Origin of the sequence: Pseudooceanicola marinus (assembly GCF_002786295.1) — a bacterium.
In the GTDB taxonomy this organism is placed as follows: domain Bacteria; phylum Pseudomonadota; class Alphaproteobacteria; order Rhodobacterales; family Rhodobacteraceae; genus Pseudooceanicola; species Pseudooceanicola marinus.
The window spans coordinates 1-55,315 of the sequence record NZ_PGTC01000008.1; the positions used below are offsets into that span (position 1 = coordinate 1).

At 66.7% G+C, this 55,315-nt stretch carries 53 protein-coding genes and 2 pseudogenes (1 of these 55 cut by a window edge); 26 read left to right on the forward strand and 29 right to left on the reverse strand.

Going from position 1 to position 55,315, the window contains the following annotated elements; translation table 11 throughout:
• Window position 1: 1 nt before the first annotated feature.
• On the reverse strand, window positions 2–892 hold the full coding sequence (locus tag CVM50_RS00515) for a LysR family transcriptional regulator (protein ID WP_100148401.1): 891 nt from the start codon (window positions 890–892) through the stop codon (window positions 2–4).
• Window positions 893–1,003: 111 nt separating this feature from the next.
• On the opposite strand from CVM50_RS00515, the gene CVM50_RS00520 reads away from it, so the two are divergent.
• From CVM50_RS00520 to CVM50_RS22115, 10 genes and pseudogenes are all read left to right on the forward strand, one after another.
• Window positions 1,004–2,236 carry an amidohydrolase gene (locus CVM50_RS00520; RefSeq protein WP_198431829.1) on the forward strand — a complete coding sequence of 411 codons (1,233 nt, stop codon included), beginning with the start codon at window positions 1,004–1,006 and terminating at the stop codon, window positions 2,234–2,236.
• Window positions 2,233–3,273 (forward strand): TRAP transporter substrate-binding protein, encoded by a 1,041-nt coding sequence (locus tag CVM50_RS00525; RefSeq protein ID WP_085890061.1) that lies wholly within the window; start codon window positions 2,233–2,235, stop codon window positions 3,271–3,273. Before CVM50_RS00520 ends, CVM50_RS00525 begins: the two co-directional genes overlap by 4 nt.
• Complete coding sequence (locus CVM50_RS00530) at window positions 3,270–3,797, forward strand: TRAP transporter small permease (protein ID WP_085890060.1); 528 nt, start codon at window positions 3,270–3,272, stop codon at window positions 3,795–3,797. The genes CVM50_RS00525 and CVM50_RS00530 overlap by 4 nt, the downstream gene beginning before the upstream one ends.
• Window positions 3,794–5,083 carry a TRAP transporter large permease gene (locus CVM50_RS00535; RefSeq protein WP_085890059.1) on the forward strand — a complete coding sequence of 430 codons (1,290 nt, stop codon included), beginning with the start codon at window positions 3,794–3,796 and terminating at the stop codon, window positions 5,081–5,083. The genes CVM50_RS00530 and CVM50_RS00535 overlap by 4 nt, the downstream gene beginning before the upstream one ends.
• Window positions 5,084–5,093: 10 nt before the next feature.
• On the forward strand, window positions 5,094–5,561 hold the full coding sequence (locus CVM50_RS00540; RefSeq protein ID WP_085890058.1) for a DUF3237 domain-containing protein: 468 nt from the start codon (window positions 5,094–5,096) through the stop codon (window positions 5,559–5,561).
• Between the two features lie 212 nt (window positions 5,562–5,773).
• Window positions 5,774–6,631: pseudogene (locus tag CVM50_RS00545) on the forward strand (transposase); the annotation flags it as partial.
• Window positions 6,632–7,559: 928 nt separating this feature from the next.
• A pseudogene (locus tag CVM50_RS00550) lies at window positions 7,560–7,757 on the forward strand (winged helix-turn-helix domain-containing protein); the annotation flags it as partial.
• A gap of 354 nt (window positions 7,758–8,111) precedes the next feature.
• Window positions 8,112–10,538: an NAD-dependent DNA ligase LigA gene (gene ligA / locus CVM50_RS00555; protein ID WP_085890057.1), complete on the forward strand. Its 2,427-nt coding sequence runs from the start codon at window positions 8,112–8,114 to the stop codon at window positions 10,536–10,538.
• Window positions 10,535–12,625, forward strand: coding sequence for an ATP-dependent DNA helicase RecG (gene recG, locus CVM50_RS00560; protein WP_085890056.1), 2,091 nt, complete (start codon window positions 10,535–10,537; stop codon window positions 12,623–12,625). Before ligA ends, recG begins: the two co-directional genes overlap by 4 nt.
• Before the next feature lie 219 nt (window positions 12,626–12,844).
• Window positions 12,845–12,967: a hypothetical protein gene (locus tag CVM50_RS22115; RefSeq protein ID WP_263624943.1), complete on the forward strand. Its 123-nt coding sequence runs from the start codon at window positions 12,845–12,847 to the stop codon at window positions 12,965–12,967.
• A 271-nt stretch (window positions 12,968–13,238) separates the two neighbouring features.
• Here CVM50_RS22115 and CVM50_RS00565 read toward each other — a convergent pair whose 3' ends face one another.
• On the reverse strand, window positions 13,239–14,660 hold the full coding sequence (locus CVM50_RS00565) for a methyl-accepting chemotaxis protein (RefSeq protein WP_085890055.1): 1,422 nt from the start codon (window positions 14,658–14,660) through the stop codon (window positions 13,239–13,241).
• A 57-nt stretch (window positions 14,661–14,717) separates the two neighbouring features.
• A complete protein-coding gene (locus tag CVM50_RS00570) occupies window positions 14,718–15,167 on the reverse strand; it encodes an iron-sulfur cluster assembly scaffold protein (protein WP_085890054.1) in 450 nt (149 codons plus the stop codon).
• Between the two features lie 102 nt (window positions 15,168–15,269).
• On the opposite strand from CVM50_RS00570, the gene hisI reads away from it, so the two are divergent.
• Complete coding sequence (hisI, locus tag CVM50_RS00575; RefSeq protein WP_085890053.1) at window positions 15,270–15,629, forward strand: phosphoribosyl-AMP cyclohydrolase; 360 nt, start codon at window positions 15,270–15,272, stop codon at window positions 15,627–15,629.
• Window positions 15,630–15,636: 7 nt separating this feature from the next.
• Here the strand turns inward: hisI and gluQRS are convergent, their stop codons facing one another.
• Entirely contained in the window at window positions 15,637–16,518 is an 882-nt protein-coding gene (gene gluQRS / locus CVM50_RS00580; protein WP_085890052.1) for a tRNA glutamyl-Q(34) synthetase GluQRS, read from the reverse strand.
• A gap of 127 nt (window positions 16,519–16,645) precedes the next feature.
• Here gluQRS and CVM50_RS22120 point away from each other — a divergent pair, with 127 nt between their 5' ends.
• A complete protein-coding gene (locus CVM50_RS22120; RefSeq protein ID WP_269778391.1) occupies window positions 16,646–16,774 on the forward strand; it encodes a hypothetical protein in 129 nt (42 codons plus the stop codon).
• Between the two features lie 93 nt (window positions 16,775–16,867).
• On the opposite strand, the gene CVM50_RS00585 is transcribed toward CVM50_RS22120, so the two are convergent.
• The 3 genes from CVM50_RS00585 to CVM50_RS00595 form a co-directional block, all read right to left on the reverse strand.
• Window positions 16,868–17,488: a class I SAM-dependent DNA methyltransferase gene (locus CVM50_RS00585; protein WP_085890051.1), complete on the reverse strand. Its 621-nt coding sequence runs from the start codon at window positions 17,486–17,488 to the stop codon at window positions 16,868–16,870.
• 173 nt (window positions 17,489–17,661) lie between these two features.
• The gene (trmFO, locus tag CVM50_RS00590) at window positions 17,662–19,044 is read right to left on the reverse strand and encodes a methylenetetrahydrofolate--tRNA-(uracil(54)-C(5))-methyltransferase (FADH(2)-oxidizing) TrmFO (RefSeq protein WP_085890050.1); all 1,383 of its coding nucleotides are present in this window, start codon (window positions 19,042–19,044) and stop codon (window positions 17,662–17,664) included.
• 448 nt (window positions 19,045–19,492) lie between these two features.
• Window positions 19,493–20,281 (reverse strand): enoyl-CoA hydratase, encoded by a 789-nt coding sequence (locus CVM50_RS00595; protein WP_085890049.1) that lies wholly within the window; start codon window positions 20,279–20,281, stop codon window positions 19,493–19,495.
• Between the two features lie 56 nt (window positions 20,282–20,337).
• On the opposite strand from CVM50_RS00595, the gene CVM50_RS00600 reads away from it, so the two are divergent.
• The 4 genes from CVM50_RS00600 to CVM50_RS00615 all read left to right on the forward strand — a co-directional run bounded on the left by CVM50_RS00600 (window position 20,338) and on the right by CVM50_RS00615 (window position 22,783).
• Window positions 20,338–20,784 (forward strand): PaaI family thioesterase, encoded by a 447-nt coding sequence (locus tag CVM50_RS00600; RefSeq protein ID WP_085890048.1) that lies wholly within the window; start codon window positions 20,338–20,340, stop codon window positions 20,782–20,784.
• A gap of 174 nt (window positions 20,785–20,958) precedes the next feature.
• Complete coding sequence (gene rplM, locus CVM50_RS00605; protein ID WP_085890047.1) at window positions 20,959–21,420, forward strand: 50S ribosomal protein L13; 462 nt, start codon at window positions 20,959–20,961, stop codon at window positions 21,418–21,420.
• A 5-nt stretch (window positions 21,421–21,425) separates the two neighbouring features.
• Complete coding sequence (gene rpsI, locus CVM50_RS00610) at window positions 21,426–21,914, forward strand: 30S ribosomal protein S9 (protein WP_085890046.1); 489 nt, start codon at window positions 21,426–21,428, stop codon at window positions 21,912–21,914.
• Between the two features lie 197 nt (window positions 21,915–22,111).
• Window positions 22,112–22,783, forward strand: a complete 672-nt coding sequence (locus tag CVM50_RS00615) for a YrbL family protein (protein ID WP_085890045.1) — start codon at window positions 22,112–22,114, stop codon at window positions 22,781–22,783.
• Window positions 22,784–22,796: 13 nt separating this feature from the next.
• Here the strand turns inward: CVM50_RS00615 and CVM50_RS00620 are convergent, their stop codons facing one another.
• The 9 genes from CVM50_RS00620 to CVM50_RS00660 all read right to left on the reverse strand — a co-directional run bounded on the left by CVM50_RS00620 (window position 22,797) and on the right by CVM50_RS00660 (window position 32,409).
• Window positions 22,797–23,417 carry a TetR/AcrR family transcriptional regulator gene (locus CVM50_RS00620; RefSeq protein WP_085890044.1) on the reverse strand — a complete coding sequence of 207 codons (621 nt, stop codon included), beginning with the start codon at window positions 23,415–23,417 and terminating at the stop codon, window positions 22,797–22,799.
• Window positions 23,410–24,279, reverse strand: coding sequence for a polyphosphate kinase 2 (gene ppk2, locus CVM50_RS00625; protein WP_085890043.1), 870 nt, complete (start codon window positions 24,277–24,279; stop codon window positions 23,410–23,412). The genes CVM50_RS00620 and ppk2 overlap by 8 nt, the downstream gene beginning before the upstream one ends.
• Before the next feature lie 149 nt (window positions 24,280–24,428).
• Window positions 24,429–25,394: a homoserine O-succinyltransferase gene (locus tag CVM50_RS00630; protein WP_085890042.1), complete on the reverse strand. Its 966-nt coding sequence runs from the start codon at window positions 25,392–25,394 to the stop codon at window positions 24,429–24,431.
• Window positions 25,395–25,433: 39 nt separating this feature from the next.
• Entirely contained in the window at window positions 25,434–26,306 is an 873-nt protein-coding gene (locus CVM50_RS00635; protein WP_085890041.1) for an ATPase, read from the reverse strand.
• A gap of 213 nt (window positions 26,307–26,519) precedes the next feature.
• Window positions 26,520–27,650: an OmpP1/FadL family transporter gene (locus CVM50_RS00640; protein WP_085890040.1), complete on the reverse strand. Its 1,131-nt coding sequence runs from the start codon at window positions 27,648–27,650 to the stop codon at window positions 26,520–26,522.
• Window positions 27,651–27,953: 303 nt separating this feature from the next.
• Window positions 27,954–29,051: an OmpP1/FadL family transporter gene (locus CVM50_RS00645; RefSeq protein WP_085890039.1), complete on the reverse strand. Its 1,098-nt coding sequence runs from the start codon at window positions 29,049–29,051 to the stop codon at window positions 27,954–27,956.
• Between the two features lie 364 nt (window positions 29,052–29,415).
• Window positions 29,416–30,285 carry a DMT family transporter gene (locus CVM50_RS00650; RefSeq protein WP_232618111.1) on the reverse strand — a complete coding sequence of 290 codons (870 nt, stop codon included), beginning with the start codon at window positions 30,283–30,285 and terminating at the stop codon, window positions 29,416–29,418.
• Between the two features lie 87 nt (window positions 30,286–30,372).
• Complete coding sequence (locus CVM50_RS00655; protein ID WP_085890038.1) at window positions 30,373–31,638, reverse strand: cation:proton antiporter; 1,266 nt, start codon at window positions 31,636–31,638, stop codon at window positions 30,373–30,375.
• A gap of 57 nt (window positions 31,639–31,695) precedes the next feature.
• On the reverse strand, window positions 31,696–32,409 hold the full coding sequence (locus tag CVM50_RS00660; protein ID WP_085890037.1) for an endonuclease/exonuclease/phosphatase family protein: 714 nt from the start codon (window positions 32,407–32,409) through the stop codon (window positions 31,696–31,698).
• A 38-nt stretch (window positions 32,410–32,447) separates the two neighbouring features.
• On the opposite strand from CVM50_RS00660, the gene CVM50_RS00665 reads away from it, so the two are divergent.
• Window positions 32,448–33,113, forward strand: coding sequence for a hypothetical protein (locus CVM50_RS00665; protein ID WP_085890036.1), 666 nt, complete (start codon window positions 32,448–32,450; stop codon window positions 33,111–33,113).
• Window positions 33,114–33,237: 124 nt separating this feature from the next.
• Here CVM50_RS00665 and CVM50_RS00670 read toward each other — a convergent pair whose 3' ends face one another.
• From CVM50_RS00670 to mazG, 5 genes are all read right to left on the reverse strand, one after another.
• Window positions 33,238–34,665, reverse strand: coding sequence for a protein adenylyltransferase SelO (locus CVM50_RS00670; RefSeq protein ID WP_085890035.1), 1,428 nt, complete (start codon window positions 34,663–34,665; stop codon window positions 33,238–33,240).
• A gap of 82 nt (window positions 34,666–34,747) precedes the next feature.
• On the reverse strand, window positions 34,748–35,194 hold the full coding sequence (locus tag CVM50_RS00675) for a GNAT family N-acetyltransferase (protein WP_100148402.1): 447 nt from the start codon (window positions 35,192–35,194) through the stop codon (window positions 34,748–34,750).
• Window positions 35,191–36,135 (reverse strand): nucleoside hydrolase, encoded by a 945-nt coding sequence (locus CVM50_RS00680; protein WP_085890034.1) that lies wholly within the window; start codon window positions 36,133–36,135, stop codon window positions 35,191–35,193. Before CVM50_RS00680 ends, CVM50_RS00675 begins: the two co-directional genes overlap by 4 nt.
• Before the next feature lie 199 nt (window positions 36,136–36,334).
• Window positions 36,335–37,342 carry a Fe(3+) ABC transporter substrate-binding protein gene (locus CVM50_RS00685; RefSeq protein WP_100148403.1) on the reverse strand — a complete coding sequence of 336 codons (1,008 nt, stop codon included), beginning with the start codon at window positions 37,340–37,342 and terminating at the stop codon, window positions 36,335–36,337.
• Window positions 37,343–37,442: 100 nt separating this feature from the next.
• On the reverse strand, window positions 37,443–38,279 hold the full coding sequence (gene mazG / locus CVM50_RS00690) for a nucleoside triphosphate pyrophosphohydrolase (protein WP_085890033.1): 837 nt from the start codon (window positions 38,277–38,279) through the stop codon (window positions 37,443–37,445).
• Window positions 38,280–38,342: 63 nt separating this feature from the next.
• Between mazG and CVM50_RS00695 the strand changes: the two genes are divergently transcribed.
• Both CVM50_RS00695 and speB read left to right on the forward strand, forming a co-directional pair.
• Complete coding sequence (locus CVM50_RS00695; RefSeq protein WP_085890032.1) at window positions 38,343–39,512, forward strand: M20 aminoacylase family protein; 1,170 nt, start codon at window positions 38,343–38,345, stop codon at window positions 39,510–39,512.
• A gap of 1 nt (window position 39,513) precedes the next feature.
• Entirely contained in the window at window positions 39,514–40,482 is a 969-nt protein-coding gene (speB, locus tag CVM50_RS00700; protein ID WP_085890031.1) for an agmatinase, read from the forward strand.
• A 192-nt stretch (window positions 40,483–40,674) separates the two neighbouring features.
• On the opposite strand, the gene CVM50_RS00705 is transcribed toward speB, so the two are convergent.
• Entirely contained in the window at window positions 40,675–40,953 is a 279-nt protein-coding gene (locus CVM50_RS00705; RefSeq protein WP_085890030.1) for a hypothetical protein, read from the reverse strand.
• Between the two features lie 62 nt (window positions 40,954–41,015).
• Here CVM50_RS00705 and prfA point away from each other — a divergent pair, with 62 nt between their 5' ends.
• From prfA to CVM50_RS00720, 3 genes are all read left to right on the forward strand, one after another.
• Window positions 41,016–42,065, forward strand: coding sequence for a peptide chain release factor 1 (gene prfA, locus CVM50_RS00710; RefSeq protein WP_085890029.1), 1,050 nt, complete (start codon window positions 41,016–41,018; stop codon window positions 42,063–42,065).
• The gene (prmC, locus tag CVM50_RS00715) at window positions 42,062–42,901 is read left to right on the forward strand and encodes a peptide chain release factor N(5)-glutamine methyltransferase (RefSeq protein WP_085890028.1); all 840 of its coding nucleotides are present in this window, start codon (window positions 42,062–42,064) and stop codon (window positions 42,899–42,901) included. The genes prfA and prmC overlap by 4 nt, the downstream gene beginning before the upstream one ends.
• A 213-nt stretch (window positions 42,902–43,114) precedes the next feature.
• A complete protein-coding gene (locus CVM50_RS00720; RefSeq protein WP_085890027.1) occupies window positions 43,115–43,900 on the forward strand; it encodes a DUF4167 domain-containing protein in 786 nt (261 codons plus the stop codon).
• 154 nt (window positions 43,901–44,054) lie between these two features.
• Here the strand turns inward: CVM50_RS00720 and rsmA are convergent, their stop codons facing one another.
• The 5 genes from rsmA to lptF all read right to left on the reverse strand — a co-directional run bounded on the left by rsmA (window position 44,055) and on the right by lptF (window position 50,787).
• Window positions 44,055–44,897, reverse strand: a complete 843-nt coding sequence (rsmA, locus tag CVM50_RS00725; RefSeq protein ID WP_085890026.1) for a 16S rRNA (adenine(1518)-N(6)/adenine(1519)-N(6))-dimethyltransferase RsmA — start codon at window positions 44,895–44,897, stop codon at window positions 44,055–44,057.
• A 3-nt stretch (window positions 44,898–44,900) separates the two neighbouring features.
• Window positions 44,901–46,169 carry a peptidylprolyl isomerase gene (locus CVM50_RS00730; protein ID WP_085890025.1) on the reverse strand — a complete coding sequence of 423 codons (1,269 nt, stop codon included), beginning with the start codon at window positions 46,167–46,169 and terminating at the stop codon, window positions 44,901–44,903.
• A 167-nt stretch (window positions 46,170–46,336) separates the two neighbouring features.
• Window positions 46,337–48,517 carry an LPS-assembly protein LptD gene (locus tag CVM50_RS00735; RefSeq protein WP_085890024.1) on the reverse strand — a complete coding sequence of 727 codons (2,181 nt, stop codon included), beginning with the start codon at window positions 48,515–48,517 and terminating at the stop codon, window positions 46,337–46,339.
• The gene (gene lptG, locus CVM50_RS00740; protein ID WP_085890023.1) at window positions 48,518–49,633 is read right to left on the reverse strand and encodes an LPS export ABC transporter permease LptG; all 1,116 of its coding nucleotides are present in this window, start codon (window positions 49,631–49,633) and stop codon (window positions 48,518–48,520) included.
• A complete protein-coding gene (gene lptF / locus CVM50_RS00745) occupies window positions 49,630–50,787 on the reverse strand; it encodes an LPS export ABC transporter permease LptF (protein WP_232618112.1) in 1,158 nt (385 codons plus the stop codon). The genes lptG and lptF overlap by 4 nt, the downstream gene beginning before the upstream one ends.
• A gap of 290 nt (window positions 50,788–51,077) precedes the next feature.
• On the opposite strand from lptF, the gene CVM50_RS00750 reads away from it, so the two are divergent.
• The 4 genes from CVM50_RS00750 (at window position 51,078) to CVM50_RS00765 (ending at window position 53,872) form a co-directional block, all read left to right on the forward strand.
• Window positions 51,078–52,547: a leucyl aminopeptidase gene (locus CVM50_RS00750; protein WP_085890021.1), complete on the forward strand. Its 1,470-nt coding sequence runs from the start codon at window positions 51,078–51,080 to the stop codon at window positions 52,545–52,547.
• A 4-nt stretch (window positions 52,548–52,551) separates the two neighbouring features.
• The gene (locus CVM50_RS00755) at window positions 52,552–53,016 is read left to right on the forward strand and encodes a DNA polymerase III subunit chi (protein ID WP_085890020.1); all 465 of its coding nucleotides are present in this window, start codon (window positions 52,552–52,554) and stop codon (window positions 53,014–53,016) included.
• A gap of 87 nt (window positions 53,017–53,103) precedes the next feature.
• Window positions 53,104–53,463 (forward strand): ArsR/SmtB family transcription factor, encoded by a 360-nt coding sequence (locus CVM50_RS00760; protein WP_085890019.1) that lies wholly within the window; start codon window positions 53,104–53,106, stop codon window positions 53,461–53,463.
• Entirely contained in the window at window positions 53,429–53,872 is a 444-nt protein-coding gene (locus CVM50_RS00765; protein ID WP_085890018.1) for an SRPBCC domain-containing protein, read from the forward strand. Before CVM50_RS00760 ends, CVM50_RS00765 begins: the two co-directional genes overlap by 35 nt.
• A gap of 55 nt (window positions 53,873–53,927) precedes the next feature.
• Here the strand turns inward: CVM50_RS00765 and hflX are convergent, their stop codons facing one another.
• Entirely contained in the window at window positions 53,928–55,202 is a 1,275-nt protein-coding gene (gene hflX, locus CVM50_RS00770) for a GTPase HflX (protein ID WP_100148404.1), read from the reverse strand.
• Window positions 55,199–55,315, reverse strand: the 3' end of a protein-coding gene (gene hfq / locus CVM50_RS00775; RefSeq protein ID WP_085890017.1) for an RNA chaperone Hfq. 123 nt of this gene lie beyond the right edge of the window; 117 of the gene's 240 nt are visible here — the last part of the coding sequence; its start codon lies beyond the right edge, outside the window — the gene reads right to left on this strand; it ends in the stop codon at window positions 55,199–55,201. Before hfq ends, hflX begins: the two co-directional genes overlap by 4 nt.

The following is a 55,315-nucleotide window of genomic DNA, read 5'->3' on the forward strand; positions in this document are numbered from 1 at the left end:
GCTAGATCTTCAAGCTGATATGTTCAGCGATGGAGATCAGGTCCTGAACGGCCTGGCTCTTGGGCATATGTGTCATCGTGAGCGCGCCCATGGGTATGGGCTCGGGTAGTTCCGGCAGGCCGACACGGTAGATTCCCGCCGGGGCCAGCCGAGCATAGTATAGCGGTTCCGGACAGACAGCGATCACGTCCAGCTCCTCGACAAGAGAAGAAAGCATCTGCGCCGAGCGGCAGAGGATGGTCTTGTTTCGCAATTTGACACCCTTGCGAGACATCCAGCTGTGGAAGTAGGCATCCGTGGTCGCAGGTGAGGGGTTTAGCACCCACTGCTCGTGGGTGAGCGCCTCCCAGGATTGCGGCTTGGCGAGGTCCTTCTTGCGGGTCACGGCAACCATGTTCACCGTGCGGAACTGCTGAAAAGTCAGCTCGTTTGGTAACTCCGTCGGCTCGACGATACAGAACGAGACGTCCAGGGACCCGTCGATCAGCCGAGGCAGCGAGGAGGATAGGATACCGATATCCAGCTCCAGCTGCCCGTCGGGATAGCGGCGGCGGAACTGGTTGTAGAGGCGAGAGATTCCCAGCGAGGCAAGGAAAGGCGTTACCGCAATGCGGGCGCGGGGCACGGTCTGCCCGGATATTCGACGCACATCCTCTTCGGCACGGCGCAGCGTGGCCTGCACGAGGCGGGCGTGCTGAAGCAGGCTGCGGCCCGCCTCCGTGAACTCGGTGCCATGCTGCCGCCGGTCCAGCAAGGCGGCCCCCGTGTCCCGTTCAAGCTCCCTGAGCGAGCGGGTCAGCGCGCTCTGGCTGAGGCCGAGGGAATTGGCGGCACTGCGGATGGAGCCATTGTCGGATAGCGCCACTAGGGCGCGCAACTGTGTCAGGCGCATAGGAGTCTCTTTCTGGTCTGGTCAGGGGAGAAGAGGAGGGCAACATAAAGTTGTCAACCGCCATAATTTAATGTCTCCCCAGCTTGGGGGCAGGCTGCTTTGAGTGTCGCCATGAATGACAAACACTACCAAGAGCGCCCCGACGCGGAGCTGATGCGCCAATGGCGCCATGAGCTGCACCAGAACCCCGAGATCGGCTTCGAGCTGCCTAGAACCTCTGCCATGGTGGCCAAGCTGCTGGAAGGCTGGGGCTACGAGGTGACCAAGGGCCTGGCCGAGACCGGCGTCGTCGGTCGGATGAGCTTCGGCGATCCTGCCAAGGGTCCGGTGATCGGCATGCGCGCCGACATGGACGCCCTGCCGATCACCGAGGCGACGGGCTTGCCCTATGCCTCGACCACCCCAGGTGCCATGCATGCCTGCGGGCACGATGGTCACACGGCCATGCTGTTGGGTGGGGCCGAGCTGATGGCGCGGCGCGCTGCCGCCGGCGAGCTGGTCGGCAATGGCACGGTGGTGCTTATCTTCCAGCCCGCTGAAGAAGTCGGCGGCAGCGATAGCGGCGCCCAGCGGATGATCAAGGAGGGGCTTTTCGAGAAATTCCCCTGTGACGCCGTCTTCGGTATCCACAACGGGCCCACCGAAGAGGAAGGCCACATGCACTTTCGCCCCGGCGCTTTCATGTGCTCCTCCGACACGGTGACACTGCGCTTCAAAGGCAGCGCCAGCCATGGGGCAACGCCGCATCTGGCCAGGGATGCGGCACTGGCCATGTCGGCAACGGTGCTGGCCCTGCACAGCATCGTCTCGCGCAACCTGAACCCGCTGGATACGGGCATCCTGTCCATCGGAAAGCTGTCGTCGGGGACGGTCTTCAACGTCATTCCCGGCGAGGCCGAACTGGTGCTGGCGGTGCGTGCATTGCGACCCGAAGTGGCCGCCCGCATCCACGAGCGTATCGCCGAGGTGACCCATGCCCAGGCGGCTGCCTATGGCTGTACCGCCGAGATCGAAACCGACTACGGCTATCCTTCGGTCTTCAACGATCCGGCGGTGACCAACCTTGCCATCGCAACGGCCAGGCGGCTTTTCGGCGAAGAGGTGGTGGAGCCCGAGGCCGAGCCGGTCACCGCCAGCGAGGACTTCGCCTTCTACGGCCTCAGCCGTCCGTCGGCCTTCTTCATCCTCGGCAACGGCGTCAGCGGCCATCGCGACGGCAAGCCCATCGGGCATGTCTCTGTCCACAACCCCCATTACGACTTCAACGATAAGATCCTTCCCCTCGGTGCCGAGTACTGGGCCGGGCTGGCGGAGGATGCATTCCAACAAGGAGCTCTCAAATGAACAGCCTGACCAAACTCTCTCTTGTCGCGGCCCTGGGTCTGACGCTGGCCACCCCCGTCTCTGCCGAGACCGTGCTGCGCATGTCGAGCTGGGCGCCTTCGACATCGGACCTGGTGACCAAGCTTCTCACTCCCTGGACCGAAGCCGTCTCGGAGGCGACGGAGGGTCGGGTGACGATCCAGACCATGCCCAATGCGCTCGGGGCCCCGGCGCAGCACTACGAGCTGGCACGCAAGGGCATCGCCGATGTCACCTGGGGCAACCTGACCTATGAGCCCGACCGCTTCAAATCCGTCTGGTTTGCCGAGCTTCCCCTGTCGGGCGGCAATGGCGAGGCGGCCTCGGCAGCTCTGTGGGAGACCTACCAGACCCACCTGAAGGACTTGCCGGTCTTCGATGGCACCCACATGCTGGCGACCGGCCTGCTGGGCGGCGGCTCGATCCACCATTCCTCGAAGGCGCTGGACGATCCGGAGGACTTCGCCAATGAGAAGATCCGCATGGGCGGCCCGATCCAGAAACGCCTGCTGGAAGAAATGGGCGCGATCCCCGTCGCCGGTCCCGCCACCAAGGCCTACGAACTGGTCGACGGCGGTGTCATCGACGGCTCGCTGCACCCGCTGGAATCGGTGCTGGGCTTCCACGTGGAGGACAAGCTGACCAATCACACCATTGTCGATGAGGGCTTCTACGACGGCTTCTTCTTCGTGGTGATCAACGAGCGCAGCTGGCAGCGCATCTCGGAAGAGGACCGCGCGGCGATCGAGGAGGTCTCGGGTGAGGTCTTCTCGCGCCAGTGGGGCGCCTTCTTCGACCGCCAGAACGCCGAAGCGCGGGGCGAGCTCGAGGGGATGGGCCATACCTTCGTCTCCCCTTCGCCGGCGCTGCAGTCGAAAATCAAAGAGGTGCGCGCCACCATGCTTTCCGAATGGGTCACTGACGGGGCGGATTTCGACCTGCCGAACGCGCAGGAAGTGGTGGACTTCTACGAAGCCAGCTACGAGGCCAAGCTCAAGGCACTTCAGGAGGGCCAATGACCTATCCGCTGAAAGGCATTGCAGCGCGGATCAGGGCTGTGATTACCCTTGGGATGATGGCGGCGCTTGCCGCCATCGTCGCGCTGACCTTCTGCGACGTGCTGGGGCGGCATCTCTTCGGCCACCCGGTGTTCGGTGCGCATGACATCACTGAGCATCTGATGGCGCTGATCATCTTCCTCGGCTTGCCGTTGATCTCGCTCGAGGGTGGGCATCTGACCGTGGATCTCTTCGACCGCTACCTGTTGCGTCGCGCCCTCTGGCCCTGGCATCTGGCGGTCGCGGCCCTCATGGCGGCACTGCTGCTGTTCCTCGCCTGGGTCATGTGGCAGGCCGCAGCCGAGGCGCGCCAATTCAAGGAGGTCAGTCAGGCGCTGAACATCCCGCGCGACGGCCTCTATGTCTTCTTCTCGATATCTGCCGGGCTTTCGGCGCTGGCCGTGCTGGTGCAGAGCTGGGAAGCCACTGCCGGCCGCCTGGCCCGTGCTGGCTATACGGGCCAATCAAATGAGGGTGCGCAATGATCCTGGGCGTCACTTCCCTGGCCGCGATCCTGATGCTGGCCTTCCTGCGGGTGCCGCTTGGCTTCGCGCTGCTCGGGGTTTCCCTGTCCGGGCTGGCTTGGCTGGCGGGGCCGCAACTGGCGGGCTCCATGCTGGCCATGACGATTTCCGAAAACGCCTTCTCCTACGATCTGGCCGTGCTGCCCATGTTCGTTCTGATGGGCAACATCCTGGCCGCCACCGGCATCTCGGATGACCTCTTCCGCGCGGCGAACGCCTGGCTGGGCGCAAGGCGTGGCGGGCTGGCACTGGCCACCATGGTCAGCTGCGCGGGCTTTGCCTCGGTCTCGGGCTCGTCCTTCGCGACGGCGGCGACCATGTCCAAGGTGGCCTATCCGCCGATGAAGAGCTTCGGCTATTCCGACAAGTTGGCTTCGGCAACCATCGCCGCAGGAGGCACCCTGGGCATCCTGATCCCGCCCTCTACCATCCTCATTCTCTACGGCATCCTAACCGAGACCAGTATCGGAGACCTCTTCATTGCCGGTATCGGGCCGGGCGTGCTTGGCCTGCTGCTCTATGCGCTGGTCGTGGTAGTGATCAGCCACTTGCGCCCCGAAGAGGCCCCCCGCGCCGAACCCCAACCGCTGGACGAGAAGCTGCGCGCCTTGTCGGGGGTATGGCCCTTCGCGCTGCTCTTCCTGACCATCATCGGCGGCATTTACCTGAAGCTCTTCACCCCGACCGAGGCGGCGGGCATGGGGGCGGGCTTCGCCATCCTGATCGCCATGCTGCTGGGACGCCTCAACCTGAAGATCCTGGGCGAGGCCTTCCGCGAGACGGTGATGACGACGGTGATGCTTTACGTGGTGCTCTTCGGGGCCATGCTGCTGGCCAAGCTGATTTCCATGTCGGGCATGGGCTTCGCGGTGCAGGCGCTGGTGACGGAAAGCGGCCTTGGCCCCTACCAGACCCTGCTGGCCATCCTGGGCATCTTCCTGGTGTTGGGCTGCGTAATGGAAAGCCTGGCGATCATCCTGATCTGCGTGCCGCTGTTCGCGCCGGTGGTGCAGGCCATGGGCATGGACCTGGTGTGGTTCGGCATCCTCGTGGTGGTGGTCACCGAGATCGGCCTGATCACACCGCCCGTGGGCATGAACGTCTTCGTACTGAACTCCTGCCTGCCGGGTGTCTCAATGCCGACTATCTTCCGCGGGCTGCTGCCCTTCATCGCCATCGACGTGCTGCGGCTGGGACTGCTGATCACCCTGCCATGGATCGCCTTGGCCCTGGTCAACGCAAGCTGAGGAACGCGCCGTGAACTTTCCCGCCGGCACCCTGACCCTGCGCCCCTGCTGGACCGCCCATGTCCTGCTGGAGCCGACCCGAGAGCAGGGGCAGGGGCCCCTGGGCACCCGCCTGATCGTGCCGATCACCGGGGGCCATTTTGAAGGGACCCTCGATCCCGGCGGCCCTGCGCCGCGCGCCTTCTCGGGGCGCGTCCTGCCGGGTGGTTTCGACCTGCAACGCTTGCGCGCTGATGGTGCCAAGGAGCTGGAGGCGATCTACCACATGGAGACCGATGACGGCACGGGCATCGAGATCCGCAACCACGCGCTGCTGACCTATGATGCCGAGGGCGGCCTAGCCTATTCGCGCTCGCGCATCCACGTGGAAGCGCCCGAGGGGCCCTATGCATGGCTTAACCAAAGAATCTTCGTTGGTTCGGTTCAGGTGATGCGTCCTCAGGTCGAAGTCCTAATCCGCTCATTCGTCCTAGAGTGAGCGGCATTCATCGCGTCTTTCCAGTCAGTACATGGCTGGGGGCTAGCTTTCGAAAAGCCCTAGCGCGACTGCCGGTGTGCGTTTCAACAAAGACGGAGCAAGCGGCATGGCGTATGGTCCTAGAGTCAGGTCGCGATATTCATGTTTTGTGCTTTTTATGTTCTCGAGCTTTCGCAACAAGATTTCGTCCAGTTTCATGAGGTTACGGTCGGCTTGCACGTCTGAAGGCAATGGAATAGGCCCTGACCGAGGCGCCCGATGGGCAGATCTCGCTGACGGATCCCGATGCCCGGGCCATGGCGACCAGCGCCCGACACAGCGGCATGGTCGGCTACAACGTCCAGACCGCGGTCGATACCGAGACGCATCTGATCGTGGCGCATGACGTGACCAATCAAAGCTTCGACCGCGACCAGCTGAGCCCGATGGCGGCGGCAGCCAGGAAGGCTCTTCGGCGCGATGACCTGCACGCCATCGCTGACAAGGGATACTTCAGCGGGTCTCAGATCCTAGCCTGCCATCAGGCTGGGATCACCACAACCGTGCCGCGCCCCGAGACATCCGGCAACCGGGGCAAGGGCATGTATGTGAAGGCTGACTTTGCCTATGACCCGGCCCGCGATGCCTATCTCTGCCCGGCGGGCGAAGAGCTGACCTACCGCTACACGCGTGAGGAGGACGGGCTGCGGGTCGGCCGCTACTGGACCAATGAATGCCAGAGCTGTCCGGTTCGTCACCGCTGCACCAGTGGCAAGGAACGTCGGATCACCCGCTGGGAGCATGAGCACCTGGTCGATGCGATGCGCAAAAGACTGGGTGGGGAGGCGGATCCGATGACCCTGCGCCGCTGTACGGTCGAACACCCGTTCGGCACCCTCAAGGCCTGGATGGGGCACACCCATTTCCTGACGCGGAGGCTGAAGAACGTCCGCACCGAAATGGCGCTGAATGTCCTAGCCTACAACATCAAGCGGGTGGTCGCGTTGATCGGCATTCGGGGCCTGATGCGGGCCATTGCCGCCCGATCGGGACCTGCCGCGCCTCAAGCGCAGACGCCAGGCCTTGCCTGAAAGGGATCACCACGCCGCCACGCGTGCAAAGAGTGTCGGAGCCCGCTGAAAGCGAGCAGCGCGACCAACCAGCAGCCGACTGCCCCTGCCGGCACGTTTCCACACAGCCTCGGCCGAAAGTGCCCGAGGGAGCGGCCTTAGGCAGGTCGCGAGAAGTGTCCGCTCCCTGCGCTTAGCGGTCATCCAGGCGCACTTGCACGAACGGCAGGCCCCTGCGCTTAGCGGTCGTCCAGGAGTCCTGTCCTGAACGGCAGCTCCCTGCGCGGTCCAGTCATTCGCTGCGCCTGGTACGAATGAAGGCTTTGGGCGGGAAGCCTCGACCAGCCCACAGGCCTATTGGCGTTCAGCTATAGCGGATTACTGCATTATCGCTGCCATTCTTCCAAGGCGCAGCCTAAGAGCACGCGTTTGGCTGAGCCTTCGTTGCAGCGTCTCTGTTAGGCGGAGGCGAAGAGAGCGGTTCTAAGTGTGTATGTGGCCTTTTAGTTGACCGGAGGCCTTGGGTTTCTGCTCGCTCGTAGATCTGGACTGCAAGTACCGCTCAGTCACGTTGAGCCCGCGCAGTAGCCATTTCATGCCATCTGCCCATGGTTCGGCACATTGAGGACACGCCGGCGTCGTCGCGTACCTCACATCTGAAATCGTCATCCTGGTGAAGGCGCCACAGGCCGAGCAAGAGCGGTCGATTGCAAGGTGGTCGAATCTGGTGGGTGGAAACGCGGGGGCGGTCATCAGGGCAGTCGTCACAAAGCTGGAGAAGGAGCAAGGAACACACTCCTAAGCATAGCGTCCTCCGGTTTCAGGGAACACTATCCTAAGGTCTAAAAATCATGCTCAGAAGCGTTTCAATATTCACTATTTGTTTTCGTTTTGTCGGGGTCTGGTGTGACCTATAAGATGTTGAAAGAGTTTAGAATTCCGAGCAATCCTGAACCATCTCTACGGCGGCATGGATGAGCCGGAGCTGAAGATCATCGACGTCTTCATCTGCAAGCTGCGCAAGAAGCTGTCGACCGCTACCGAGGGCGACAACTATATCGAAACCGTCTGGGGCCGCGGCTATGTGCTGCGCGATCCCGAGCCGGAACAGATGGACGAGAAGAGGATCGCGCTCGGCGCCGGCTGACCCGCGCCCGGCCACCGCTCAGGTTTTCTGGGCGGTCCGCGCATGAAGTGACGACCGCAGGGCCAGGGCTGTCGCCGGCCGGATGGGTCTGCGCAGCTCGCGCCCTTATGTCGTTCTGCCGGAGCCCGGCACCCATCCCGCACGTCGACCCAGTTCGCACCGGTGACGAGGCGTTGCCCGCTCGGCACGCGTTTCAACCCTGGCAGGGGGCGTCGCAGAGCCGGACGCTGGTCCCTGCGGGCTGACGCCCCAGCCCCTGCCGGTTGCGCAAGTCGCTGGACCTCGCTTTCCACCCCGCCTATCTCTTTCCCCAATCGGCCGGACCGGCCGAGGGTCAGGACAAGGGGATCGTGCATGACGGGTGAGACGGCGCAGAAGGCAGTGGAAACGCTGACACCGGCAGAGGCAGAGGGCGAACTGGCCCGCCTGGCCGAGGCGCTGAATGCGGCGAATCTGGCCTATCACCAGAGCGATGCGCCCGAAATATCCGATGCCGAGTATGACGCGCTGAAGATCCGCAACGCGGAGATCGAGGCGCGTTTCCCCGACCTGAAACGCGCCGACAGCCCCTCCGACCAGGTGGGCGCGGCCCCGGCCGAAGGCTTCGGCAAGGTGCGCCACGAGGTGCGGATGCTCTCGCTCGGCAATGCCTTCGAGGACGGGGACGTGCGCGACTTCGATGCGCGCATCCGGCGCTACCTCGGCCTCGGCCCGGACGCGCCGCTGGCCTACACGGCGGAACCCAAGATCGACGGCCTGTCCCTGTCGCTGCTTTACGAGAACGGCGAGCTGGTGCGCGCCGCCACCCGCGGCGATGGCGAGGAGGGCGAGAATGTCACCGCCAACGCCCGCACCATCGCCGACATCCCGACCCGCCTTGACGGCGCCCCGGACCGGCTGGAGGTGCGGGGCGAGGTCTACATGTCCCACGAGGATTTCCAGGCGCTGAACGCGCGCCAGGAGGAGGCCGGGGCCAAGACCTTCGCCAACCCGCGCAACGCCGCCGCCGGCTCCCTGCGTCAGCTGGATGCGGAGATCACCCGCGCCCGCCCGCTGCGCTTCTTCGCCTATGCCTGGGGCGCCCTGTCGGACCCGCTGGCGGACACCCAGAAGGCCGCGATCGACCGGCTGGCGGCGCTTGGTTTCCAGACCAACCCCCTGACCCGGCTTTGCGACGGACCGGAGGAGATGCTGGCCCATTACGCCCACATCGAGGAACAGCGCGCGACGCTGGGCTATGACATCGACGGCGTCGTCTACAAGGTCGACGACCTGGCGCTGCAGGGGCGCCTCGGCTTCCGCTCCACCACGCCCCGCTGGGCCATCGCCCACAAGTTCCCCGCCGAACTGGCCTGGACCCGGCTGGAGGCGATCGACATCCAGGTCGGCCGTACCGGCGCGCTCAGCCCCGTGGCGCGTCTGCATCCCGTCACCGTCGGCGGCGTCGTCGTCTCCAACGCCACGCTGCACAACGAGGACTACATCGCGGGCCGCGACAACAAGGGGGAGCGGATCCGCGCGGGCAAGGACATCCGGCCGGGCGACTGGGTGCAGGTCTACCGCGCGGGCGACGTGATCCCCAAGATCGCCGACGTGGACCTGTCGAAGCGCCCCGAGGATGCGACCCCCTACAGCTTCCCCGAAACCTGCCCCGAATGCGGATCCCAGGCGATCCGGGAGGAGGGCGACAGCGTCCGCCGTTGCACCGGGGGGCTGATCTGCCCCGCGCAGGCGGTTGAAAAACTGCGCCATTTCGTGTCCCGCGCGGCCTTCGACATCGAGGGGCTGGGGGCCAAGCAGGCCGAGTTCCTTTACGACATGTGCTGGATCGCGGAGCCTGCGGACATCTTCACCCTGCGCGCCCGGGATGCCGAGGACCGGCGCCTGGTGCGGGACCCGCAGGAGGTGACCGCGCGCTACGAGGGCGACCCCGAACGGCGCGCCGCGCTGCTGTCCGAACTGGCCGAGATGCTGCGCACCGCCGGTGTGCCGGTGGACGATACCGACCCCGCCCATGTGGCCGCAGCCATCCGCCACCTGGCCGAAACTCCGCTGGCGAAGATCAAGGGCTGGGGGGAGAAGTCGGCCGAGAACCTCTTCGACGCCATCGACACCCGCCGCGAGATTGAGCTGAACCGCGCGCTTTTCGCCCTTGGCATTCGCCACGTGGGGGAGGTCGTGTCGCAGGATCTGGCGCGCCATTTCGGCAGCTGGTCGCGGCTGACGCAGGTCGTCGACCTGGCACGCCCGGCGCAGGAACGTCACCTGCAGGCCGATGCCGCCGAGGCCGAGGAACGCGCGGCGGCGCGCGAAGCGGGGCGTCGGGCCAGCCTGAAGGCCGCGCGGGATGCGGCCTGGGCGGCGGAACCCGCCCTGACCAAGGAGCAGCGGGACGCCTGGGAAGAGCTGATCGGCATCGACGGCATCGGCGCCAAGGTCGCGGCCTCGCTTGTTGCCGCCTTCGGCCAGGAGGCCGAGCGCGCCTCCATCGACCGGCTGGCCGCCGAGCTGACGATCCTGGACGTCGAGGCGCCCGACGACAGCGGCAGCCCGGTGGCGGGGCTGACCCTGGTCTTTACCGGCACGCTGGAAAAGATGACCCGACCGGAGGCCAAGGCCCGCGCCGAGGCGCTTGGCGCCAAGGTCTCCGGCTCGGTGTCTAAGAAGACCGACATCCTGATCGCCGGGCCGGGCGCCGGGTCGAAGGCCACCAAGGCCGCCGACTTGGGCGTGCGCGTCATCGACGAGGATGGCTGGCTGTCGCTGATCGGTGACGCATGACCGGCCGGCCCGAGATCCTCTTCCCGCTCTTCGCGGGGCTGGAAACGCTGGAGGGCGTCGGGCCGAAGACGGCCAAGCACCTGGCGCAGCTCGACGTGGAGGTGCCGCGGGACATGCTGTTCCTGCTGCCTCACGGGGTCATCGACCGGCGCCGGCGCGAGACGATCCTGGGTCTGACCCTGCCGGCCACGGCCACGGTTGAGGTCACGGTGGGCGCCCATCATCCGCCGCGCAGCCGGGGCGGGGCCTATCGCATCCGCGTGGCCGATGCGGAGACGGAGTTTGACCTGATCTTCTTCCACGCCCGGTCGAACTACCTGCAGCAGATCCTGCCGGAGGGCAGCCGGCGCCTGGTCTCCGGCAAGCTGGAGATGTACGACGGGGTCGCCAACATGCCCCATCCGGACCATGTGCTGCCCCTCGACCAGGGGGACGAGATCCCGGATTTCGAACCGGTCTATCCGCTGACCGCCGGTGTGACCCAGCGGGTGATGGCCAAGGCCGCGGCCTCGGCCCTGGCCCGTGCGCCCCTGTTGCCGGAGTGGATCGACACCGGGCAGCGGGCGTCGAAGCTCTGGCCGGACTGGCTCTCGGCGCTGCGCCAGGCCCATGGGCCCGATGGGGTGGATGCCGTCAGTCCGGAGGATCCGGCGCGGGAACGGCTGGCCTATGATGAGCTGCTGGCGCATCAGCTGACCCTGGCCCTGGCGCGGATGGTCGAGCGCAAACGCGCCGGGCGCCCCAGTCACGGTGACGGGCACCTGCGCGCCAAGGTATTGAAATCGCTTCCTTACAAGCCGACCGAGGCGCAGACCCGCGCGGTTGGCGAGATTGCCGCCGACATGGGGCGCGAGGATCGCATGTCGCGGCTGTTGCAGGGCGACGTGGGCGCGGGCAAGACCCTGGTCGCCTTCCTGGCGCTGCTGATCGCCGTCGAGGCGGGCGGGCAGGGCGTGATGATGGCCCCGACCGAGATCCTGGCGCGACAGCACATGGAAGGCCTGGCGCCCCTGGCCGAGGCCGCAGGCGTCACACTGGAGATTCTGACGGGGCGCGACAAGGGCGCCGATCGCGCGGCTAAGCTCGCCCGGCTGGCAGGTGGAGAGATCGACATTCTGGTCGGCACGCACGCTGTCTTCCAGCAGGACGTGCATTTCGCCGACCTGCGCCTGGCCATCGTCGACGAACAGCATCGCTTCGGCGTCCGCCAGCGGCTGGAACTGGGGCGCAAGGGGCGCCAGGCGGACATCCTCGTGATGACCGCGACGCCGATCCCGCGGTCCCTGTCGCTGGCGCAATATGGCGACATGGACATCTCGGTGCTGGATGAGAAACCGCCCGGGCGGACCCCGGTGAAGACCACGCTGAGTTCCACCGAGCGGCTGGGAGAGATCGTCGATCATCTGGACCGTGCCACGCGCGACGGGCGGCAGGCCTACTGGGTCTGTCCGCTGGTCGAGGAGAGCGAGAAAAGCGACCTGACCGCAGCCGAGGAGCGGTTCAAGCATCTGCGCGCCCGTCTGGGCGAGGGGCGCGTGGGGCTGGTGCACGGCCAAATGCCACCGGAGCAGAAGGACGCCGCCATGGCTGCCTTCCAACGGGGCGAGACGGATGTGCTGGTCGCCACGACCGTGATCGAAGTGGGGGTGAACGTGCCCAATGCCTCGATCATGGTGATTGAACGGGCCGAGTTCTTCGGCCTGGCGCAGCTGCACCAGCTGCGCGGTCGGGTCGGCCGGGGGGAGGCGGCCTCGACCTGCCTCATGCTCTACCAGGCGCCGCTGTCGGAGGCGGGGATGAAACGGCTGACCCTGCTGCGCGAGACCGAGGACGGATTCCGCATCGCCGAGGCCGACCTGGAAATGCGCGGCGCCGGTGATCTGATCGGTACGGCACAAAGCGGGATGCCTCGGTTCCGCATCGCGGACCTGGAACGCCAGACCGCGCTGATGGCCATCGCCCAAAGCGACGCGCGCACCCTGCTGGCCAAGGATCCGTCGCTGGAAAGCCCGCGCGGGCAGGCGGCACGCACGCTTCTGTGGCTGATGGGTCAGGATGAGGCGATCCGCCTGATCAACGTCGGCTGAGGCGCCCCCGTATTCGGAGACGATGCCGCCCGTCCTTCCATCTGGGAGAGACGGCGAACACCCCTGTGCCGGTCTGACAGAGAACGGGCTAACACCTTGATGTTCCGGTGAAACCCTTTTTGTTCTCAAATGTTCTTAAAAAGTTCTTTACGTGGGGCCAGGAATGTGAGAACAAAGGGGCAACGCAGAGGAATGACACCGATCGCAAGGAGCCAAGACATGCTGAAAGACTTCATCCAGGTTGCCCGCCGTTCGCCTTCGGCGCTGGTTCAGGATCTTTTCGGGGCCGCGGCCCTTGTCGTCCTTCTTCTGGGGTCACTCTATCTGCCGGCTCTGACCTGAGCCGTTTCTGCCTGCAAATCGCGAGGGGCGCGCCGGATCCCCATCCCACGGGTCGGATCGCCTGTCCGCCCGGCCGGGTCTGCCTCATCCCCCGGTGCGCGTCCCTCAGTCCCAAGCGATCTGCATCCTTGCCGCCGCCGTCCCCGTGACGTGCGGCGGTTTTTTTATGTCTGACGCGCTTCGTCCTGCGTTGCCCTTGTCCGGGCTGGGCCATGGCGGTGCCCCGCTGCTGCGCGGGCCGATCCCGACGGCAGCAAGCGCGCAATGCCTCTCAGAACCGATAGGCCAGGCGCAGCCCGCCCCAGTGACGGTTCTTGACGAAGACCGGTGCCGAGAGGTCCTTCATCAGGACGTAGTCGCCGCCGCCCATGTCGCGCCGGTAGACCTGCATCAGGAAGGGATCCTTGTTGCGTCCGGCCTTCAGCCCGACACGGTCGTCGAAGATGCGGCGGTTGCGGCAATGGGCCATGTTCCAGACCGGATCATCGGATTGCGGGTGCGAGAACTTGCGGTTGTGGGTGGGCAGGTAGCCGTTGCGATCCACCGCGGCGCAGAAGGCGACCTTGTCATCCAGCGCCAGCGCCTCTTCCAGGATCTCGGGCAGGAGCAGGTCGGTCAGCCGCGTGAAGCGGGTGGTGACCTGTTCCGGGCTGCTGTTGGGCACCGGTCGGTAGTCGGTGTCGAAGAGATCGTCGAAACTGATGCGCCCCTCGTCCACGGCCTCTTCGAAGGCGGCGCCGATGCGGCGCGCACGCGCCTGCACATCGGCGATGAAGGGGCCATCCTCGGTGTCGCCGCCAACCGCGATCGAATCCTGCACCAGCGCCTCGGACAGGTTGCGCAGCACCTGCAGGCGATGATGAACATCTTCGACCCCGTCGGCACTGTCCTGGACGCTGTTGAACATGCTCTCGATCCGCGGGGTGTAGTCGCGCAGTGCCGCGTCCGCCTCCACCGCATCGTCGCGCACCAGCTTCATCCGCGTGACGGAACGGTCCATCGCCTCCTTCACGGCGCCATTCATCTCGGCCACCTTGTCGCCGGTATGCGAAAGCTCTCGCGAGGTGGCGGAAACCTGGCCGGTTTCCTGCTGCAGCGTGGTGATCCAGTCCACGAGCCGCTGGATGTTGTCGCTGATCGTGTCGGCCGTGGCGCCGGTCTGCTGCGACAGCTGGTTGATCGCATCGGCTACAACCGAGAAGCCCTGACCGGCCGTGCCGGCACGGGCGGCCTCGATCTTGGCGTTGATTGCCAGCATGTTCACCTGGGCGGCGATGTCGGCGATCTGGTCGTTGCTCTGCTGGACGTCCTCCAGCACGCTTTCCACGTCCAGGGTGCGGGTGGCCAGCGTCAGCACCCAGGTCAGTACCTCGCGCGACTGGCGGCCCGCGACATCGGCCATGCCGAGCGCCTTTTCGAAACTGGCCTGGGTCTCTTCCAGCTGGGCGCAGGAATCGCGGATCGTGGTCACCATGGCCGCGTTCATCTGCAACACCTGACCTGTGCCCTCGCGCACTGTCTTCAGCTGCCGCAACAGCTGTTCGGTCTGCTGGGTCATGTCTTCGAGGAAACCGTCGACATCGACGATCTCCTGCCCGAGCGCCGAGGCGTTGCGGGCCAGCCGGTCGAGGGAAACACCGGCGGGCCGGGGGGGATCGGCGTCACGGGACGGGAAGGTTGGGTCGTGTTGCATCTGGGGCCGCTGCTGATTGCGCGACCTCAGACCTAAGGGGCAAACCCTGCGATGCGGTTAAGCGCAGTTGCTGGCTTCGGCCTGTTCCAGGGCTTCGGACAGGGCCTCCAGCGCCAGCAGGATCGAGGCATGGCGGTTCTTGTACTCGCGCGCGGGCTGCAGCACCTCCAGCCCGTCGAAGGGCGCGTCAGGCACAGGGCCGCCATCCTTCAGCATGGCGCGCAGCTGATCGCGGGCGGTCAGGATCTCCGCCTTGGTGCGACCGATCACGACGCTGCCCACGACGCTGGCCGAGGCCTGGCCCAGGGCACAGGCGCGTACCTCCTGGCCGTAGCGGGCGATCTTGCCGTCTTCGACATCCACGTCCACCGTCACGGTGGAGCCGCAGAGCGGCGCGCGTTTCTTCACCGTGGCATCGGGGTCGGCCAGACGGTCCTGGTGGGGGATCTCGGCCGCCAGCGCCAGGATGCGCGAGGAATAGAGTTTGATCAGGTCGGTCTCGCTCATGGAGCATCCTTTCCGGCGCGGCACGGCGGCGCTGGTTCTTCAGGGCGTTTCCCCCTAGATAGGCCGCAACGGCCCCATGGGAAAGGGGCGGAAAGGACACCCATGCGCTTTGACCCGAGCAATCTGAAATTCGACAACAAGGGGCTGATCCCCGCCATCGCCCAGCAGGAGGGCACCGGCGAGGTGCTGATGATGGCCTGGATGAACGCGGCGTCTATCGAGAAGACACTGGAGACCGGCCATGTCACCTACTGGTCACGCTCGCGCCAGAGCTTCTGGGCCAAGGGCGAAAGCTCCGGCCACGTGCAGAAACTGGTGGAACTGCGGGTGGATTGCGACCGCGACTGCCTGCTTCTGATCGTCGATCAGACGGGGCCAGCCTGCCATACCAACCGCCGCAACTGTTTCTACACCGCCGTGCGCGACGGCGAGGAAGTGGTGATCGCCGACCCGATGGTGTGATCGTGCCTCAGCCTGTCGGGGCTGGGGGTAGACCGACCATCTTCATGACCTCCGCCGGCGTCCGGCCGTCCTCCCGGTAAAGCCGGATGGCGCGGGCGTCGTCGCGTTTCGCCAGCCGCTTGCCGTCCGCGTCGCGGATCAGCCGGTGGTGATGGTACACGGGCGTCGGCAGGCCCAGCAGGCGGTGCAGCAGAGCGTGGATGGGCGTGGCCTCGAAGAGGTCCGCGCCGCGGACCACCTCCGTCACGCCCTGGGCCGCGTCATCCACCACCACCGCCAGGTGATAGGAGGTGCCCATCTCGCGCCGCGCCAGCACCACATCCCCGATCTTGTCGATCATCCTGCGCAGGGCGATCTCCTGCCGGCCGTGTTCGCCATTGGGGCCGCGACCGGTCTCGGTGAACTGCAGCGCTTCGTGGCGGCAGGCCCGCTCCATCGCGGCGGCCATGTTCAGACGCAGCACGGCCTCGGGCAGGGGGCCGGTGGGCGGTGTCGCGGGGCGGCAGGTGCCGGGATAGACGATGCCATCGGGGCCGACGACCGGATCGCCCCCTTCCTGCGGGGCGCTGGCGGCGGCGGCGATGTCGCGGCGGGTGCAGCTGCAGGGATAGAGCAGCCCCATGTCCCACAGCCGCTGCAATGCCGCGCGGTAGGCCGGCATGCGCTCGGACTGGCGCATCACCGGTTCGGGCCAGCTGAGGCCCAGCCAGTGCAGATCCTCGTAGATCAGCTCTTCCCACTCGGGCCGCGCGCGGCTCTGGTCGATGTCCTCGATCCGGAGCAGGAATGTGCCGCCTTCTGCCTGAGCCCGGCGGGCAGCGGTCAGCGCTGAAAAGGCGTGGCCCAGGTGCAGGGGGCCCGTGGGCGAAGGGGCAAAGCGGGTGATCATGGCGATCCACCCTAGAAAGCCGGGCGGGCCATCACAAGACGGGGCGTCTCACAATTCCGGGGTTGCTCCATATTGGCACGGGCGCGGTCGGCGCAAACTGGGGCGGGGCCTCTCCCCTGCGCTGACGTTGACCAGCGCCGACAGTGCCGATGGCAGTACCGTCAAGATGCCCTTCGTCGTCGAAGGCCGTGTCGGTTTCACCGTCAATGCCACGGCCCTGGGCAAGGCCAGCTTACGGGCGACCTACGGGCACTGAGCCGCCGCAGCCTTGCGCAGGATGCCGTAAACAGGAAGGGCGGCCCGATCAGGGCCGCCCTTCTTGCGTCGTTTCGATAGAACGGATCTGCCGTCAGCGGCGGCGGATCACCATCACGCGCGAGATCGTGTCGAGCCCCTCCAGGTGCGGCCCGTCCTCGGAGAACTCCAGCACGGCTTCGGAGCTGTTCACGGTGCGGTCGAGGGTCGTCATATACTCCTCGTCCTCCAGCGTTTGCTGGTTGTAGCTCAGCGCCAGGCGACCGCCCGAGGGCAGGGCCATGACAATCGCCGGCAGGCAGGAGGCGGGGGCGGCCCCGTGGGAAATCGCGCCCACGGCCGTCACCAGGCGATAGCGGGACACCAGGCCCGGGTCGGGGTTTCCGAAGGGCAGGGTCACCAGCTTCTCGTAGACGCCTTTCGCCTCGGCCATCTTCAGCATGCCTTCGGAGACATCGGCGCCATGCAGGCGCTTGAAGCCGGCATTGGCCAGCTCCTCGCCGGAGATACCGGTGCCGCAGCCGAAGTCGAGGACCGGAGTGGTCAGGTCGCCTTCCTTGACGCAGGATTTCAGGGCATCGACGAGCCGACCAGGGGTCAGGTAGTTGGCCTTTTCGAGTTCGCTGTCGTAGCTCTCGGCCCACTGGTCGTAAACGTCGCGTTGCTTTTCGGCGTCATCGACGCCGTAGATTTTATCCAGATAATTTTGAGACATGCCCCCTATATGGCCCAAGAGGGCGGAAAGTTCCACCCACAGGTCCGGCGCGTCGCGTGCAGGGATGCACAAGTCCGGCAAAAGGGGCTTGGAAATAAGGGCGGGCAGGGCCTGAATAGGGGCCTTGGGGCCTGTCGTCCGACACCCGGCGCGGGCCGGATGTCGGGAGGGTCTTACTCGGCGGGGCTGGCCTCGGCGCCGGTCACGGTCGACTGCAGCCAGTCGGTCCAGAGAGATTTCGCGCGGTCGGTGTAGGCCTTGTAGCGGTCCTTGCGGCCACGCCGCCCGCCCTTCAGCCCCTCGACCGGGGGGAACAGCCCGAAGTTCACGTTCATCGGCTGGAAGGTCTTGGCCTCCGCGCCGCCGGTGATGTGCGTGACCAGCGCGCCCATGGCGGTTTCCGCCGGCACGGGCGGCAGGGTCTTGCCGGTGATCTCGGCCACCGCGAGGCGCCCGGCCAGCAGGCCCATGGCGGCACTTTCCACATAACCCTCGACGCCGGTGATCTGGCCCGCGAAACGGATGTTGGGGCGCGAGCGCAGGCGCATCTCGCCGTCCAGCAGGGTGGGCGAGTTGAGGAAGGTATTGCGGTGGATGCCGCCCAGACGTGCGAAGCTGGCGTTCTCCAGCCCCGGGATCATCCGGAAGACCTCGGTCTGGGCGCCGTACTTCATCTTCGTCTGGAAACCGACGATGTTGTAGAGCGTGCCCAGCTTGTTGTCGCGGCGCAGCTGCACCACGGCCCAGGCCTTTTCATCCGGCTTGTGGGCATTGGTCAGGCCCACGGGTTTCATCGGCCCGTGCCGCAGGGTCTCGCGGCCACGCTCGGCCATGACCTCGATCGGCAGGCAGCCGTCGAAGTAGCCGGCGGTTTCGCCCTCGTGGAACTCGGTCTTGTCGGCGGCCAGAAGCGCGTCGATGAAGGCCTCGTACTGGTCCTTGGTCATCGGGCAGTTGAGGTAGGCCTTTTGCTCTTCCTCGGTTTCGCCCTTGTCGTAGCGCGACTGCATCCAGGCCGTGTCCATGTCGATGCTGTCCGCATAGACGATGGGGGCGATGGCGTCGAAGAAGGCCAGGCTTTCGGCACCGGTCTCGGCCCGGATCGCCTCGGCCAGGGCGCCGGAGGTCAGCGGGCCGGTGGCGATGATCCAGTGACCCTCGGCGGGCAGTTCGGAGATCTCGCCTTCCTCCACCGTGACCAGCGGATGGGCGCGCAGCGTCGCCGTAACCTCTTCGGAGAAGGGATCGCGGTCGACGGCCAGCGCGCCACCAGCGGGCAGGCGATGACGGTCGGCGGTCTGCATGATCAGCCCGCCCGCGGCGCGCATTTCCCAATGCAGCAGGCCGACGGCGTTCTGTTCGCTGTCGTCGGAGCGGAAAGAGTTGGAGCAGACCATCTCGGCCAGGTTGCCGGTCCGGTGGGCGAAGGTTTCCACCTGCGGGCGCATCTCGTGGATGACCACGGGGATGCCGGCCTGGGCTGCCTGCCAGGCGGCCTCGGACCCGGCCATGCCGCCGCCGATGATGTGAAGAACGTCTGAAGGGCTGTGTGTCATGGGCGCGATCTAGGCGAAGTGAGGGCGTTTGGCTAGTCCCCGGTTCTTGCGCCACGCCACCCCAAGGGGAGTTCGGGCAAAGAGAAACAGGGGGCGGAAGGCGGACTTCGGGGCAGGGCCGGTGGCCGGCCGCGTGGCAGTCTTCGGGGGAGTTGCCAGCGGGTCACCGTGTCCCTGGTCGAATGCCAGAGAGAGCTGGCCTGGAGGGGGGAGACGGTGACCCGAACTCGCGCGTTCGTGCGGCGCGTATCCCGCGCGCCTTGGGCCCCAAGAGGTAGCGGATGCCCTTGCGGTCGGAAAGTGGCGAATCCGGAACAAGACTGGACGCGATACGGAAACGATCCGCTCTTCGGCGCCGGATCAGCGCCGATCCGGCGCCAAGGGGCCGTCTTTTCGCCCCGCTTGCGGCGGCAATCGTGCCAACGCGGGGCGCGGGCGGTCGTCGCGGTCAGTCGCGGGCCCAGCCGGGGCTGCGCTTCTCCAGGAAGGCCTGAATGCCCTCGTTGGTGTCGCCGTCCAGCATGTTCTCGACCATGGCGGCACCGGTGAAGGCATAGGCGCTGTCGAGGTCCATCTCCATCTGGCGGTAGAAGGCCGACTTGCCGATGCGGATCGCGGTCGACAGTTTCGCCGCGACCTTCCGGGCCAGGGCCAGCCCTTCTTCCTCCAGTGCCTCATGCGGCACGGCGCGGTTGATCAGCCCCAGTTCTGCGGCGCGGGCGCAGTCGATCATCTCGCCGGTGGTCAGCATCTCGAAGGCCTGTTTGCGGGGGATGTTGCGGGACAGGGCCACCATGGGAGTGGAGCAGAAGAGGCCGATGTTCACCCCGTTGACGCCAAAGCGGGTGCCCTCGGCGGCAATCGCCATGTCGCAGGAGGCGATCAACTGGCAGCCAGCCGCGGTGGCGATCCCGTGGGGCAGGGCAATCACCGGCTGGGGCAGGTCGCGCAGCCCGGTCATCACCGCGGCGCAGCGGGTAAAGAGGTCGGCGAAATAGGCCGCGCCCGCGTCCTCGGCCTGGCGCCCCGCCTGCATCTCCTTCAGGTCGTGGCCGGCGCAGAAGGCACGACCGGCGCCCGACAACAGGACGACGCGCGTCTCGCGGTCCTCGCGCAGCGCGGCGATCTCGGCGCTCAGCGCTGCCAGCATCGCATCGCTCAGCGCGTTCAGCCGGTCCGGCGCATTCAGGGTCAGCCGGGCGATCCCGTCCGTGTCGTGACGTTCCAGAAGTGTCATCTTGTCTCCTCCCTCTCCTGCTGGAACTCTAGGGCGGTTACGCGAGGGAGGAAAGCATGACGCTGGCAATGACGCGGGAGGACCTGATGGCCTTCCTGAAGGAGGCCTTCCCCCAGGTCTCGGACGACTACATCGTCGACCATGTGGAGGAGAAGCTGATCCGCGTGCGCCTGGTGGTGGATGACCGGCACCTGCGGCCGGGAGGCACGATCTCGGGGCCGTCGATGTTCTCGCTGGCGGATGTCACGGTCTACCTGGGCGTGCTGTCGATGATCGGGCCGAAGGCGCTGGCGGTGACGACGAACTGTTCGATCGACTTCATGCGCAAGCCGGCGGCGGGGCAGGACCTGGTGGCCGAGGCGCGGCTGCTGAAACTGGGCCGGGTGCTGGCCGTCGGCGACGTGGTGATGTGGTCGGATACGGGGCCGGAGGCCGCCCGGGCGGGCCGGCTGGCCCCCGTGGCACGGGCCACGCTGACCTATTCCATCCCGCCGGAGCGGTAGCGGGAGGCAATTTTGTGGGGTATTTTAATACCTAAATTTCAAGCCTTTGATATGGCTTGTGAAATTGGAGTTTGTGGCGCTTGACTGGACCGTTCGCGGCTGTATAACCCGCCCATCACTTCGCCCGCGGGTCCTTCGATCTCGCGGGCTGCCAATTTCCAAAGGGCACCCGACATGAAAACCTACTCTGCAACTCCGGCAGATATCGACAAGAAGTGGATCATCATCGACGCCGAGGGCGTGGTGCTGGGCCGTCTTGCCTCGATCATCGCCATGCGTCTGCGTGGCAAGCACAAGCCGTCCTTCACTCCTCACATGGACATGGGCGACAACGTCATCGTGATCAACGCTGACAAGGTCCAGCTGACCGGCAAGAAGCGCGCAGACAAGCGCTACTACTGGCACACCGGCTTCCCGGGCGGCATCAAGGATCGCACCTACGGCCAGATCCTGGAAGGCGAGCACCCCGAGCGCGTCGTGACCCTGGCGGTCAAGCGCATGCTGCCCGGCAACCGCCTGTCGCGCCAGCAGATGACCAACCTGCGCGTCTACGCCGGCTCCGAGCACCCGCACGAGGCGCAGTCGCCCGAAGTGGTGGACGTGAAGTCCATGAACTCCAAGAACACCCGGAGCTGATAACGATGGCTGATCAAGTGAATTCCCTGGAAGATCTGAAGGACGCCGTCGCCGAAGAGGGTGTGGTGACCGAGATCGAAACCCCGCGCGAACCCGTTCGGGACGAGCTGGGCCGCTCCTACGCCACCGGCAAGCGGAAGGACGCCGTCGCACGCGTCTGGATCAAGCCGGGCTCCGGCAAGGTCGTGGTGAACGGCAAGGAGATGAAAGTCTACTTCGCCCGCCCCGTGCTGCAGCTGATCCTGAACCAGCCGTTCCAGGTTGCCGGTGTGGAAGGCGAGTTCGACGTCTACGCCACCGTCAAGGGCGGCGGTCTGACCGGCCAGGCCGGTGCGGTCAAGCACGGCATCTCCAAGGCCCTGCAGCTGTACGATCCCTCGCTGCGTGGCGCCCTGAAGGCCGCCGGCTTCCTGACCCGCGACAGCCGCGTCGTCGAGCGTAAGAAATACGGTAAGCGCAAAGCCCGCCGTTCGTTCCAGTTCTCCAAGCGTTAATCGCTTCGGGATCGAGATCGCGAAAGGCCGCCCTCCGGGGCGGCCTTTTTGCTTTGGCCCGGGCTTGGCTGTCCTCCGCAACCGGCTGTGGCGTCCTGCACATCGATTTTACTTGTGCCCCGGGCGGCGGTAGGTTTGAAAACGCCCTGACGCGCCCCGGCTTTTCCCGGGGGCGCAAGTTGCCCGAAGGTCCTGCCATGTCCCCTGATCCCTCCGCCGGGTCCATCATCGACCCGGTCGCAGCCTATTACGACCTGTCCGATGTCGCGCCGCTGACCCAGGGCAAGAGCCGGATCGTCTACCAGCACCCGGCCTTCGACAGCTTGTTGATCAAGGTCGTCCGCCCGGGGAGCCGCGACGAGGAGCGGTTCGAGAACGCGCGCCCGCGCCGCTATTCGGTCTGGCGGTTCGGCGGGATGCGGGTCTGGGCGCGGGAATACGATGAATATATCGCCCTGCTCTGGCGTTCCCGCGAACTGCCCGACTACATCTCGCGCTACTTCGGCTTCTGCCAGACCAACTTCGGCCCCGGCATGGTGGTGGAAAAGGTTCTGGGGCCGGACGGCTCCATGGCGCAGACGCTGGAGAGCCTGCTGAAGGAGGGGCGCCTGGAGGCGGATCACCTGCACCGGCTGGTGGATCGCTTTTTCGATGACCTGATCGCCAGCGATGCGGTGGTCAGCGGGCTGCACCTTGGCAATATCGTCCTGCGCGAAGGGCCGAACGAGAAGTTCGTGCTGATCGACGGGCTGGGGGATATCGTGCTGATCAAGACAAAGATGTTCTCGCGCCGGCTGCGCACCCGGTCACTGAACCGTCGGCGCGCAAACTTCCATCAGCAGATAGACCGGAAATTGAACCGGGGCTGAGGGCGCGCGCGGCCTAGCGGTCGCCCTCGATCAGGCCCAACCCGCGCAGGTAGACGCCGATCCCGGTCTCCAGCAGGTCCTCAGGCGGGAAGGGGCTTTGCCGCCCCGGTGAGTTCCGCGCGAAGAGTTCCACGACCCCGTGGCTCATCGCCCAGATATGGGCGGTGAACATCGAGGCGGGCGGGCGTTTCTCCGGCGGGATATGCTGCGACAGGTCATGGGCGGCCTGTTCCATCACCTCCGAGGCGCGGCGGGCGACGGCGGCCAGTTCCGGCGTGCGGTTCACCGAGATGCCGCTTTCGAACATCGCGATGTAATGGCCCGGATACTTGCGCGCGAAGGCCAGGTAGGCGCGGCCCGTGGCCTCAAAGGCCGCCAGGGCCGAGGGCTGGCCCTTCTCGTAGGCGTAGCGGATCACGTCGGCGAAGATCTCATAGCCCTGGCGGGCCGCCTCGGCGATCAGGTCCTCGCGGCCCTCGAAATGGCGGTAGACGGCGGCGGGCGTCACGCCGGCCTGCTTCGCCGCTTCCGACAGGGTGAAGCCGGTCGGGCCCTTCGCCTCGATCAGCGACAGCGCGGCCTCGACCAGCGCCTGGCGCAGGTTGCCGTGGTGATAGCCGCGTTTCTTAGACATCCCAGATCTCGGGGCCTCCGACGATCTGGTCATCGGGCAGGCCGATCGCCTTCGGATCCTTGGAGGCGTAGGGCAGGTGCAGCAGCACCTGGCGGATGGCCGCCAGCCGCGCGCGGCGCTTGTCGTCCGACCGCACGACGGTCCAGGGCGCGGCATGGCTGTGGCTGCGCCCCAGGTTTTCCACGATGGCGGCGGAATAGGCGTCCCAGCGGGCCAGGCCCTTCACGTCGATCTCGCTCAGCTTCCACTGTTTCAGCGGATCCTTCTCGCGATCGAGGAAGCGGCGCAGCTGTTCGGCCCGGCCGACGTTCAGCCAGAACTTGAAGATATGAATGCCGTCCTCGGCCAGCATCGCCTCGAACTCGTTCACCTGGCTGAAGAAATGCTCGCGCTGCGCCGTGGTGCAGAAATCGAAGACATGCTCGACCACGCCACGGTTGTACCAGGACCGGTCGAAGAAGGCGATTTCGCCAGCGGCGGGCAGGTGCGAGATGTAGCGCTGGAAATACCACTGCCCGCGTTCGGTGTCCGATGGTTTCGGCAGCGCCACGACACGCGCCCCGCGCGGGTTCAGGTACTCGCGGAACCGCTTGATGGTGCCGCCCTTGCCGGCCGCGTCGCGCCCCTCGAAGACGCAGAGGATGCGCGCACCGCTGTCCTTGGCCCAGGCCTGCATCTTCACCAGCTCGATCTGCAGCGACTTCAGCTCCTTCTCGTAGGCCTTGCGCGGCATGCGTTCGCTGTAGGGGTAGGAGGGATCCAGGATGTCGTCCTTGTCCCCGCGCCGGATGGCGTTGCGCACGGGTTCGGGCGCGTCGGTGTCGTAGAAGGCGCTGATCGCCCCGTCGAAGGGAAGCTCCATCGGAAAAATCCTTTTCCCTCTATATGGCGGGCCGGGCTTCGCGGCGCAATCCGCGCGTTGCGGCAGGGCCGCGCGCGCGGGAGATTGGATCGGGGCGGGGACAGTGTCGGGCTGCGCCCGCCGCGAAAGGCGACGGCGCGCATCGGGCATCAGACCGGCACGTCGGCGGCCAGCTGGTCGTCGTATTCGGCAAAGCCGATCAGGGTCGGGTCATAGGGCGTAGTCTGGTAGATCTGATTGATCCAGTTGCCGTAAAGCAGATGCGCATGGCTGCGCCAGCGGTTCAGCGGCTTGCGGGCGGGGTCGTCGCCGGGGAAGTAGTTCACCGGGGTCAGGATGCCTTCGCCACTTGTCATGTCGCGCTCGTACTCCTGCTTCAGCGTGTCGCTGTCGTATTCGAAGTGGTTGAAGACATAGAGGGCGCGGTGCTCCGGGTCCTCCACCAGGCAGGGGCCGGTGTCGGCATTGCCCAGCAGGGTGCGCAACCCGCCGCCCGCGGCCCGGATGTCCTCTTCGCGCATCTCGGTCCAGCGGCTGACCGGCACGACCAGCCGGTCGGAGAAACCGTTGAGGAAGACCGATGAGGGATCCAGGTTCTCCTGCGGGTAGCAACCGAAGCTCTTTTCCGGCAGCAGGTGCTTGGGCACGCCGTGGAAGTAGTGGATCATCGCCATGCCGCCCCAGCAGACGCCGAAGGTGGCATGCACATGGCTCTGGGTCCACTCGAAGACCCGGGTCAGCTCATCCCAGTAGGTGACCTCCTCGAACTCCAGGTGCTCTATCGGAGCGCCGGTTATGATGAAGCCGTCGAACTTCTCCCCCGAGGCCTCTATCTCCTCGAAGGTCTGGTAGAAGCTCTCCATGTGCTCGGCCGCGGTGTGCTTGCTGCGGTGCTCCGTCATGCGGACCAGCGACAGCTCGATCTGAAGGGGCGTCGATCCGATCAGTCGCGCGAATTGCGTCTCCGTCTGGATCTTCTTCGGCATCAGGTTCAGCAGACCGATCCGCAGGGGCCGGATGTCCTGGCGGGCCGCCTGATCCTCCGACATGACCATTACGCCTTCTTTCGTCAGAACGTCGAAAGCGGGCAGGTCGTTGGGGATCTTGATGGGCATGCTGGCTCCTGTGGCTCGGTTGCACGCGGCGGGGGCCGCTCAGATATGTTCGCTTTCGCGCCGTTCAAGCGCGTCTGCGATCAAGACTTCGAAATCCTCGGCGCTTTTGACGGAGGCCACTTCGTCGGCCAGCACGGTCACGCCGCGGCGCGCCATGGCCTCGTAGCGCGGTTGCCGATGGGCCAGGGCACGGGCATATGTCCAGCGCACGAAGGCGTCCGGGTCGACCTCGTCCTCGGCCTCGCCGGTCTCGCCCCGGTATTCTTCCCAGGCGGCGCGCAGAAACACGGGGTCGTAGTACATGGGTTTCGGGGCGCGGTCAAAACGGCGGACAAGTTCCTCCGTATGGGCGTCGTCGCCCTTGATCCAGACCATCAGCGCGGTGTCTACGAGAACGTTCAGAAGCTCGTCCTCGGGGTCCCAGGGGTCCACCACCTCGCAGATCGAGCCGCCGCTGTCGCAGACGAAATTGGGATAGCCGTAGAGGTCGATGGCGCGCCGGGCGAAGCGGGGCGTGTCCATCAGCGAGTAGATCTCGGCCAGGCGGTGCTGCTCCTGCCGGATCATGTATTCCTCGAAGGGCAGGCCACCCTTGGCCGGGTTGCCGGGCTTGCCCAGGTAGGCCGACAGCGGCTTCAGGTTGTTGAAGGTGATGTTGGAACCGATGAAGATCGAATCCGTCATCAACAGGTCGCGCAGGAAGGGGATCTGCATCGCGTGGCGCTTGGCATTGTCGGCGATGTGTTCGCCCATGTAGCCGGTGCCGATGCGGTAATCGATCGAGAAGTGGAACCAGGTGCCCGCATCGCGCAGCAGGTTCGACACATGGGTCTTGCCCAGTCCCGACATGCCGAAAAGAAGAACGCGCTTTTCGGTGGCCTCCAGCCACTCCTGTCCGGATTTGTAAATCATTTCGCCCCTTTCGCGATCTTCTGCGTCGGCAGTGTCGTCTGGATGTCCGCTCGCCGCCTCCGCCCGCTGGGGAATACGACCTGAAAATCGTTAGGGGAGAGCGTGGCGCGGGTCAAATCGGAAACGCCGGAAAGGGGCTCGCGCGGGGCGGCTGAACATGAAAACGCCCCCGGCCCGACAGAACCGGAGGCGTCGATGCGCGGCAGGGCGCGATCAGAAGGTGTAGGCGACCTTCAGGCCGAAGGCCGTGGCGTCGTTGTCCTCGAACGGGGCCACCGGGTTGCCGCCGGGCGCGGCGGTTGCGTCGCCGAGCCAGATCTTGCTGACCCCACCGGAGACCTCGAAGGTCTCGGTCACCTTGTAGGACAGGCCGATGGACAGGGAGGTCTTGCCGGTCGAAGGCGCCAGCGGCGAGACCAGCGTGTCGCCCTCTGCCTCGTAGCCGACCATGATCGACCCGGCCAGTTTCGGCGTGAACCGACGGCCGATACCGAGGTTGTAGGTGGTGGTATCGCTCAGGTCCACGAGGCCGCCGCCCGAAGCCGCGGTGAAGGCCACCGGCTCGATCTTGAACTCCGAGTGCTTCACGTAGCGGATCGAGCCCATCAACAGGGTGTCCTGTGCGATGCCCGACTGGAATTCCAGGTTCCACGACGACGGCGTCTTGGTCTTGGTGCTGGTGGTCGCGCCGGGATTGATGTTCTCGACCGTATCGAAATCATGCTCGATGGCCGAGTTGTAGGTCAGCGCGACCCGCAGCGCGATGTCGGGGATCTCGTAGGCCACGCCCAGCACATAGCCGGTGCTCGTCGTCTCCTCCAGCTCGACATTGTAGCCCGACAGCCCGCCCGGCGGCGGTCCACCATAGGCCGCACCATCCAGCGTGATCTCGCCGCTGGCCTTCTGGAACCGCAGGCCGCCGAAGACGCTGACGCGATCGGTTGCCTGGTACTTGGCCAGCACGGTCAGGGCATCGACATCCGCCTTGGCGGTGGTGCCGGCCAGAAGGGCGGGCTGCGTCGGGCCAGCGCTGGTGTAGTCGTAGTAGATGTCCGCGCCGAAGGGCTTGTCGTAGATCATCGCCAGCGACAGCTGGTCGGTCACGTCCATCTTCAGGGCGAAGCTGGGCAGGGTGAAATCATCGGCCACGTTGCCGGTGTTGTTCCCGGTCGCGTCCGTGCCGGACAGCGACGGGCTGGCCGAGCCGAAGCTCAGTTCGAAACGGTTGCCTTCGCCAAACAGCACCATCGCGGATTGCGGCGTGCGCTCGATGCCCCCGGCGTAGGCCGAGGTCGCGGTGGTGGCGGCAAGCAGCGCCAGCAGGGCGCTCGACTTGAATCTCATGGTAAACTCCTCCCGTTTGCAGAGCATCCTCTGCCTGAGTCCACTATTCGCGCCAAGGTGGACCCAATCAATCGGCTGTGCCAGATGACGTTGGGGGAAGCTTAGGTAAACTGCGGCTTTTCGAGCTGGCGTGTGGCTCGCTTGCAATAGGTCCGGTGCGAGGGCGGCGTTTTGCCGCCTCGGGGGCTGCATTACCCTGCAGGGGTTGGGCGGACGGCAACGTCCTTTCCGCAGTGCAGCACCGTTTCATTCCGCGCTGCGGCGCCCGCCGTTTCCCGGCGGGCGCCTTGTCGGCCGCTCGGCTCAGAAGGTGTAGGCCATCTTCAGACCGATGCCGGTCAGGCTGTTGTCCTCGAAGCGGCCCACGCTGGTGCCGCTGACGGTGGCGTTGGCATCGCCGTAGAGGCGGTAGGTGATCCCGCCCGAGATCTCCAGCGCCTCGGTCGCCTTGTAGCTCAGCCCAAGCGATAGCTGCTTGTAGCCGTTGTAGGGCGACAGCGACGACACGTTATCGCTGCCCTCCGGCTCGACGGCATAGGTGACCGAGCCGGACAGCTTCTGGGTGAACGCCCGGCCAATGCCGATCCGGTAGGTCGTGGTATCGCGCAGGCTGACCAGCTCCCGATCGAAGACCTCGGGCCGCAGCTTGAACGCGGAATGTTCCACCCAGCGGGCCGAGGCCATCAGCAGGGTGCGCTGGTTCAGGCCGGTCTGGAACTCCAGGTTGACCGACTGAGGCGTCACGCTCTTGGTCTGGCTGGTCGGCCCGGCGCCCACTCCGCCGAAGCTCTCGTCGGTGTCGTAGCTGTGCTCCACCTCCGAGTTGTAGGTCAGCGCCAGGCGCAGGGCCATCTCCGGGATTTCGTATGCCGCGCCGAGAACATAGCCCGTGCCCCAGTCATCTCCGAAGGACACCTCGTAGGGGGTCGCGGGGAGGAGGATGTCGTAAGGCGTGCCATCCAGCACGGTCGAGCCGCCGGATTCCTGCACCCGGATCCCGCCGAAGACGCTGACCCTGTCGGTCGCCTGGTATTTCGCCAGGAAGGTGTAGGCCTTGGTTTCCGCCAGGCCGGCCTGGCCGGACAGGAACGCGCTGTCGCCGTCGTCGTAAACCACGTCGGAGCCGAAGGGCTTGTCGTAGATGAAGGCCAGCGCGACCTTCTCGCTGACATCCATCTTCAGCGCGAACGAGGGTGAGGTGAAGTCGTTGGCGATATCGCCGGACCCCAGGCTGTCATTCATCTCGCCGGTCAGTTTCGGCATCACGCGGCCAAAGCTCAGCTCCACCCGGTTGCCGTCCGAGAACAGGATCATGGCCGATTGTGTGGTGCGTTCGATCCCGCCAGCCTGCGCGGCGGACGCGCCAAGAAGCGCCAGAAGGGCGCCTGTATAGAGTTTCATGGTTTTCCTCCCTTGGCGGACATTGCTCCCGTGTCCGCTCTTGGGAAAGATTATTGCGTGATTATTTCCCTATCAATTGTCCTGAGCGTAATATGCCATTCAGTTGCAGTTGACGTAGCGGAATGCCGCGCAACCTGTGGCGGCTTTGCAATATTCGATGGGATCCAGCGGAATTAGATCTGCGCCAATTTCCGAATTGCGGAATGTCGAATGAATTTGGCAAATGGCACGTATTGATGGCAATCGATCGTTTAACCGAGAATCTCTCATTTGGCGTACATTGGCGTCTGCTTGGCGCAGGCCGTGACACCGGTTAGGCGGCAGTGTTGCGCAGATTGCGCATTGCCGGTCCCGGATGCGTTTCTCAGCGGGCGCGCGTCTCGCCCCGAATGTTGAGGTAATTGCCGGCAAAGATGATCGCGGCCCCGGCCAGCACCCACAGATCGAAGGGTTCGTTGACGAAGATCGCCCCGAGGATCGCCGCCAGCGGCAGCCGGGTGAAGTCGATGGGCACGACCACGGTTGCCGGGGCGAAGCTGAGCGCGGTGGTCACGCAGAAATGCGCGAACAGCCCGCAGCATCCCACCAGCACCAGCAGCGGCAGCGTGTCCAGCGTGGGGAAGGCGAAGTCGAGGTCATATCCGCCGCAGAGGAAACCGAAGACGGTCTGGGTCACCGTCATCCAGAAGATGATCGACAGTGTTGGCACGTCGCGGGTCAGCCGTTTGGTGGTGACCATGGTGATGGCAAAGGCGATGGCCGCACAGCCCGCCGCGAGGATACCGGGTGACAGGCTTTCGGCGCCGGGTCGGGTGACCACGAGGATGCCGATGAACCCCAGTCCGGCGGCCAGCACGCGCATCGGCGCCAGGCGTTCGCCCAGCACCAGCGGCGACAGCACCAGCACCCACAGGGGCGAGGTGAACTCCAGCGCGAAGACCTGGGCCACGGGGATGACCGCCACGGCGAAGAACCACAGGTTCTGGCCGGTGAAATGGGCAATGTTGCGCCCGATGTGCAGGCCCATGCGCCGCGTGTCGATCAGCCCCCAGTCCCCGCGCAGGCTGATGACGGCCACCATGATGATGACCCCGGTGACGGAGCGCCAGGTCATGATCTCGAAAGTGTCCAGGCTGCTGCTGAGGGCGCGCCCGGCAAAGGCCATGGTCAGGAAGCTGGCCACTGCGCCGCTCATCCACAGGACGGCACGCAGGATGTCTTGGCGGGTTGTCACGGGGGCGCTCCTTGCATGGTCAAGGGACCTTTTGGCCGGGATGGGCCGGGGGTGCAAGCCTGTCGCTGCCCCGGCGCCAGGTCGCCGTCACATCAGGTCGGGTTGGCGGCCGACGCGGTTGGCCAGCTTGCCCACGGTCAGCCCCTGCACCACGATGGAGAAGATCACCACGCAATAGGTCGCCGTCAGGATCAGGCCCTTCCATTCGCCCTCGGGCAGCGACAGCGCCAGGGCGACGGAAATGCCGCCCTTCAGCCCGCCCCAGGTCATAATCTGCACCGTGCCGGGGCCGAAGCTGCGCAAGGGCCGCAGCAGCAGGATCGGGATCGCCACGGCGCCCAGGCGCGCCACCAGCGCCAGCCCCACGGCTAGGACCGCGGCCAGCAGGAAGTCCTGCTCGAAGGCCACGGCGAAGACCTCCAGCCCGATCAGCAGGAAGAGGACGGCGTTCAGGATCTCGTCGATCAGGTGCCAGAAGGTCTCGACATAGTCGCGGGTGCGTTCGGACATGCCGTGGCGCGCCCCGATGTCACCGATCAGCAGGCCAGCGCAGACCGCCATGATCGGCGCCGAGACATGCAAAGCCACCGACAGCTCATACCCGCCGAAGGCCAGCGCCAGGGTGATCAGCACCTCCAGCGCCGCGTCGTCGATGTGGCGCATGATGCGGAAGACCAAGTAGCCCAGGCCAAGCCCGATCAGGGCGCCGCCCAGGGCCTCGCGGGCGAAGAGCTGCGCGGCCGCCGCCACCTGCGACTGCTCTTCGCCCCCGCCCGCGCCATGGCCCGTCGCGCCGAAGGCCAGACCCACCAGGACCAGGTAGACGACATAGCCGACCCCGTCGTTGAACAGGCTCTCGCCGGCGATGGTCGTCTCCAGGCTCTTGCGCAGTTCCGCCTCGCGCAGCACGCCCAGCACGGCCACCGGGTCGGTGGGCGAAATCAGCGCGCCGAAGACCAGCGCGACCAGCAGGGGCATGCCCGTCAGCCAGGCAAAGCCCAGGCCCACGATGACGGTGGAGACGGCCACCCCCAGCGTCGCCATCAGCAGTACGATCGCCCATTGCTGGCGCAACTCGGACACCTTCACGTGCAGGGCGCCGGCAAACAGCAGCAGCCCCAGCATCCCCTCCAGCAGCGCATCGGAAAAATCGATGCCCAGCACCATGTCGCGCAGCTGGTCGGCCAGGGCGAAATGCGGCAGCAACTGGTCCAGGCCCAGCATCGCCAGCGAGGTGACCAGGGCCACCAGCAGGATGCCGATGGAGGACGGCAGGCGCAGGACGAAGTAGTTGACCGTGCCGAAGGCCGCGGCCAGCACGATCAGGAGAGAGGCGATTTGCAGGATGGTCATGGGAGGGGTCCGCGAATAGGAGGATGCCCCGGGCCTAGCACGCGGGTGGGGACAAGGCTATTGCGCGTCGCTGTCGCGGCGCCAGATCTGCACCGTCACCGGCAGGTGGTCCGACGCGATGCGCGCAGGCTGGGCGCGATGGGCCGTCACCGGCCCGGCCATTAATCCGCCGCCGATGCCGAAGCGGTCCAGCGGTGCCACGGCGCGTGGCGCCGGGTAGGAAGGTGGCGAAGGCAGCAGGTCCACCATGCCCAGTTCCGCGTCCAGGTCCGCCGCTGATCCCCAGGCGTTGAAGTCGCCGGCGATCAGCACGGGCATCGGCGCGCGATCCTCCAGCGCCCGGCGCAGCGCGGCGCATTGCATGCGGCGCGACCGGGCCACCAGGCCCAGGTGGGTGCCGATCACCCGCAGCGGGCCCAGGGCCGTGTCGAATTCGGCCAGGATGGCGCCGCGCGGCTCCAGCCCCGGCAGGTCCATGCGGTCCGTTGCCGTGAGGCGGATCCCCTCGGGGCGGTAGAGCATGGCGTTGCCGTGCCAGCCCAGCGACTGCGCCGTGCCAAAGGGCACGATCTGCCAGCCTTCGGCGCGGATCATGTCATGGGGCAGGGCGGCGGGCCGCGGCGGCAAGCGCTTGTCGGCCTCCTGCAGCACGACGATCTGCGCCTCGGTGTCCTCGATCACCTCCAGGACCCGCCGGGGGTTGCGCCGAAGATCCAGTCCGACACATTTCTGCAGGTTGTAGGTTGCGATCCGAAGCGTCAGGTCTTTCATGAGTCATGATGTGACATCCCCCCGGCGGAGCTTCCAGCATGTTTTCCGAACAATCCCTCGTGACGCGGCTGATCTGGATTTCGCTGCTCTTTTCGATAGCGGAATCCCTGGTGCTGGGGCGCTGGTCCCTGGCCTTCATCGCCGCCGCGACCCTGGGGCTGTCGATGACGCCGCTTTACGTCGCGCGCTGGATGCACGTGCGCGTCCCGCCCAGCTTCATGGCGGCGGTGGTGCTGTTCGTGTGGGGCACGATCTTCCTCGGGGAAGTCTTTGATTTCTATAACCGTTACTGGTGGTGGGACATCGTGATGCACGGCGGCTCGGCCATCGGCTTCGGCCTGATCGGCACGGTTCTGGTGCTGATCATGTTCCAGGGCGACCGCTACGCCGCGCCGCCCATTGCCATCGCCTTCTTCGCCTATTGCTTCGCCGTGTCGATCGGCGCCAGCTGGGAGGTGTTCGAGTTCTCCATGGACCAGCTTTTCGGCACCAACATGCAGAAATCCGGGCTTAGGGACACCATGGGCGATCTGATCGTCGACCACGTCGGTGCGATCCTTGGCGCCTCGGCAGGCTTTGCCTACCTCAAGGGGCAGGAACGCGGCGGGCTGACGCGGATGATCGACGATTTCGTCAAGAGGAACCCGCGCTTCTTCAAGAAACTGAAGGACTGGCAGCACAAGCACGACGACACACAGGGCTAGGCCGGGGCGGCTTTACCCTGAACCGAGGGGCGCGCGCGAGGTCCGGGGCATCGGCGTGCCTCATGGACCACTGCCGGGAACCCGGTGATCCGGGCTGCGGCGACCAGTCTCGGCTCGTCCGGCGTCAGGTCCCGCAGAAGGTCGCCTCGACCTCTTCGCCCGGCGCCGCGGGCTGTGCCAGATCGGCGTTCTCGCCCGACAGGGTGAAAGGCGTCTGAAGGACCTGGGTCAGCCGGTGGAACGGCGCCATGTCGCCGATCTGGGCTGCGGCCAGGGCCTCCTCGACGCGGTGGTTGCGGGGGATGACGGCCGGATTGGTCGCCTGCATCCGCTCCTGCGGCAGGCTTTCGCTGGTGATCCGTGCCTCCCACTCCCGGCGCCAGGCGGCAAAGCCCGCGCCATCGTCGAACAGGCGTTCGGCCAGGGCCACGTCCAGCGACAGGGCGCGGAAGCTGTTGGTGAAATCCGCCCCCTGGTTCTGCAACAGCGCCAGCCAGGCTTCGATCAGCGAGCGATCCGCCTCACGCGCGTCGGCCAGGCCCAGCTTCTGCCCGAAGCGCCGCAGGGTCGCCGCGTCGATCAGCGCGGGCATGGCATGCACGGCCTGGGTGTAGGTCTCCACCATCGCTTCGGCGTCCTCTTCCAGAAGCAGCAGGGCCGAGGCCAGCTGCGCCATGTTCCAGGGCAGGACATGGCGCTGGCTGTCGTAGGCATAGCGCCCCTGCCGGTCGATGGAGGAGAAGACGGTCTGCGGGTGGTAGGCCTCCATGAAGGCACAGGGGCCGTAGTCGATGGTTTCGCCCGAAATCGTCGTGTTGTCGGTGTTCATCACCCCATGGATGAACCCCAGCGACAGCCACTGCGCCACCAGTTCGGCCTGCCGGGCGATGACGCCCTTCAAGAAGGCCAGGGGGCTGTCGGCCTCAGGATCGTGGCGGGCGATGGCATGGTCCAGCAGGACCCGCATGCGCGCGCCGTCACGGCGGCCGGCGAAGAACTCGAAATGGCCGACGCGCAGGTGCGAGCTGGCCACCCGGGTCAGCACGGCGCCGGGCAGGGCGGTTTCACGGTGGACCGTATCGCCCGTGGCCACGGCAGCCAGCGACCGGGTGGTGGGCACGCCAAGGGCCGCCATGGCCTCGCTGACGATGTATTCGCGCAGCACCGGCCCCATGGGGGCCAGCCCGTCGCCGCCCCGGGAAAAGGCCGTACGCCCCGATCCCTTCAGTTGCAGGTCCCGGCGCTGGCCCTGGGTATCCACCACCTCGCCGATCAGCAGGGCGCGCCCGTCACCCAGCTGGGGCGAGAAGCCGCCGAACTGGTGCCCGGCGTAGGCCTGGGCGATGGGCTCGGCGCCTTCGGGCAGGGCATTGCCGGAAAAGCACTGCGCCAGCTCCGTCTCGGTCGGGGTGCCGCCCATGCCCAGTTCCGCCGCCAGGGGCGTGTTGAAGGCCAGCAGCTCCGGCGCGGGGGCCGGGCGCGGTTCCTGGCGCAGGAAGAACCCCTCGGGCAGGGCGGCGAAGGAATTGTCGAAGGGGAAGGTGATGCTCATGAGGGAAAGCTAGGTCTTCGCTGTGCCTTTTGCCAGCCCGCCCGACCAAACCCGCCCGACAAAACCCGGGCGACGCAGGCGATCAGAAGGCGCGGGAGAAGCTCAGCGCGCCCTCGGTGGTGCGATAGCCCGCGGCGCGCGCCAGCCGCGCCAGGGCGTGGTCGGGGCCGGGCACCTGCAGGCGCAGGCGCCGCAGCCCGGCGGCCGAGAGGGCGCGGGGCAGGGTCGACAGCAGTTCGCCGCCGATGCCGCGCCCGCGGATCGCGGGACGCACCCAGATCTCGTCCAGCTCCGCCGACAGACCGCCGGCCACCAACGACCAGCCGAAGCTGATCGCGGCATAGCCGATGGGCGCCCGCGCCGGGCCGGCGATATAGATCGCCCCGTACGGCGCGCCCTCCAGGATCGGCGTCATCGCCTCGCGCAGTGCCCATTCCTCGCTCTGCAGGCCCAGTTCCGTATGGCAGGCCCGCAGCATCGGCAGCAGCCGCGTCTCGTCGCCCTCACGGGCCAGATGCAGAACCGTCACAGACGCGCCAGCCTTTCGGTCAGCAGATCGAAGAACCCTTGCGCGTCGACGTCGCCGATGAACAGCGCATTGGCCGTCCGGTCGGTGACCCGCCACCAGTCGGCGACGGTCATGCCCAGGGTCAACTCGGACTGGGTCTCGATCTCGACATTGATGTGGCGCCCGGAGAACAGATCGGGCTTCAGCAGGTAGGCGATGACGCAGGGGTCATGCAGCGGCCCGCCGTCGGAGCCGTATTTTTCGGTATCGAAGCGTTCGAAGAAATCGATCATCTCGGCCACGCCGATGCCCACCTTGCTGCCCAGCTCGCGGATCGCCTCGATCCGGGGCGGGGTGCAGAGCACCTTGTGGGTCACGTCCAGCGGCATGACGACGATCGGAACGCCGGATTTGAACACGATGTCCGAGGCTTCGGGGTCGACCCAGATGTTGAATTCCGCGGCCGGGGTGATGTTGCCCACCTCGAAGTAGGCACCGCCCATCAGGACGATTTCCTGCACCCTCTCGACGATGTCGGGGGCCTTCTTGAAGGCGGTGGCGATGTTGGTGAGCGGACCCATGGGGCAGAGGGTGACGGAGCCTGCGGGTTCGGTGCGCAGGGTGTCGATGATGAAATCGACGCCGTGTTTGTCCTGCAGGGGCATGACGGGTTCGGGCAGCGGCGGTTCCGGACCGTCGAGGCCGGTCTTGCCGTGCACATGCTCGGCGGTATGCAGCGGCCGCTTGATCGGCGCGTCGCAGCCGGCATAGACCAGGACGTCGGGGCGGTCGGCCAGTTCGCAGACCTTGCGGGCGTTCACGCCGGTCAGCGACAGCGGCACGTTGCCGGCCACGGCGGTGATTCCCAGCAGCTCGATCTCTTCCGGGCTGGCCAGGGCCAGCAGGATGGCCACGGCATCGTCCTGCCCGGGATCCGTGTCGATGATGATCTTGCGCGCCATGTGTCTTTCCTTGCTCGTCCTCGTCTCGCGCGGACCATGTGGCCGTGCGGCGGAATTGTCCATGGCATGTACGATGGGCCGGCGGAAATCCCTCTGGCCGGGTCAGGGACTGCGGTGAGGCTGGGCGATATGCGCCTTCAGCGGGCCGCGGCAAAGGGGGGCTGGCCCAACGGAGGTCCGCCGCGCCAGCCCAGGGTAATCAGCCGTCGAAATCGACTTCCTCGATCAGGCGCAGAGCGTCGGGGCGCAGGTGAGCCAGCTCGATCAGCGGCACGTCATCGGGGGTGAAGCTGCCCCAGCTTGCCACCAGCTCGGAGGCCTCGATGCCCGGCACGATCGGATATTCGTAGTTCTTCTCGGCATAGATCTGCTGCGCCTCGGGGGAAACGAGGAATTCCATGAAGGTCAGCGCATTGTCGCGGTTGGGCGCGGATTGCGTCATGGCGATGCCAGAGACGTTCACATGGGCGCCACCCTCCTCGAAGTGCGGGAAGATGATGCGCACGGAGTTGGCCCACTCCTGCTGCTCGGGGTCCTCCAGCATCTTGCCCATGTAGTAGGTGTTGCCCAGCGAGATGTCGCATTCCCCGGCCCAGATCGCCCGCACCTGGGCGCGGTCGTTGCCCTGCGGCTTGCGTGCAAGGTTGCTCTTCACGCCTTCCAGCCAGGTCTTGGTGGCTTCTTCGCCGTGATGGGCCAGGTAGGCCGAGACCAGGGCGACGTTGTAGGCATGGGTGCCGGAACGGGTGCAAATGCGGTCGGTCCACTTGGGGTCGGCCAGATCCTCGTAGCTTTCCAGCTCGCCGTCGGCCACGCGCTCCTTGCTGGCATAGACGACGCGGGCACGGGTGGTCACGCCCCACCAGTGGCCGTCGGGGTCGTGCAGGGCGGTCGGGATCGCCTCGCGCAGGACCTCGCTGTCGACGGCCTGGGTGACGCCGGCGTCGACGATGGCCGACAGGCGCGCGATGTCCACGGTCAGCACCAGGTCGGCGGGAGAGCGCATGCCCTCGGCCTTCAGTCGTTCCACCATGCCCTGTTCCAGGTAGGCGATGTTGACGTCGATCCCGGTTTCCTCGGTGAAGGCCTCGGCCAGGGGGGCGATCAGCTCGGGCTGACGATAGGAATAGATGTTCAGCTCGTCCGCCATGGCTGGCACGGTCAGGGCGGCAAGGGTTGCGAGGGTGGTGGTGGAACGCAGGAACATGGGCTTCTCCGGGTCGCATACTGTTGACTGTGCCCGGTTATGGCGAAGGTCCTAGCTGCCGGTCAATACCCGATTAAAAGAATAGGGTTTTCGATCGGGTTCACTCTGCCGCCTTCGCTGCCTTCTCTGCGGCCTTGGCGGCGTCCCACAGGGCGTCCATTTCTGCCAGGTCACTGTCCGCCGGGCTGCGGCCCTGGGCAGTCAATGCGTCCTCAATGGCGTTGAAGCGGCGGGTGAACTTGGCGTTGGCGGCGCGCAGGGCCTCTTCGGGATCGACACCCAGGTGGCGGCCCAGGTTGGCCAAGATGAACATCAGGTCGCCGTATTCCTCGACCACCTCTGCCTGTGTCAGCTCGTCTCGGGCCTCGACCAGCTCGGCGGCCTCCTCGGCGATCTTGTCGACAACCTCGCCGGTCTGCGGCCAGTCGAAGCCAACACGCGCGGCGCGCTTTTGCAGCTTCACCGCGCGCATCAGGGCGGGCAGCCCCATGGCCACGCCGTCCAGCACGCGGGTTTCCTTCTTGGCAGCGCGCTCGGCGGCCTTGATCTTCTCCCAGTCGACGGTCTGCTGCGCCGCCGACTTGTCGCGGCTCTCATCCCCGAAGATATGGGGATGGCGGAAGATCATCTTCTGCGCCACGGTCTCCGCCACACGGTCGAAATCGAACAGCCCTTCTTCCTCGGCCATCTGCCCGTGGAAGACCACCTGCAGCAACAGATCGCCCAGCTCTCCCTCCAGCTCATCCCAGGCGCCGCGCTGGATCGCATCGTCGACCTCGTAGGCTTCCTCGATGGTGTAGGGCGCGATGGAGGCGAAAGTCTGCTCGATGTCCCAGGGGCACCCCGCGTCGGGGTCGCGCAGGCGGCGCATGATCTCGCGCAGGCGGGGCAGCCCTGCCGGAACGTCATGGATGGGATCGCGGGCTTGATCGGCCATTGCAGCGCCTCGTGCTTTGGGATTTCCTGCAACCTGACGAGTGAACCCCAAGGAGTCCAGACCATGCCCGTGGTCAATCGCATCGCCGGTCTCGCCGAGGAAATGGAAGGCTGGCGCAAGCATCTGCATACCATCCCCGAGATCGGGTTCGACTGTTTCCAGACCGCCGCCTACGTGGCCGGCAAGCTGCGCGAGTTCGGCGTGGACGAGATCCATGAAGGCATCGCGAAGACCGGCATTGTGGCAATCATCGAGGGGCGGCAGGCCGGGCCCACCATCGGGCTGCGGGCCGACATGGACGCCCTGCCGATGCAGGAGGAAACGGGGCTGGAGCATGCCTCGACCCACGAGGGCGCCATGCACGCCTGCGGTCACGACGGCCATACCACCATGCTGCTGGGCGCGGCGAAATACCTGGCGGAGACGCGCAACTTCGCGGGCCGTGTCGCGCTGATCTTCCAGCCGGCGGAAGAGGACGGCGGCGGCGGCGGACGCATGGTCGAGGCGGGCGTCATGGACCGCTTCGAGATCGCCGAGGTCTATGCGCTGCACAACGCCCCCGGCGAACCGCTGGGCCGGTTCCGCACCGCCCCCGGCGCGATGATGGCCGCCGTTGACACGCTCCATATCCATATCACCGGCGTCGGAGGCCACGCGGCGAAACCCCATGTGACCCGCGATCCCATCGCTGCCGCCGTGGGCATCTACACCGCCATCCAGACCGTCCTGTCGCGCAACCACGATCCGTTGCAGGACCTGGTCGTCTCGATCACCCAGATCCACACCGGCTCGGCCGAGAACGTGATCCCCGAAAAGGCCTATATCAACGGCACCGTGCGCACCTACGACCCCGTCGTGCAGGACATGGTCGAGGAACGCCTGAGGGAGATCGTGGCGGGGCAGGCGGCGGCCTATGGCGTCGAGGCGGAGCTGATCTACGAACGCTGGTATCCGGCCACGATCAACACGCCGGAAAAGGCCGAGTTCGCCGCCCGCGTGGCCCGCGACGTGGCCGGGGCGGAGGCCGTCGTGGTCAATGATGAGCGCCAGATGGGGGCCGAGGATTTCTCCTTCATGCTGAACGCCCGCCCCGGCGCCTACCTGTTCCTGGGCCAGGGCGACACCGCCCCGGTCCATCACCCGAAGTTCGATTTCAACGACGCGATCGCGCCGGTGGGGGCCAGTTTTTTTGCCCGCACCGTGGAGACCGCGCTGCCCCTGAAGGAGGCATGACATGGCCCTCGAAGATGCAAAGACCCAGGTGGATCAGGCTTTTACCCGCGAAACCTCACGCGGATTGAGCTATGAGAACGCCTTCGGCGGGGCGACCAGCTTCCTGCGGCGGCGCTATACCAAGGACCTGTCGGGCTTCGATCTGGCGGTGACCGGCGTACCCTTCGACCAGGCAGTGACCAACCGCACCGGCACGCGCCTTGGGCCCCGCGCCATCCGCGAGGCTTCGACCCTGCAACCCTACGACCCGCCCTATGGCTGGGGCTTCGACCCGCTGGGCGAGTTCGCCATCGCCGACTACGGCGACCTGGCCTTCGACTACGCCAAGGTGGCGGAGTTTCCTGAAACCCTGACCGACCACATCCGCGGGATCCTGGCCCAGGGGGCGGGGTCGGTGACGTTGGGGGGCGATCACTACATCTCCTTCCCGATCCTGAAGGCCTATGCGGAGAAATACGGGCCGCTGTCGCTGATCCATTTCGATGCGCATAGCGATACCTGGCGCGATGACGACATGGATCGGATCGACCACGGCACGATGTTCTACAAGGCGATCAAGCTGGGGCTGATCGACCCCGCGCGCTCGGTCCAGGTGGGGATCCGCACGGTGAACGAGGACGGGGCGTTTGGGATGAACATCATCGACGCGCCGGAGGTGCACGAGATCGGGCCGAAAGCCGTCGCCGCCCGGGTGAGCGAGATCGTGGGCGATTACCCCGCCTACCTCAGCTTCGACATTGACTGCCTCGACCCGGCCTTTGCGCCCGGCACCGGCACCCCGGTCTGGGGTGGGCTGACCTCTGCCCAGGCGGCGGCGATCCTGCGCGGCATCGCGGGCGTCAACCTGATGGGCGGCGATATCGTCGAGGTCTCGCCCCCCTTCGACACCACCGGCGCCACGGCGATTGCCGGCGCCCATGTGGCGATGGAGCTGATCGCCCTCTGGTGCTGGAACCGGCGTCAGGGTTGAGGGCGGGCAGGGGGGCTCTGCCCCCTCTTGAGCCGGGGGCTCAATTCACCCCGGGATATTTCTGGCAATGAGAAGAGAGGGGCGCGGCACGTCAAAGCCCTGGCGGCGCCCCGGCTGCAAAGTAGATCGCCCCCGGGGGGCCGCACGGGCGGCCCTTTCTTTATCCGATTGCCGAAAATACTCCGGGGGGAGTCAGTCTCCGGCTGACGGGGGGCTGGCCCCCCTCTGCGGTGCCGCGGCACGCGACGACAGGCAAGAGGGGCCGACCTCGCGCCACATGGGCACGTTCAGCGACATCTGACATTGCGCAAGGTAGCTGCGGCCATCGACGCTGAGGCAGATCACCTCGCCCAACTCGACCCGGTCGCCCTGGCGGTCGGTGCAATAGCACTCGATCGCCTTCAGGGGTGGCATCGGGGCCTCCTGCGCCGTGGCGGGCAGGGCCGCAAGGATCAGGGCATAACGCAGCATGGCCTAGTCTAGCACGGGGCAAGGCTTGACCAAAGCCGCGCTTTAGGGGACAGCTTCGCCCCATGATTTCCGAAGACAGGCTGGCCCGTATCATCGGGCGATACGAATACATCGAGGCGCAAATGGCCGAGGGCGGGGGCGACTTCGCCGCGCTGGCCCGCGAATACGCCGAGCTGAAGCCGGTGGTGGAGGCCGTGCGCGCCTACCAGGCCCTCGAACAGGAGCTGGCCGAGGCGGAGGCGATGCTCTCGGATCCCGAGATGCGCGCCCTGGCCGAGGAGGAACTGCCCGGACTGCGCCAGCGCCTGCCGGAGATGGAGCAATCCCTGCGCATCGCCCTGCTGCCGCGCGACGCCGCCGACGCCCGGCCCGCCATGATCGAGATCCGCCCCGGCACGGGCGGTGACGAGGCCGCGCTCTTTGCCGGGGACCTGCTGCGCATGTACCAGCGCTATGCCGAGGCTAAGGGCTGGCGCTTCGAGATTGTCGAACAGCAGCTGACCGAGCTTGGCGGCATCAAAGAGCTGACGGCGGCTGTGCGCGGCGACGGTGTCTTCGCCCGGCTGAAGTTTGAAAGCGGCGTGCACCGGGTGCAGCGCGTGCCCACGACCGAAAGCGGCGGGCGCATCCACACCTCCGCCGCCACCGTGGCCGTGCTGCCCGAGGCGGAGGAGGTCGACATCCGCATCGACCCGAACGACATCCGCATCGACACCATGCGCGCCTCGGGCGCCGGCGGGCAGCACGTGAACACCACGGATTCGGCCGTGCGCATCACCCATTTGCCCACGGGGATCGTCGTGACTTCCTCGGAGAAATCCCAGCACCAGAACCGCGCCATCGCCATGCAGGTTCTGCGCAACCGGCTGTTTGACCTGAAGCGCCAGCAGGCCGCTGATGAACGCGCCGCCGACCGCAAGGCCCAGGTCGGCAGCGGCGACCGCAGCGAGCGCATCCGCACCTACAATTTCCCCCAGGGCCGGATGACGGATCACCGCATCAACCTGACCCTCTACAAGCTGGAGCAGATCCTGCAGGGTGACCTGGACGAGGTGATCGACGCGCTGATCGCCGATCACCAGGCGCGGCTGCTGGCGGAGGATGACGCATGACCGAGACACGCCTGGCCCTGGCGCAGGCGGTGGCTGACCTGCGCGCCGCCGGTATCGACGATCCGGCCCGCGACGCCCGCTGGCTGCTGGCCCATGTCCTGGGAATGACGCCGGATCGGCTGTCGATCGACATGCCCGCCGATCTGGGCGGCGCCGAGCCTGCCTTTGGCGAGGCCATCGCCCGCCGCGCCGCGCGCGAGCCCGTCAGCCACATCACCGGCAGGCGGTTCTTCTGGGGCCAGCTCTTCCATGTTACGCCCGACGTGCTGGACCCGCGCCCCGAGACCGAGGAACTGGTGGCCGAAGGTCTGTCCGGCCCCTTCACCCGCGTTCTGGACCTGGGCACCGGCTCGGGCTGCATCCTGCTGAGCCTGCTGGCGGAACGCGAGGCGGCGACGGGCCTGGGCGTCGACCTGTCCCCCGAGGCGCTGGCGGTGGCCGAGCGCAACCGCACCGAGCTGGAGCTGGAAGAGCAGGCCGAACTGGCGGTGTCGGACTGGTTTGCAGGTGTCGAGGGGCGTTTCGATCTGATCGTCTCGAACCCGCCTTATATCACCGAGGCGGAGATGGCCGAACTGGCACCGGAAGTGCGGCGCGAACCGGCCATGGCGCTGACCCCGGGCGGCGACGGGCTGTCGGCCTACAGACTCATCGCGGCCGGCGCGGTGGCTCACCTGTCTCCCGGCGGGCGGCTGGCGGTGGAGATCGGCTGGCGGCAGGGCGAAGACGTGGTCGAAATTTTTCGCGCCGCCGGCCTTGAAGAGATCGGCATTCGCACCGATCTTGATGGCAGGGACAGGGTCGTCAGGGCCCGGGCGCCACATAGCCCGGTCTAAAGTCGCACAATCTGCGTAAAACTGTCACTTCCCCCTTGTCTTCATCATCCCGGCATGGTTAGTCGGGACCATCCGGGCCTGAGGCCGCGTCGTTTTTCCAACCGCGCCCCCCGGATGCCAAGCCAGAGAGAAGCCGCTCGCAAAGATCCGACGCAGGATGCGCCGAGACAGCGCAGCGGCACCTAGACAGAACAAGGCTGGACAGCTGACCTTATGAGATCTTCGAAATCACGTTCGCGCAGCAAGTCGCGCAACCGTTCCGTCGGCAATATCGTCAACCGAGTCTTCGACTCCTCGGGGCCGGAGGGCAAGGTGCGCGGCACGCCGCAGCAGATCATCGACAAGTACAACCAGCTGGCGCGGGACGCTCAACTGGCCGGTGATCGGGTGGCGACCGAGAACTTTCAGCAGCATGCGGAACACTACCTGCGAATGCTGGGCGAAGCCCAGAAAGAGCAGGACAGCCGCCGCGAGCAGCAGGAACAGGAAAACCGTCAGCGCCAGGCCGAACGGGACCGCGAACGCGCCGCCCGCCAGGACCAGCGCGATAGCGGTGGCGACGATGGCAAGGGCGACGGAAAATCCGACGACCGCGGCCGCAAGGGGCAGGACAACCGCGCCGACGACGGCCTGAAGAGCCAGGACGACGGCAAGCCGCAGGACGGCAAGAGCCAGGACAAGCCGCAGGCGCAGCCCGAGGCCGCCGAGGGCGACAAGCCCGAGAAGAAGCCGCGCAGCTCGCGGTCGCGCAGCCGCAAGGGCGGTTCGGGCGATGACAACGTCGAGGCCGCGCCGAAACCGTCCCGTGGGCGCACCGCCAAGTCCGGCAATTCCGATGACATCATCGAGATGAGTGGCGACGACAGCTCCATGCTGGTCGAAACCCCCGAGGATGCCGGTACCAAGCCCGCCCCGCGCAAGCGCAGCCCCAAGAAGCCGGCCGCCGATGCCCAGGTCGAGACGCCGAACGAAGAGGGGTCCGCCGCCGTCGAAGGCTGAGCGACCCAAGACTGACAGACACGAAAAGGGCGGCTCCCAAGGGGCCGCCCTTTGTCGTGGGGTCGGGGCAGCGCGCCGGCGCGGCCCGTTCCATCTTCTCTTTGCCGAAAAGATACCGGGGCGCGCGGGGGCTCGCCCCGCCGGTCACCACCGCTCAGCCGGCGGCGACGTTCCGGGCCAGGGCGCAAAACTGCTCCAGCGTCACGGTCTCTGCCCGGTCGGTGGGCTTGATGCCCGAGGCCAGCAGGCGGTCCTCGATGTCCGGCGCCAGCCCCTTCAGGGCCGCGCGCAGCATCTTGCGGCGCTGGTTGAAGGCCTTGGCGACCACACGCTCCAGCACCTTGGGATCGGCGGGATAGCGGGGTTCGGGCAGGGCGGTCACATGGACCACGGCCGAGGACACCTTGGGCGGCGGGGTGAAGGCCTCGGGCGGCAGCGAAAGCGCGATGCGCGCCTCGGCCCGCCACGAGACCAGCAGCGCCAGCCGGCCATAGGCCTTGGACCCGGGTTGCGCCACGATCCGTTCCGCCACCTCGCGCTGGAACATCAGGGTCAGGCTCTCCCAGAAGGGCGGCCATTCGGGCGGGGTCAGCCAGCGAACCAGCAGTTCGGTGCCCACGTTGTAGGGCAGGTTGGACGCCACGCGGATCGGTGGCGTCAGATGCGCCAGCGGGTCGATCTCCAGGGCGTCGCCCTCGATCACCTGTAGGCGGCCCGGGTATTGCGCCCCGATCTCGGCCAGGGCGGGCAGGCAACGGGCGTCCTTCTCGATCGCCAGCACCTTGCGCGCGCCCTCGGCCAGCAGGCCGCGGGTCAGGCCGCCGGGGCCTGGGCCGACCTCCAGAACGTCGCAGCCCTCAAGATCCCCGGCCTGGCGGGCGATCTTGGCGGTCAGGTTCAGATCCAGAAGAAAGTTCTGGCCCAGCGACTTCTTCGCCGCCAGGCCATGGGTCGCGATCACCTCGCGCAGGGGCGGAAGCCCGTCGATGGCAGCCATTGCTTACTCGACGATGCGCGCTTCGGAGCGCAGCTGAGCCAGGTAGCCCTCGGCGTAGGAGCCCAGGCGGGCGTTCTGCAGCTGGGTGCGCACGGCGTTGCGGTCGATCTCGTCCTCGTCCGGGACGCCTTCCGGGGTCCGGCTGCAAAGCATGAGGAAGACCAGGGCCTGGCCGTTGTTGCGGGTCAGCGCGGTGGAGACCTCGTTGTCATCGAGCTTCGCCAGCTCCATGCCGATGTCCTGCGGGATCTCCGAGGGGGCGAGGGTCACACGCTCCAGCACGTCTTCGGGCTGGCCCTTGGCCACGCCGTAGAGGTCGTCACAGGTGTCGATCTCCGCGCGGATCTTCGCGGCGGTGGACAGGGCGTCCTCGGACCGGCCACCGGCGATGTAGTAGCTGGCGTATTCGATTTCCGAGTACTCCTGACGGGAGGCGCTGGCCTCCTGGATGGCGCGCAGCTGGAACAGGGCCAGTGCGCCGTCGATTTCGATCGGCTGGGTGACCTGTCCGGGGCTGAGGGCCATGATCTGCGGCCGCAGGGCGGGCGGCAGGTTGGAGGCGCTCATCCAGTTGACGCGGCCGCCCTGGTCCCGGCTGGGCGCGGCGGAATACTGACGCGCGGCCTGGGCGAAGGCGTCGACGGTGGTGATCTGGGAAATCTGGTCGGCGATCTGCGCCGCCTGCTGCGGATTGCGGGCGGTCGGCACGAAGATCTCGGAGATCAGCACCTGCACGCCGCTTTCCTGGCCGCGGGTGGCAATGGCGCGGTCGATCTCCTCCTCGGTCACCGATACGCGGCTGGCGAAGCGGCCGCGCACGACCTGGCGCCAGACCACGTTGGAGGCGACGAAATCCCGGAAGGTCTGCTGCGACACGCCCTCGCCCGACAGGGCCTGAATGAACTGCGGCAGCTCCATGTTGGCGCGGCCGGCGAATTCGGTCATGCCGGCCTCGACCTCCTCCGCGTCGGCGGTCAGCCCGAAACGGTCGGCGGCGCCGGCCTTCAGGCGGTCCTCGATCAGCTGTTCGCGGGCCAGGTCCCGCGGGTTGCCCGGCGCGTTGAACACCTGCAGCATCCGCGCCCGCTGGTCCAGCTCGTAGCCGGTGATGACCTTGTCGTTGACGCGGATCACCGGGCCGAAGCTCTGCGCCTGGCCGGGCAGCGCCTGGCCCAGGGTCAGGGCGAGGCCCAGCACCGCGGGACGCGCCAGGGCGCGGACCTGCGAAAGGGCCTTGCGGAGATGCGGGCGGGTCTGTGCGGATCTGATCATTGCCTCAAGTCTCTTTCTGCCCTGGCCGGGCCATCTGCCGGGACCGGCCGGGGCGCCTGCCGTGGCTGCGCTGGCCGTCTTGCCCTATCTATATCGTTTTCGCGTCTCGTCTCAATCGCTTCCTGCCCTGGACGTGCCGTTCTTCGCCTGCGTCCCTATCCGGCGGCCTAGCTGCAGGATTTCGCCTGGGCGCTGCCGCCCGAGGAGGCGGAGAAGCCGCGCAGGCCGATGGTGAAGCTGAAGTCGGTGGAGGGCGACAGCACGGTGGAGGAGGCGAAGCTGCGGGACATGGCGACCGAGACATCGACGCATTCGTTCGACCAGGTCACGCCCAGCCCGGCTTCGGCCAGGCGGTCGTCGGCCACGTCGTAGCGGAAGTTGGCAGAGGTCAGCCAGCTGTCGCTCCAGCGGTAGTCGCCGTCGAGCACCCATTCGGAGATCACGTTGGGCCGGTCTTCGGCCAGGTCGTTGCCCAGCCAGACATAGGCGGCGGCGATGGCGGCGCGGTCATTTTCCCAGGCGGCGCGGGCCTCGGCCTTGGACGGGTCGAGCGCGTCGGAGAAGAGCCCGCGGGCCGCCAGGGACCAACCGTCCGGGCCCGCGAGCTGCCCGGCCACCAGCAGGTCCGAGACCTCCCCGGTGAGACCGGAGGTGCTCGAGAAGGCCGGGTCGGGGTTTTCCTGCACCACCTGGCCCAGCACCAACCGACCCTGCCAGCCGGAGGGATCGTAATGGGCCCAGGAGATGCCGTAGGCGCCGCGCCAGCCCCGTTCGCGCCGATCCGGCGCGGTGAAACGGGTCAGGCCCAGCAGGTTGCCCTCGTCGAATTCCAGCCGGGTGCTTTCGTCGTTGGCCACCTCCAGGTCGTGGCCACCGGACCAGGCGATCTGGGCGACCGGCTCGATCACCTGTGTCGCCCCGGCGGCGGTCGACCGCGCCATGGGCCAGCGCAGGGTCAGCGCCGTGGTCGGGGTCACGCCGGTCTGGTAGGAGGGCAGGGTCACGTCCTGGACGGTGTGGAAGGCGTCCGCGGCGACGCCGGTCATCACCTCGGCACGGATCCCGGCGGGCAAGGTGAACCAGCGCCGCCAGTCGGCGCTGACGGTCAGCCGGGTGACATCGCGCCCATCGACCACGCTGTCGGCATCGGGTCCGTCGGTGTCATCGCGGGAATAGCGGACATGGCTGTGCGCCTCGGTGCGCAGCCGCAGCTCGCCCCCGGTGCGGTCGGGAAAGACGCGGCGTTCATAGCTGGCGTCGCCGATGATCGAGGGCAGGGTGGAATTGTCCTCGTCCTCGCGCAGCGAATAGTAATGCGTCAGCGCCACCGAGGCCCATTCGTCGCGCCGCGCCCGTTCCACCGCCAGCCGGCTGTCCAGGCGGTCCTTGTCGGAATAGTTGTAGTCGTTGAGGTAGGCGTCATCCGCCACCGCCTCGATATCGAAGCTGAGGACGAAATCCTGCGGCAGGTCAAACCGCCCGGCGGCCTCGATATAGCCGCGCGCGTCCTCGTCGGTCATCAAGTCGTCGCTGGACAGCGCCCCGGACACCCCGATGGCGCCGGTGCGGAAGGCCTGGCGATAACGGAATTCCAGCGTCTTGGTGTTCTGCGACACGTAGGGCGTCAGCAGCAGATCGCGCTGGTCGTCGATGGCCCAGAAGTAGGGCAGTTTCAGCCCGGTCCCCAGCAGGGAGTTGCGCCGGATCGATGGGATCAGAAAGCCCGTGGCGCGGGTCTGGCTGGGATCGGGCATGCGCAGGTGCGGCAGGTAGAGCAGGGGCACGCCCATCACCTCGAACCGCGCCTCGTCGAAATAGAGCTGGCCCTCCGCCTCGTCGTGGGTCACCCGCTTGGCGCGGATCTGCCACAGCGGCGGCTTGCCGGTCTCGCAGACCTGGCAGGAGGACACGGTGGCCTTGTAGAGCGAGTTGTAGCGATCCTCGCTGCGCGTCAGCTGCGCGGCGGCCAGTTGCACCTGGCTGGACAGCATCATGCGCGCGCCGGAGAGAAGCCCGTTGCGCAGCTCGGCGTCCAGTTCGGCGGCGTCGGCCAGGATCAGCGTGTCGCCCCCTTCCTCGGTGATGCGGATCGGCCCCTCGATCTTCAAGGTGCCCTCGGCCTGGTCGAAGCTGATGCGCGTGGCGGTCAGGCGGGTACGCCCCTGAAGCGCCTCGACATTGCCTTCGGCCACGATGCGGTCATTGCCCGCAAGGTAGACCTGGTCGGCGATCAGCATCGCCGGATCAGCCGCCAGGGCCGGGCGCGGCAGTGTGGTCAGGGCCGCAAGGGCCAGCGCCAAGGCGGCGGCACGGGGCGCGTGGCGCAGGCGGGCAAAGGGGGCGGCCATCTATCCGTCCTCCATCTGTAGCAAGAGCCCCGTGGACAGCAGCAGCGCCGCCACCGGGGGCGCCCAGGCGGCCAGGAGGACGGGGATCTGCCCGTTCTCGCCCAGCACCTGCGCGAAGTTGCGAATGTAGTAAAGGGTGAAGCCCAGCAGGATGGCGATCAGCACCGATTGCCCGGTCTTGCCAAAGCGCGCGGGACGCATGGTGAAGGCCGCCGACACCACGACCAGCGCCAGCAGGAACAGCGGCCGGGCCAGTTCCATGTTGAACCACACCGCGTGACGCCGGGCGGAGAACCCGGCCTGTTCAAGTTGCGCGATATAGGAGGGAAGCTCCCACACCGGGATCGCCGACGGGTCGCCGAAACTGTCGCGGATGCGCTCCTCGGTCAGGGTCGAGGGCAGGGAGTAGTGGCCGTGGGTTTCGGCCTCCGCCTCGGGGTTGATGCCGTTGGCGAGGGGCCAGATCTTCACGTTGTCCAGCTCCCAGGCGCCCTGCACCAGTTGCGCATGTCCGGCCTCAATACGGCGCAGCGGCCCGCCTTCCTCGCCATTGGGGCCAAGCGGCGCGTAGGAGATCATGGTGACGTCGTAAAGCTCGGTCGCCTGCGGGTTGGACCGTGCGGCGCGGATCACCGTCTGCCCCTCGTCACCGCCCTGGCGCAGCCAGAGCCCCTCGGCAGAGACCGACAGCGTGTCGCGCCCGCCGGAACGGTAGCCCTCTGAGACGTCGTTGTAGCGTTTCGAGGTGGAGGCGACGATCGGGTTGAACATGGCCACCGCCACGATGCCGATCACCAGCGCCACGCCCAGGGGCGCCAGCAGGGTCTTCAGCGCCGAGCGTCCGGCGGCGCGGGCCACCACCAGTTCCGAGGACCGCGACAGGCTGATGAACAGCGCCACCGTCGCCAGGATCATGATCAGCGGCAGGATTTCATAGAGGCCGCGCGGCGCGTTCAGCAGCACCAGGCCGAGGACCTGGCCCAGGTTCACGTCGTAGCTGGACATCCGCCGCACCTGTTCCGCCAGGTCGATCATCGACGACAGCAGGAAGAAGATGCCGAAAACCATGGCAAAGCTGCGGGCGAAGCGGCGGGCGAAATAGGCGTGCAGGATCATGCGGCGGCCCCCAGCCCGGTGTCGCCCCGTGGGCGGCGCGGACGGCGGGCACGGCCAGCCCACCACAGCAGCAGGATGGAGATCACCATCCCCGTGGCCGAGGGCAGATAGAGCAGCGGCCAGAGCGTGCCGTCCCGGCGCACGGTGTCGGTCACGTTGCCCTCGACGAATTTCACCACCACCAGCAGCAGGATCGCGAAGATGATCTGCCGCCAGACTCCGAAGCGGGAGAAACTGCCGATCTGCAGCGCCGAGAAGCCGATCAGCGCCGCGACCAGGCACAGCAGGGCCTGGGCGATGCGGTCGTTGCCCTCCTCAATGGCGCGGCCCGGGGTGGACCTGGTGCGCAGCGCCGCCTCTTCCGGGGTCAGCAGCAGCTCGAAGGTCGACAGGTCGCGCAGCCCGTAGCGCACCGCGCCCGAGGTGTCGATCAGCGCGCCGAGGTTGTAGGCGAAGTCCTGGAAGTGGGTGGTGTAGAGGCGATTGGTGGCCAGGGTCAGGCTTTGCGCCAGCCCGTCGATCATCACCAGCTTCGGGTCGGCCGGCAGCTCCGGGTCCTCGTTGGCGTTGACCAGGTAGGCACGGGCGGCGGAGAAGGTCTGCACCTCCTCGCTGTCGCGGCGATCGGACAGGAAGACATCGTGCAGCGTGCCGTCGGCGTCGATCGCGCGGATGTAGAAGGTGATGCCCGCCGCCGGATGCAGGAAGGTGCCCTCGGTCAGCATCCGCGCGGTGACGTTCTGCGAAATCTCCTGGTCGCGCCGCTCGATTTCCGCATGACTCATCGGCACCAGCAGATGGGTCAGCATCGACATCATCAGCGCGGTGATGAGGCCGAACCACAGCACCGGGCGCGCCAGGCGCCAGGGCGAGAACCCGGTGGCCTGCATCACCACCAGTTCGGATTCGGAGCTGAGCCGGTTGGTCACGTAGACGGCGGCGGCAAAGACGGCCATCGGCAGGATCTGCCGGATCACGTTGGGCAGGGTCAGCGCGGTGTATTCCAGGAAGACGGCGGCGGATTGCCCGTCCGCGATCAGCTGATCGAACAGGCGCACGGCCGAGTTGATCCAGTAGATCGCCACCAGGACCAGGGCGAAGAACCCGAAGAGCATCATCAGCTGCGACAGGATATATCTGTCGAATCGCGCCACGCGCACCCCCCAAGGCGGCCGCGTCTCGTCGGCCCTTCGTTCTTTGATCTATTCGGTCCGCCGCAGCGGACACAGGCAGCCGCGGCTCGCCCCCCGGCGCCCCGCGTGGAGGAAAGTCTAGCGGGTTTCCCGGGCCGGGAAAACTGCATTCTGGTCATTGCGGCAATGGCAGGCTAGCTTCGCCGCAAAGCCGGGTGGCGGGGGCGCCGGGCGGGCCGGGACGCGGCCCGTGCCCCGGTGGCGTCCCCCCATAGACCCGGCAGCTCACCTGATCCGGAAGGAAGACACCCGTGACTGATCCCGTTGCCCTGACATTCGCCGAAACCGATCTCGCTGACCTTGCTACGCGCCCGGGCCGCATTGCCCTGGTGATCGAACCCGAGGGCAAGATGACGGCGCCGGTGCGGCGGGTGAACAAGCTGACGCGCGGCGCCATTTCCCGACTGACCGAGGCCGAGAGCTGGGCCGACCGCAAATCGGGTGAGGTGATCACCCTGGCCTGGCCTCAGGGCCTCGCCGCCGAGGCGCTGGACGTGATGATCCTGCCGAAGAAACCGGAGGCGGCGCTGGCGCGATGCACCGGCGCCAAGCTGGGCAAGCTACTGGGTAAAGCAGGGATGCTGGTGCTGGCGGGCAACCTGAAGGCGCCCGAAGACCTGGCACTGGGCCTGAGCCTGCGCGCCTACGACTACGACGCGCAGAAGACCACCAAGGCCGATCCCAAGGGCGCCGTCACGATGATGTGCGCCGCGCCGCTGCCGGAGGCGGGCGCGGTGGATGCGCTTGCCCAGGGCGTCTTCTTCACCCGCGACCTGGTCAATGCGCCGGCGAACGTGCTGACGACGCCGGCCTTCGCCGATCAACTGGTTGAGCTGCACGCCTTGGGCCTTGAGATCGAGGTGCTGGAAGAACCGGCCCTGCGTGAGTTGGGCATGGGCGCGCTGCTCGCCGTGGGTGAGGCCTCGGTCACGCCGTCCAAGGTGGTGGTGATGCAGTGGAAAGGGGGGGCAAAGGGTGCCGCCCCGCTGGCGCTGGTCGGCAAGGGCGTGGTCTTCGACACCGGCGGCATCAGCCTGAAGCCCGTGGGCGGCATGGAAGACATGACCATGGACATGGGCGGCGCGGGCACCGTCGCCGGCGTAATGAAGACCCTGGCCCTGCGCCAGGCCAAGGCCAATGTCGTGGGCCTCGTGGGGCTGGTCGAAAACATGCCCGCGGGCAACGCCTATCGCCCCGGTGACGTGCTGACGACGATGAAGGGCGATACGGTCGAGGTGATCTCCACCGATGCCGAGGGACGCCTCGTCCTGGCCGACGTGATGTGGTACGCGCAGGACCGTTTCAAACCGGCGGGGATGATCGATCTGGCCACGCTGACCGGGGCTGCGATCATCGCCCTGGGTCACGAGATGACGGCGGTCTATGCCAACGAGGACGATTTCTGCGGCCAGTTCCTGAAGGCGGCGGGCACCGAGGGCGAAGGTGCCTGGCGGATGCCACTGGCCCAGGGCTACGACGATCAGCTGAAAAGCCGCATCGCCGATATGAAGAACCTCGGTGGGCGTCCTGCGGGCTCGGTCACCGCGGCGCAGTTCCTGAAACGCTTCGTGAAGGACGAAACCCCCTGGATCCATCTCGACATCGCCGGCACCGCCTCGATCAAGGCGGGCACCGATCTGGCCCCCGCCGGGGCCACGGGCTGGGGTGTTCTGGCACTGAACCGGCTGGTCGCCGATGCCTTTGAACGCGGGGAGGACTGAGCCCTTGGGCGAGGTCTATTTCTACCACCTGACCCGCTCCACCGTGGACGGGGCGCTGCAGAACCTGCTGCCGCGCGCGCTGGCCGCCGGCTGGCGCGTCGCTGTGCGCGGGCAGGATGCCGACCGGCTGAACTGGCTGGACCAGAAGCTGTGGCTGGGGCCCGAAGAGGGCTTCCTGCCCCATGGCCAGGACAAGGATCCCCATGCGGAGCTGCAACCCGTCCTGCTGACCCTTGGCCAGCCCGCCAATGCGCCCGATTGCCTGATGACCATCGACGGCGCCGGGTTGGAGCCCGAGGAGGTGACCAGCGTGAAACGGGCCTGCATCCTCTTCGACGGCCACGACGACCCGGCGGTGCAGCAGGCCCGCGTGCAGTGGAAGGCCCTGACCGGCGCGGGCTGCGCCGCCGTCTACTGGTCCGAGGAATCCGGCCGCTGGGAAAAGAAGGCGGAAAGCGCGGGGAGATAGGGCCGCCTTCAACCCCGGCCTTAATACTTAGCTGAATGGGTAAGTATTTGCTTGCGTGCTGCGCGTGGCCCGTTTTAGGGTGCCTGTATGACTGCAAACCTGGATGGGCTGTTCGCGGCCCTGGCCGATCCCACCCGGCGGGCGGTGGTGGAACGACTGATGACCGGCCCGGCGCCGGTCTCGGACCTGCACGCCCCGCATGACATGGCGCTTCCAACCTTCCTGAAGCATCTGGGCAGGCTGGAGGCGGCTGGACTTGTCCGATCGCGCAAGATCGGCCGTGTCCGCATTGTCGAGATCGAGGCCGAGGGGCTGGCGGGGGCCGAAGACTGGCTGCGCCGAACCCAAGCCCTTTGGCAGGGCCGGCTGGACCGGCTGGCGGCCCTGGCCGCGACACAAGAGGAAGACGAGAATGACGGACTACCGGACGGTGCAACTGGAACGTGACATGCCCTGCGACCCGGCACGGCTGTTTGCCCTGATGACGGACCCGCGCCACCGCGCGGCCTGGATCGCCCCGGACGACAGCAGCGAGGTGGTGCTGGAATACTGCGATTGCCGCACCGGCGGGCGCGAAGAAACGCGCTCTGGCCCGAAGGAGGCCCCGGACTACACCACCACAGGACATTTTCACCTGGTCACCCCGGACTTCCTGTCGATGACAGAGGTGCTGACGATTGGCGGCGAGATCCTGTCGGTGTCGCTTTGCGGCCAGGAAATCGCGGCCCTTGGCATCGGCAGCCGCCTGACGGTGACCTTGCAGGTCACGAGCCTGGCCGGGCCAGAGTTGTTCGACGATTACGCCGGGGGCTGGTCTGCCGCGCTGGACAGCCTGGCGGCCCTGGCTGCCGCCTGAGGGCAAAAAGAAATCGGCGCGCCGGACCTCGAGGGGCGGCGCGCCGTCAAGGGACTCAAAGCGCCCAGAACCGTTCCGCCTGGCGCGCGGTCCACAGCAGGTCCAGTTCCACCCCGTCCTCGGTCTGACGTTCCGCCTGCACGATGCCTTCCTTGAAGGCCCAGGCGCGGCGCTTGCCGTCGGAGTAGGGCAGGACCACCGTCTCGCGCCGGCGCTCGGCGTCCAGCGCGCGGGTGACCTCGGTCAGCATCGCGTCGAGGCCCGCGCCGGTGATGGCGGAGATCGGCAGGATCTTGGGATCGCGGTCGGCCGCCGTCAGCAGCCGCGCCTCTTCCTCCTGCGGCAGCAGGTCGATCTTGTTCCAGACCTCCAGCACCGGCACGTCCTCGCTGAGGCCAAGGTCGGTCAGGATGTCCTCGACATCGGCCTTCTGTTCGCGGGTCTCGGGGTGCGAGATGTCGCGCACGTGCAGCACCAGGTCCGCTTCCAGCACCTCTTCCAGCGTGGCGCGGAAGGCCGCGACCAGCTGCGTGGGCAGGTCCGAGATGAAGCCCACGGTGTCCGAAAGGATCACCTCGGCCCCGGTTTCCAGCTTCACCCGGCGCATGGTCGGGTCCAGCGTGGCAAAGAGCATGTCCTTGGCCAGCACGTCGGCCCCGGTCAGCCGGTTGAACAGCGTGGATTTACCGGCGTTGGTGTAGCCCACCAGGGCGACGATCGGGAAGGGCACCTTGGCGCGCGAGGCGCGGTGCAGCTCACGCGTTTTCACCACCTTCTCCAGCTGGCGACGCAGGCGCACCATCTGGTCGTCGATGGCGCGGCGGTCCGCCTCGATCTGGGTTTCGCCGGGACCGCCGACGAAGCCAAGGCCGCCACGCTGCCGTTCCAGGTGGGTCCAGGCACGCACCAGGCGGGTCCGCTGGTAGCCAAGCGCCGCCAGTTCCACCTGCAGCACGCCTTCGCGGGTGCGGGCGCGGTCCGAGAAGATCTCCAGGATCAGCCCGGTGCGGTCCAGGATCTTCACGTCCCAGGCCTTTTCCAGGTTGCGCTGCTGCTTCGGCGACACGGGGCCGTCGATCAGCACCAGCTCCGCCTCGGCAGCCGCCAGCGTCGCCTTCAGCTCTTCGACCTTGCCGGATCCGAAAAGGGTTTTGGGTTGGGGCGTTGCGATCCGCACCAGCTGTTCGCCCACCACGTCGAGTCCGGGCAGAGCATGGGCGAGGCTCACGGCCTCCGCCAATGCGTAAAGGGGCGCATGACGCGCCTCTTCTCCCTTGAACTCGGGATGGATCACGAAGGCGCGGGTCGGCGCCGTCTCATGTCCGATCAATTGTCGCCGTCGCCTTCATAAAGGGAAATGGGCTGCGAGGGCATGATGGTCGAGATCGCATGCTTGTAAACCAGCTGTGCCTGGCCATCGCGGCGCAGCAGCACGCAGAAATT

What these genes read in the sequence shown, in the direction of transcription:
- CVM50_RS22115 (WP_263624943.1), top strand. Translation starts at nt 12,845, where the DNA reads ATGCTGAAAGACTTCATCCAGGTTGCCCGCCGTTCGCCTTCGGCGCTG.
- CVM50_RS00660 (WP_085890037.1), bottom strand. Translation starts at nt 32,409, where the DNA reads ATGAAAGACCTGACGCTTCGGATCGCAACCTACAACCTGCAGAAATGT.
- CVM50_RS00525 (WP_085890061.1), top strand. Translation starts at nt 2,233, where the DNA reads ATGAACAGCCTGACCAAACTCTCTCTTGTCGCGGCCCTGGGTCTGACG.
- CVM50_RS00570 (WP_085890054.1), bottom strand. Translation starts at nt 15,167, where the DNA reads ATGAGCGAGACCGACCTGATCAAACTCTATTCCTCGCGCATCCTGGCG.
- rsmA (WP_085890026.1), bottom strand. Translation starts at nt 44,897, where the DNA reads ATGGCTGCCATCGACGGGCTTCCGCCCCTGCGCGAGGTGATCGCGACC.
- rplM (WP_085890047.1), top strand. Translation starts at nt 20,959, where the DNA reads ATGAAAACCTACTCTGCAACTCCGGCAGATATCGACAAGAAGTGGATC.
- CVM50_RS00665 (WP_085890036.1), top strand. Translation starts at nt 32,448, where the DNA reads ATGTTTTCCGAACAATCCCTCGTGACGCGGCTGATCTGGATTTCGCTG.
- CVM50_RS00695 (WP_085890032.1), top strand. Translation starts at nt 38,343, where the DNA reads ATGCCCGTGGTCAATCGCATCGCCGGTCTCGCCGAGGAAATGGAAGGC.
- prmC (WP_085890028.1), top strand. Translation starts at nt 42,062, where the DNA reads ATGACCGAGACACGCCTGGCCCTGGCGCAGGCGGTGGCTGACCTGCGC.
- CVM50_RS00595 (WP_085890049.1), bottom strand. Translation starts at nt 20,281, where the DNA reads ATGACACTTCTGGAACGTCACGACACGGACGGGATCGCCCGGCTGACC.
- hisI (WP_085890053.1), top strand. Translation starts at nt 15,270, where the DNA reads ATGCGCTTTGACCCGAGCAATCTGAAATTCGACAACAAGGGGCTGATC.
- CVM50_RS00645 (WP_085890039.1), bottom strand. Translation starts at nt 29,051, where the DNA reads ATGAAACTCTATACAGGCGCCCTTCTGGCGCTTCTTGGCGCGTCCGCC.
- lptG (WP_085890023.1), bottom strand. Translation starts at nt 49,633, where the DNA reads ATGATCCTGCACGCCTATTTCGCCCGCCGCTTCGCCCGCAGCTTTGCC.
- CVM50_RS00680 (WP_085890034.1), bottom strand. Translation starts at nt 36,135, where the DNA reads ATGGCGCGCAAGATCATCATCGACACGGATCCCGGGCAGGACGATGCC.
- CVM50_RS00565 (WP_085890055.1), bottom strand. Translation starts at nt 14,660, where the DNA reads ATGCAACACGACCCAACCTTCCCGTCCCGTGACGCCGATCCCCCCCGG.
- CVM50_RS00530 (WP_085890060.1), top strand. Translation starts at nt 3,270, where the DNA reads ATGACCTATCCGCTGAAAGGCATTGCAGCGCGGATCAGGGCTGTGATT.
- CVM50_RS00655 (WP_085890038.1), bottom strand. Translation starts at nt 31,638, where the DNA reads ATGACCATCCTGCAAATCGCCTCTCTCCTGATCGTGCTGGCCGCGGCC.
- CVM50_RS00630 (WP_085890042.1), bottom strand. Translation starts at nt 25,394, where the DNA reads ATGCCCATCAAGATCCCCAACGACCTGCCCGCTTTCGACGTTCTGACG.
- CVM50_RS00720 (WP_085890027.1), top strand. Translation starts at nt 43,115, where the DNA reads ATGAGATCTTCGAAATCACGTTCGCGCAGCAAGTCGCGCAACCGTTCC.
- CVM50_RS00600 (WP_085890048.1), top strand. Translation starts at nt 20,338, where the DNA reads ATGACGCTGGCAATGACGCGGGAGGACCTGATGGCCTTCCTGAAGGAG.
- speB (WP_085890031.1), top strand. Translation starts at nt 39,514, where the DNA reads ATGGCCCTCGAAGATGCAAAGACCCAGGTGGATCAGGCTTTTACCCGC.
- CVM50_RS00515 (WP_100148401.1), bottom strand. Translation starts at nt 892, where the DNA reads ATGCGCCTGACACAGTTGCGCGCCCTAGTGGCGCTATCCGACAATGGC.
- CVM50_RS00705 (WP_085890030.1), bottom strand. Translation starts at nt 40,953, where the DNA reads ATGCTGCGTTATGCCCTGATCCTTGCGGCCCTGCCCGCCACGGCGCAG.
- CVM50_RS00615 (WP_085890045.1), top strand. Translation starts at nt 22,112, where the DNA reads ATGTCCCCTGATCCCTCCGCCGGGTCCATCATCGACCCGGTCGCAGCC.
- CVM50_RS00685 (WP_100148403.1), bottom strand. Translation starts at nt 37,342, where the DNA reads ATGTTCCTGCGTTCCACCACCACCCTCGCAACCCTTGCCGCCCTGACC.
- mazG (WP_085890033.1), bottom strand. Translation starts at nt 38,279, where the DNA reads ATGGCCGATCAAGCCCGCGATCCCATCCATGACGTTCCGGCAGGGCTG.
- gluQRS (WP_085890052.1), bottom strand. Translation starts at nt 16,518, where the DNA reads ATGATCACCCGCTTTGCCCCTTCGCCCACGGGCCCCCTGCACCTGGGC.
- ligA (WP_085890057.1), top strand. Translation starts at nt 8,112, where the DNA reads ATGACGGGTGAGACGGCGCAGAAGGCAGTGGAAACGCTGACACCGGCA.
- CVM50_RS00640 (WP_085890040.1), bottom strand. Translation starts at nt 27,650, where the DNA reads ATGAGATTCAAGTCGAGCGCCCTGCTGGCGCTGCTTGCCGCCACCACC.
- trmFO (WP_085890050.1), bottom strand. Translation starts at nt 19,044, where the DNA reads ATGACACACAGCCCTTCAGACGTTCTTCACATCATCGGCGGCGGCATG.
- CVM50_RS00520 (WP_198431829.1), top strand. Translation starts at nt 1,004, where the DNA reads ATGAATGACAAACACTACCAAGAGCGCCCCGACGCGGAGCTGATGCGC.
- CVM50_RS00670 (WP_085890035.1), bottom strand. Translation starts at nt 34,665, where the DNA reads ATGAGCATCACCTTCCCCTTCGACAATTCCTTCGCCGCCCTGCCCGAG.
- CVM50_RS00635 (WP_085890041.1), bottom strand. Translation starts at nt 26,306, where the DNA reads ATGATTTACAAATCCGGACAGGAGTGGCTGGAGGCCACCGAAAAGCGC.
- CVM50_RS00620 (WP_085890044.1), bottom strand. Translation starts at nt 23,417, where the DNA reads ATGTCTAAGAAACGCGGCTATCACCACGGCAACCTGCGCCAGGCGCTG.
- CVM50_RS00535 (WP_085890059.1), top strand. Translation starts at nt 3,794, where the DNA reads ATGATCCTGGGCGTCACTTCCCTGGCCGCGATCCTGATGCTGGCCTTC.
- ppk2 (WP_085890043.1), bottom strand. Translation starts at nt 24,279, where the DNA reads ATGGAGCTTCCCTTCGACGGGGCGATCAGCGCCTTCTACGACACCGAC.
- rpsI (WP_085890046.1), top strand. Translation starts at nt 21,426, where the DNA reads ATGGCTGATCAAGTGAATTCCCTGGAAGATCTGAAGGACGCCGTCGCC.
- CVM50_RS00765 (WP_085890018.1), top strand. Translation starts at nt 53,429, where the DNA reads ATGACGGACTACCGGACGGTGCAACTGGAACGTGACATGCCCTGCGAC.
- recG (WP_085890056.1), top strand. Translation starts at nt 10,535, where the DNA reads ATGACCGGCCGGCCCGAGATCCTCTTCCCGCTCTTCGCGGGGCTGGAA.
- prfA (WP_085890029.1), top strand. Translation starts at nt 41,016, where the DNA reads ATGATTTCCGAAGACAGGCTGGCCCGTATCATCGGGCGATACGAATAC.
- CVM50_RS00735 (WP_085890024.1), bottom strand. Translation starts at nt 48,517, where the DNA reads ATGGCCGCCCCCTTTGCCCGCCTGCGCCACGCGCCCCGTGCCGCCGCC.
- CVM50_RS00585 (WP_085890051.1), bottom strand. Translation starts at nt 17,488, where the DNA reads ATGTCTCAAAATTATCTGGATAAAATCTACGGCGTCGATGACGCCGAA.
- CVM50_RS00760 (WP_085890019.1), top strand. Translation starts at nt 53,104, where the DNA reads ATGACTGCAAACCTGGATGGGCTGTTCGCGGCCCTGGCCGATCCCACC.
- CVM50_RS00730 (WP_085890025.1), bottom strand. Translation starts at nt 46,169, where the DNA reads ATGATCAGATCCGCACAGACCCGCCCGCATCTCCGCAAGGCCCTTTCG.